This is a genomic window from Sphingobium sp. Ant17 (assembly GCF_000588875.1).
Taxonomy (GTDB): Bacteria; Pseudomonadota; Alphaproteobacteria; order Sphingomonadales; family Sphingomonadaceae; genus Sphingobium.
The window spans coordinates 1-55,130 of sequence record NZ_JEMV01000003.1; the positions used below are offsets into that span (position 1 = coordinate 1).

Annotated in this window: 56 protein-coding genes, 1 other RNA gene and 7 pseudogenes (1 of these 64 running past the window's edge); 29 read left to right on the forward strand and 35 right to left on the reverse strand. The window is 63.7% G+C overall.

The window, feature by feature from the left end; translation table 11 throughout:
• Positions 1 to 291 precede the first annotated feature (291 nt).
• The 9 genes from BF95_RS02335 to BF95_RS02375 all read left to right on the forward strand — a co-directional run bounded on the left by BF95_RS02335 (position 292) and on the right by BF95_RS02375 (position 8,177).
• Positions 292 to 636, forward strand: coding sequence for a hypothetical protein (locus BF95_RS02335; protein WP_152542529.1), 345 nt, complete (start codon positions 292 to 294; stop codon positions 634 to 636).
• 222 nt (positions 637 to 858) lie between these two features.
• Positions 859 to 2,253, forward strand: a complete 1,395-nt coding sequence (locus BF95_RS02340; protein ID WP_043149092.1) for an amino acid permease — start codon at positions 859 to 861, stop codon at positions 2,251 to 2,253.
• Positions 2,254 to 2,265: 12 nt separating this feature from the next.
• Positions 2,266 to 2,877 (forward strand): energy transducer TonB, encoded by a 612-nt coding sequence (locus BF95_RS26045; RefSeq protein ID WP_081764009.1) that lies wholly within the window; start codon positions 2,266 to 2,268, stop codon positions 2,875 to 2,877.
• Between the two features lie 43 nt (positions 2,878 to 2,920).
• The gene (dapF, locus tag BF95_RS02350) at positions 2,921 to 3,724 is read left to right on the forward strand and encodes a diaminopimelate epimerase (RefSeq protein WP_200866866.1); all 804 of its coding nucleotides are present in this window, start codon (positions 2,921 to 2,923) and stop codon (positions 3,722 to 3,724) included.
• Positions 3,724 to 5,046, forward strand: a complete 1,323-nt coding sequence (gene mtaB, locus BF95_RS02355; protein ID WP_043149098.1) for a tRNA (N(6)-L-threonylcarbamoyladenosine(37)-C(2))-methylthiotransferase MtaB — start codon at positions 3,724 to 3,726, stop codon at positions 5,044 to 5,046. Before dapF ends, mtaB begins: the two co-directional genes overlap by 1 nt.
• 115 nt (positions 5,047 to 5,161) lie before the next feature.
• Entirely contained in the window at positions 5,162 to 6,094 is a 933-nt protein-coding gene (ftsY, locus tag BF95_RS02360) for a signal recognition particle-docking protein FtsY (protein ID WP_152542530.1), read from the forward strand.
• A 105-nt stretch (positions 6,095 to 6,199) separates the two neighbouring features.
• Positions 6,200 to 6,826, forward strand: a complete 627-nt coding sequence (gene ispZ, locus BF95_RS02365; protein ID WP_043149101.1) for a septation protein IspZ — start codon at positions 6,200 to 6,202, stop codon at positions 6,824 to 6,826.
• 179 nt (positions 6,827 to 7,005) lie between these two features.
• Positions 7,006 to 7,620 carry a superoxide dismutase gene (locus BF95_RS02370; RefSeq protein WP_043149103.1) on the forward strand — a complete coding sequence of 205 codons (615 nt, stop codon included), beginning with the start codon at positions 7,006 to 7,008 and terminating at the stop codon, positions 7,618 to 7,620.
• Between the two features lie 128 nt (positions 7,621 to 7,748).
• Entirely contained in the window at positions 7,749 to 8,177 is a 429-nt protein-coding gene (locus tag BF95_RS02375) for a hemerythrin domain-containing protein (protein WP_327195397.1), read from the forward strand.
• Between the two features lie 231 nt (positions 8,178 to 8,408).
• On the opposite strand, the pseudogene BF95_RS30575 reads toward BF95_RS02375, so the two are convergent.
• From BF95_RS30575 to mscL, 13 genes and pseudogenes are all read right to left on the reverse strand, one after another.
• Positions 8,409 to 9,776, reverse strand: a pseudogene (locus BF95_RS30575) (methyl-accepting chemotaxis protein); the annotation flags it as partial.
• Positions 9,716 to 9,967: a hypothetical protein gene (locus BF95_RS02385; protein WP_152542531.1), complete on the reverse strand. Its 252-nt coding sequence runs from the start codon at positions 9,965 to 9,967 to the stop codon at positions 9,716 to 9,718. The gene BF95_RS02385 and the pseudogene BF95_RS30575, both read right to left, overlap by 61 nt.
• Positions 9,968 to 10,061: 94 nt before the next feature.
• Positions 10,062 to 10,376: a hypothetical protein gene (locus BF95_RS02390; RefSeq protein WP_043149106.1), complete on the reverse strand. Its 315-nt coding sequence runs from the start codon at positions 10,374 to 10,376 to the stop codon at positions 10,062 to 10,064.
• Between the two features lie 10 nt (positions 10,377 to 10,386).
• Positions 10,387 to 10,935 carry a J domain-containing protein gene (locus tag BF95_RS02395; protein ID WP_043149108.1) on the reverse strand — a complete coding sequence of 183 codons (549 nt, stop codon included), beginning with the start codon at positions 10,933 to 10,935 and terminating at the stop codon, positions 10,387 to 10,389.
• Between the two features lie 66 nt (positions 10,936 to 11,001).
• An RNA gene (gene rnpB, locus BF95_RS25455) (RNase P RNA component class A) lies at positions 11,002 to 11,387 on the reverse strand.
• Positions 11,388 to 11,428: 41 nt separating this feature from the next.
• Positions 11,429 to 12,127 carry an N-acetylmuramoyl-L-alanine amidase gene (locus BF95_RS02400; RefSeq protein WP_043149112.1) on the reverse strand — a complete coding sequence of 233 codons (699 nt, stop codon included), beginning with the start codon at positions 12,125 to 12,127 and terminating at the stop codon, positions 11,429 to 11,431.
• 114 nt (positions 12,128 to 12,241) lie between these two features.
• Entirely contained in the window at positions 12,242 to 13,117 is an 876-nt protein-coding gene (locus BF95_RS02405) for a CheR family methyltransferase (protein WP_043149113.1), read from the reverse strand.
• Complete coding sequence (locus tag BF95_RS02410) at positions 13,114 to 14,196, reverse strand: chemotaxis protein CheB (protein ID WP_043149114.1); 1,083 nt, start codon at positions 14,194 to 14,196, stop codon at positions 13,114 to 13,116. Before BF95_RS02410 ends, BF95_RS02405 begins: the two co-directional genes overlap by 4 nt.
• Positions 14,197 to 14,265: 69 nt before the next feature.
• Positions 14,266 to 14,631 carry a response regulator gene (locus BF95_RS02415; protein WP_037475370.1) on the reverse strand — a complete coding sequence of 122 codons (366 nt, stop codon included), beginning with the start codon at positions 14,629 to 14,631 and terminating at the stop codon, positions 14,266 to 14,268.
• An 84-nt stretch (positions 14,632 to 14,715) separates the two neighbouring features.
• Positions 14,716 to 15,152, reverse strand: a pseudogene (locus tag BF95_RS02420) (chemotaxis protein CheW).
• Positions 15,153 to 15,156: 4 nt separating this feature from the next.
• Positions 15,157 to 17,529 carry a chemotaxis protein CheA gene (locus BF95_RS02425; RefSeq protein ID WP_043149116.1) on the reverse strand — a complete coding sequence of 791 codons (2,373 nt, stop codon included), beginning with the start codon at positions 17,527 to 17,529 and terminating at the stop codon, positions 15,157 to 15,159.
• 139 nt (positions 17,530 to 17,668) lie between these two features.
• Positions 17,669 to 17,938: a hypothetical protein gene (locus tag BF95_RS02430; RefSeq protein ID WP_043149118.1), complete on the reverse strand. Its 270-nt coding sequence runs from the start codon at positions 17,936 to 17,938 to the stop codon at positions 17,669 to 17,671.
• Positions 17,939 to 18,081: 143 nt separating this feature from the next.
• A complete protein-coding gene (gene mscL / locus BF95_RS02435; RefSeq protein WP_043149120.1) occupies positions 18,082 to 18,525 on the reverse strand; it encodes a large conductance mechanosensitive channel protein MscL in 444 nt (147 codons plus the stop codon).
• 103 nt (positions 18,526 to 18,628) lie between these two features.
• Here mscL and BF95_RS02440 point away from each other — a divergent pair, with 103 nt between their 5' ends.
• Genes BF95_RS02440 through BF95_RS02455 form a run of 4 tightly spaced genes read left to right on the forward strand, consistent with a single transcriptional unit; the run spans position 18,629 to position 21,337 of the window.
• Positions 18,629 to 19,231: a LemA family protein gene (locus BF95_RS02440; RefSeq protein WP_043149122.1), complete on the forward strand. Its 603-nt coding sequence runs from the start codon at positions 18,629 to 18,631 to the stop codon at positions 19,229 to 19,231.
• Positions 19,228 to 20,133 (forward strand): TPM domain-containing protein, encoded by a 906-nt coding sequence (locus BF95_RS02445; RefSeq protein WP_235209525.1) that lies wholly within the window; start codon positions 19,228 to 19,230, stop codon positions 20,131 to 20,133. The genes BF95_RS02440 and BF95_RS02445 overlap by 4 nt, the downstream gene beginning before the upstream one ends.
• Positions 20,133 to 20,810 carry a TPM domain-containing protein gene (locus tag BF95_RS02450; protein WP_043149123.1) on the forward strand — a complete coding sequence of 226 codons (678 nt, stop codon included), beginning with the start codon at positions 20,133 to 20,135 and terminating at the stop codon, positions 20,808 to 20,810. The genes BF95_RS02445 and BF95_RS02450 overlap by 1 nt, the downstream gene beginning before the upstream one ends.
• Positions 20,807 to 21,337, forward strand: coding sequence for an NUDIX hydrolase (locus BF95_RS02455; RefSeq protein WP_043149124.1), 531 nt, complete (start codon positions 20,807 to 20,809; stop codon positions 21,335 to 21,337). The genes BF95_RS02450 and BF95_RS02455 overlap by 4 nt, the downstream gene beginning before the upstream one ends.
• On the opposite strand, the gene BF95_RS02460 is transcribed toward BF95_RS02455, so the two are convergent.
• The gene (locus BF95_RS02460; RefSeq protein WP_043149262.1) at positions 21,334 to 21,792 is read right to left on the reverse strand and encodes a DUF6456 domain-containing protein; all 459 of its coding nucleotides are present in this window, start codon (positions 21,790 to 21,792) and stop codon (positions 21,334 to 21,336) included. The two genes, BF95_RS02455 and BF95_RS02460, sit on opposite strands and share 4 nt — an antisense overlap.
• A gap of 98 nt (positions 21,793 to 21,890) precedes the next feature.
• Here BF95_RS02460 and BF95_RS02465 point away from each other — a divergent pair, with 98 nt between their 5' ends.
• On the forward strand, positions 21,891 to 22,454 hold the full coding sequence (locus tag BF95_RS02465; protein ID WP_043149125.1) for a helix-turn-helix domain-containing protein: 564 nt from the start codon (positions 21,891 to 21,893) through the stop codon (positions 22,452 to 22,454).
• Between the two features lie 59 nt (positions 22,455 to 22,513).
• Positions 22,514 to 23,686 (forward strand): glycosyltransferase, encoded by a 1,173-nt coding sequence (locus BF95_RS02470; RefSeq protein ID WP_043149126.1) that lies wholly within the window; start codon positions 22,514 to 22,516, stop codon positions 23,684 to 23,686.
• On the opposite strand, the gene BF95_RS02475 is transcribed toward BF95_RS02470, so the two are convergent.
• Positions 23,662 to 25,311: a molybdopterin oxidoreductase family protein gene (locus BF95_RS02475; RefSeq protein WP_043149129.1), complete on the reverse strand. Its 1,650-nt coding sequence runs from the start codon at positions 25,309 to 25,311 to the stop codon at positions 23,662 to 23,664. The genes BF95_RS02470 and BF95_RS02475 overlap by 25 nt on opposite strands.
• A gap of 82 nt (positions 25,312 to 25,393) precedes the next feature.
• Positions 25,394 to 26,254, reverse strand: a complete 861-nt coding sequence (locus BF95_RS02480; protein WP_043149131.1) for a metallophosphoesterase family protein — start codon at positions 26,252 to 26,254, stop codon at positions 25,394 to 25,396.
• A gap of 70 nt (positions 26,255 to 26,324) precedes the next feature.
• On the opposite strand from BF95_RS02480, the gene BF95_RS02485 reads away from it, so the two are divergent.
• The gene (locus tag BF95_RS02485) at positions 26,325 to 27,245 is read left to right on the forward strand and encodes a diacylglycerol/lipid kinase family protein (protein WP_081764011.1); all 921 of its coding nucleotides are present in this window, start codon (positions 26,325 to 26,327) and stop codon (positions 27,243 to 27,245) included.
• Here the strand turns inward: BF95_RS02485 and BF95_RS02490 are convergent, their stop codons facing one another.
• Entirely contained in the window at positions 27,246 to 28,403 is a 1,158-nt protein-coding gene (locus BF95_RS02490; protein WP_043149264.1) for a GNAT family N-acetyltransferase, read from the reverse strand. It abuts the gene before it with no gap.
• Between the two features lie 146 nt (positions 28,404 to 28,549).
• On the opposite strand from BF95_RS02490, the gene BF95_RS02495 reads away from it, so the two are divergent.
• A complete protein-coding gene (locus tag BF95_RS02495) occupies positions 28,550 to 29,617 on the forward strand; it encodes a fatty acid desaturase family protein (protein WP_043149136.1) in 1,068 nt (355 codons plus the stop codon).
• A gap of 1 nt (position 29,618) precedes the next feature.
• On the opposite strand, the pseudogene lptG reads toward BF95_RS02495, so the two are convergent.
• A pseudogene (gene lptG / locus BF95_RS26050) lies at positions 29,619 to 30,718 on the reverse strand (LPS export ABC transporter permease LptG).
• A 4-nt stretch (positions 30,719 to 30,722) separates the two neighbouring features.
• Positions 30,723 to 31,940 (reverse strand): LPS export ABC transporter permease LptF, encoded by a 1,218-nt coding sequence (gene lptF, locus BF95_RS02505; RefSeq protein ID WP_043149139.1) that lies wholly within the window; start codon positions 31,938 to 31,940, stop codon positions 30,723 to 30,725.
• Positions 31,941 to 32,069: 129 nt separating this feature from the next.
• Between lptF and BF95_RS02510 the strand changes: the two genes are divergently transcribed.
• Together BF95_RS02510 and BF95_RS02515 are read left to right on the forward strand one after the other, a co-directional pair.
• On the forward strand, positions 32,070 to 32,564 hold the full coding sequence (locus BF95_RS02510) for a DUF2141 domain-containing protein (RefSeq protein ID WP_043149140.1): 495 nt from the start codon (positions 32,070 to 32,072) through the stop codon (positions 32,562 to 32,564).
• Positions 32,565 to 32,574: 10 nt separating this feature from the next.
• On the forward strand, positions 32,575 to 33,543 hold the full coding sequence (locus BF95_RS02515; RefSeq protein ID WP_043149141.1) for a diacylglycerol/lipid kinase family protein: 969 nt from the start codon (positions 32,575 to 32,577) through the stop codon (positions 33,541 to 33,543).
• A gap of 56 nt (positions 33,544 to 33,599) precedes the next feature.
• On the opposite strand, the gene xth is transcribed toward BF95_RS02515, so the two are convergent.
• From xth to BF95_RS02545, 6 genes and pseudogenes are all read right to left on the reverse strand, one after another.
• Positions 33,600 to 34,376: an exodeoxyribonuclease III gene (xth, locus tag BF95_RS02520; protein WP_043149142.1), complete on the reverse strand. Its 777-nt coding sequence runs from the start codon at positions 34,374 to 34,376 to the stop codon at positions 33,600 to 33,602.
• A 50-nt stretch (positions 34,377 to 34,426) separates the two neighbouring features.
• The gene (erpA, locus tag BF95_RS02525; protein WP_043149143.1) at positions 34,427 to 34,753 is read right to left on the reverse strand and encodes an iron-sulfur cluster insertion protein ErpA; all 327 of its coding nucleotides are present in this window, start codon (positions 34,751 to 34,753) and stop codon (positions 34,427 to 34,429) included.
• Between the two features lie 78 nt (positions 34,754 to 34,831).
• Entirely contained in the window at positions 34,832 to 35,560 is a 729-nt protein-coding gene (locus BF95_RS02530) for a M23 family metallopeptidase (RefSeq protein WP_081764012.1), read from the reverse strand.
• A gap of 106 nt (positions 35,561 to 35,666) precedes the next feature.
• The gene (locus tag BF95_RS02535; RefSeq protein WP_043149145.1) at positions 35,667 to 36,476 is read right to left on the reverse strand and encodes a ferritin-like domain-containing protein; all 810 of its coding nucleotides are present in this window, start codon (positions 36,474 to 36,476) and stop codon (positions 35,667 to 35,669) included.
• Positions 36,473 to 36,933: pseudogene (bcp, locus tag BF95_RS02540) on the reverse strand (thioredoxin-dependent thiol peroxidase). The gene BF95_RS02535 and the pseudogene bcp overlap by 4 nt, the downstream one beginning before the upstream one ends.
• The gene (locus BF95_RS02545) at positions 36,933 to 39,620 is read right to left on the reverse strand and encodes a bifunctional [glutamine synthetase] adenylyltransferase/[glutamine synthetase]-adenylyl-L-tyrosine phosphorylase (RefSeq protein WP_043149147.1); all 2,688 of its coding nucleotides are present in this window, start codon (positions 39,618 to 39,620) and stop codon (positions 36,933 to 36,935) included. Before BF95_RS02545 ends, bcp begins: the two are co-directional and overlap by 1 nt.
• A 93-nt stretch (positions 39,621 to 39,713) precedes the next feature.
• Between BF95_RS02545 and BF95_RS02550 the strand changes: the two genes are divergently transcribed.
• Together BF95_RS02550 and BF95_RS02555 are read left to right on the forward strand one after the other, a co-directional pair.
• Entirely contained in the window at positions 39,714 to 39,899 is a 186-nt protein-coding gene (locus tag BF95_RS02550) for a hypothetical protein (RefSeq protein WP_327195396.1), read from the forward strand.
• 88 nt (positions 39,900 to 39,987) lie between these two features.
• A complete protein-coding gene (locus BF95_RS02555; protein ID WP_043149151.1) occupies positions 39,988 to 40,314 on the forward strand; it encodes a hypothetical protein in 327 nt (108 codons plus the stop codon).
• 3 nt (positions 40,315 to 40,317) lie between these two features.
• Here the strand turns inward: BF95_RS02555 and ypfJ are convergent, their stop codons facing one another.
• A complete protein-coding gene (ypfJ, locus tag BF95_RS02560; protein WP_043149153.1) occupies positions 40,318 to 41,190 on the reverse strand; it encodes a KPN_02809 family neutral zinc metallopeptidase in 873 nt (290 codons plus the stop codon).
• Between the two features lie 146 nt (positions 41,191 to 41,336).
• Here ypfJ and BF95_RS02565 point away from each other — a divergent pair, with 146 nt between their 5' ends.
• Positions 41,337 to 42,527, forward strand: coding sequence for a DUF3734 domain-containing protein (locus BF95_RS02565; RefSeq protein ID WP_043149154.1), 1,191 nt, complete (start codon positions 41,337 to 41,339; stop codon positions 42,525 to 42,527).
• Positions 42,524 to 43,315, forward strand: coding sequence for a 3-hydroxybutyrate dehydrogenase (locus BF95_RS02570; protein ID WP_043149157.1), 792 nt, complete (start codon positions 42,524 to 42,526; stop codon positions 43,313 to 43,315). Before BF95_RS02565 ends, BF95_RS02570 begins: the two co-directional genes overlap by 4 nt.
• An 18-nt stretch (positions 43,316 to 43,333) precedes the next feature.
• On the opposite strand, the gene BF95_RS02575 is transcribed toward BF95_RS02570, so the two are convergent.
• The 3 genes from BF95_RS02575 to BF95_RS02580 are packed head-to-tail and all read right to left on the reverse strand — an operon-like array spanning position 43,334 to position 44,017.
• Positions 43,334 to 43,615, reverse strand: a complete 282-nt coding sequence (locus tag BF95_RS02575) for a hypothetical protein (RefSeq protein WP_043149159.1) — start codon at positions 43,613 to 43,615, stop codon at positions 43,334 to 43,336.
• Between the two features lie 2 nt (positions 43,616 to 43,617).
• Positions 43,618 to 43,746, reverse strand: coding sequence for a hypothetical protein (locus BF95_RS30270; RefSeq protein ID WP_268747136.1), 129 nt, complete (start codon positions 43,744 to 43,746; stop codon positions 43,618 to 43,620).
• A gap of 28 nt (positions 43,747 to 43,774) precedes the next feature.
• On the reverse strand, positions 43,775 to 44,017 hold the full coding sequence (locus tag BF95_RS02580; RefSeq protein WP_037475022.1) for a hypothetical protein: 243 nt from the start codon (positions 44,015 to 44,017) through the stop codon (positions 43,775 to 43,777).
• A 240-nt stretch (positions 44,018 to 44,257) separates the two neighbouring features.
• Here BF95_RS02580 and BF95_RS02585 point away from each other — a divergent pair, with 240 nt between their 5' ends.
• The gene (locus BF95_RS02585) at positions 44,258 to 45,613 is read left to right on the forward strand and encodes an amidohydrolase (RefSeq protein WP_043149161.1); all 1,356 of its coding nucleotides are present in this window, start codon (positions 44,258 to 44,260) and stop codon (positions 45,611 to 45,613) included.
• 160 nt (positions 45,614 to 45,773) lie between these two features.
• On the opposite strand, the gene BF95_RS02590 is transcribed toward BF95_RS02585, so the two are convergent.
• From BF95_RS02590 to BF95_RS02610, 6 genes and pseudogenes are all read right to left on the reverse strand, one after another.
• Positions 45,774 to 46,763, reverse strand: coding sequence for a nucleotidyltransferase domain-containing protein (locus BF95_RS02590; protein WP_043149164.1), 990 nt, complete (start codon positions 46,761 to 46,763; stop codon positions 45,774 to 45,776).
• Positions 46,760 to 47,623, reverse strand: coding sequence for an HprK-related kinase A (locus tag BF95_RS02595; protein ID WP_043149168.1), 864 nt, complete (start codon positions 47,621 to 47,623; stop codon positions 46,760 to 46,762). The genes BF95_RS02590 and BF95_RS02595 overlap by 4 nt, the downstream gene beginning before the upstream one ends.
• Positions 47,620 to 47,907, reverse strand: a complete 288-nt coding sequence (locus tag BF95_RS02600) for an HPr-rel-A system PqqD family peptide chaperone (protein WP_043149169.1) — start codon at positions 47,905 to 47,907, stop codon at positions 47,620 to 47,622. Before BF95_RS02600 ends, BF95_RS02595 begins: the two co-directional genes overlap by 4 nt.
• A 62-nt stretch (positions 47,908 to 47,969) precedes the next feature.
• A complete protein-coding gene (locus BF95_RS28665; RefSeq protein WP_327195398.1) occupies positions 47,970 to 48,509 on the reverse strand; it encodes a glycosyltransferase in 540 nt (179 codons plus the stop codon).
• Positions 48,437 to 49,129, reverse strand: a complete 693-nt coding sequence (locus tag BF95_RS28670) for a glycosyltransferase (protein WP_235209526.1) — start codon at positions 49,127 to 49,129, stop codon at positions 48,437 to 48,439. The genes BF95_RS28665 and BF95_RS28670 overlap by 73 nt, the downstream gene beginning before the upstream one ends.
• 110 nt (positions 49,130 to 49,239) lie before the next feature.
• Positions 49,240 to 49,664 (reverse strand): annotated as a pseudogene (locus tag BF95_RS02610) (hypothetical protein).
• Between the two features lie 101 nt (positions 49,665 to 49,765).
• Between BF95_RS02610 and BF95_RS02615 the strand changes: the two are divergent.
• The 5 genes and pseudogenes from BF95_RS02615 to pstB form a co-directional block, all read left to right on the forward strand.
• Positions 49,766 to 51,052, forward strand: coding sequence for an ATP-binding protein (locus BF95_RS02615; protein WP_051519821.1), 1,287 nt, complete (start codon positions 49,766 to 49,768; stop codon positions 51,050 to 51,052).
• A gap of 104 nt (positions 51,053 to 51,156) precedes the next feature.
• Positions 51,157 to 52,205: pseudogene (locus tag BF95_RS02620) on the forward strand (substrate-binding domain-containing protein).
• Between the two features lie 9 nt (positions 52,206 to 52,214).
• Positions 52,215 to 53,608: pseudogene (gene pstC / locus BF95_RS02625) on the forward strand (phosphate ABC transporter permease subunit PstC).
• Positions 53,605 to 54,849 (forward strand): phosphate ABC transporter permease PstA, encoded by a 1,245-nt coding sequence (gene pstA, locus BF95_RS02630; protein ID WP_043149171.1) that lies wholly within the window; start codon positions 53,605 to 53,607, stop codon positions 54,847 to 54,849. Before pstC ends, pstA begins: the two are co-directional and overlap by 4 nt.
• A gap of 49 nt (positions 54,850 to 54,898) precedes the next feature.
• Positions 54,899 to 55,130 carry the 5' portion of a phosphate ABC transporter ATP-binding protein PstB gene (pstB, locus tag BF95_RS02635; protein WP_051519819.1) on the forward strand. The gene runs 515 nt beyond the window's last position, so 232 of the gene's 747 nt are visible here — the first part of the coding sequence; it begins with the start codon at positions 54,899 to 54,901; its stop codon lies beyond the right edge, outside the window.

Consider the following 55,130-nt stretch of genomic DNA (forward strand, 5'->3'; position numbering starts at 1 on the left):
CCTAAGCGTGGGCTGATCTACGTCTCAATGGCAGGCGCGCTATCGGCTATCACCGACCTAGTTCATTGGGGTACAGACACTAAATTCTCCGATTTGGATTATGCCCTTCTCGGCGTCGTCATATTGCCTTGGCTCGCAGCGGCATATGTTACGACCTGACAATGGTTGAAAAGCGATCAACCGTGGTGGGCTTCCTCAAGTTTACAGCCATTACCATTCTGACCTTCATGCCGATATTATCGATGCTTGACTGTTCTAGTTTACGCGTCTCGTGCAGGTCTGCACGATGGCTTGACCATTTCGACCGTCATCGCGTTGCTTCTTATCGGCTTACTGTTTTTAGCGTTCCTGCCCGCTTGGCCGATAGCGCAGGCGATTTCGACACACTTCGTAAGTCCGATGCAAATCGTAAAGGCAACGAAGGGCTATCGCTGGTCACTGATATTAGTGTTCTTTGCGGCTAGTGGCGTGAACAAACTTGTGCCTGATATGTCGTCCGCTACGAACGCCGGAGAAGCGATTGCTCTAGCCTTCTGCGGTACCGTCGTGGCCGCTGCAACGCTGGTTCTGACCGCTAGTATCGCCGTCACGGCATGGAAGTTTGCGGTACGACGGGACGCCACCCTTGACCAATAGTGAGCGTCAAGTCTGAGAGCTTTACAGCACGCGGTAAACGTCAACTATTACTTCTCATCACACATCGCTGTCCTACCGGCACATGCGCGGCTATACTCTCCCCGCGTCCCGTACACGCCGCGCCCCGACTTTCCGATAGGATCAAGGCCGCGTAATTTTATGTCGAAATCTGCGGGAAATGTGCGAAGCTAAGGGCGACGATATGAGGGGAGCCTGAGACGCATGAGTTGGACACGCCGCAAGTCGATCGAAGCGATGACTCCGACGGGGGACCAGCATCGCCTGGCCCGCACCCTGTCCTGGCCGCATCTGCTGGCGCTGGGCGTCGGCGCGATCGTCGGCACCGGCATTCTGACGCTGATCGGCGTCGGCGCGGATCGTGCCGGGCCTGCCGTCCTCCTCTCCTTCGCCATAGCCGGCGCGATCTGCGCCTGCGCCGCGCTCGCCTATGCCGAACTCTCGACCATGATGCCCGCCGCGGGCAGCGCCTATAGCTACTCCTATGTGGCACTGGGCGAAGGCATCGCCTGGATCGTGGGATGGAGCCTTATCCTGGAATATAGCCTCGTCGTCTCCACCGTCGCGGTCGGCTGGTCGGGCTATGCCGCGCCGCTGCTGACCGGGATCGGTTTTCCTGAACTGCTGACGCAAGGCCCGGAACTGGGCGGCCTCGTCAACCTGCCCGCCATCTTCATCATTGCCGTGGTCGCGGGTCTGCTGATGCTCGGCACCCATGAAAGCGCCCGCCTCAACAGCATCCTCGTCCTCATCAAGATCGCGACCCTGAGCCTCTTCGTCTGGGTCGCCCTGCCCGCTTTCGACGCGCAGAATCTTGAACCCTTCATGCCCTTCGGCTTCGCCAAGGCCATGGGACCGGACGGGGTCGAGCGCGGCGTGATGGCGGCGGCGGCGATCATCTTCTTCGCCTTCTACGGCTTCGACGCCATTTCGACGGCGGCAGAGGAAGCCAAGAATCCCGACCGTGATCTCGCTATCGGCATCGTCGGCTCGCTGATCGTCTGCACCCTGATCTATGTCCTCGTCGCCGCTGCCGCGATCGGGGCCATGCCCTTCACCCGCTTTGCCGACAGCCCCGAACCGCTTGCGCTGATCCTGCGCGAAATGGGTCGCGGAGAGGTGGCGCGGATCGTCGCCATCGCCGCCGTCATCGCCCTGCCGACCGTGCTGCTCGGGTTCCTCTACGGCCAGAGCCGCATCTTCCTGGTCATGGCGCGCGACGGTTTCCTGCCGCAAAGCCTCGCCAAAATCTCCAAGCGCGGCACCCCTGTGCGGATCACCATCGTCACCGCCGTCTTGGTGGCGATCATCGCGGGCCTCCTCCCCATCGATGAGATCGCCGCGCTGGCCAACGCCGGCACCCTGATCGCCTTCACCGCGGTCGGCGCCTGCCTCCTCGTCCTGCGCCGCCGCAGCCCCGACCTGCGCCGCCCCTTCCGCACACCCGCCGCCTGGTTCGTCGGCTTGGGCGCGATCTGCGGCTGCGCCTATCTGTTCATCAGCCTGCCGAGGGACACGATATTGGCGTGTTTCGGGTGGAATGCGCTGGGGCTGGTCGTGTATTTTCTGTATGGGCAAAAACGGGCAACGGCGGTTTGAAGGGGAATAAATATGGCATTGGCACTTTTCCTGGCGAGTGCGCTCGCCTTTGCCACCCCTGCCAATAATCCCGGCGGTTGGCTGTCAGATCGTGACTATCCTGCCGATGCATTGCAGCGGCGCGAGGAAGGTACAGTAGGTTTTCGCCTATTGATCTCACCGACGGGACGAGTTGGCCGTTGTGACGTCACACAATCGAGCAATTCAGCCGACCTCGACGCAGCAACCTGCGCGATGATCGTCGGCCGTTCGAGGTTCAAGCCAGCTAGAGATGAAACCGGCCAACCAAGTTATAACCTCTATAGCGGTCATCTGTCGTGGACATTGCCAGGTCGCGCTCCACCCCGGACCAGGCCTCCAATTCCCTCGCCCGACATGGAATTGACCGTCCGCCAATTGCCCGATGGCTCACGCGAGAAAACGATCCGCCTCATCGCAAGATTTGATGCCACCGGACAAATGGTGGCCTGTGAACCAAGCTCCAGCAACCTTAAGGAAGTGAGGCTTGCCCGTGTTGGCTGTGCCCAGGCTCAAGCCCTGCCGGTCGAGATCATCAAAGACAATGAAGGTAATGCCATATCCTTCATTCGCGGCGTCAACCTGCTATTCAAGGCAGAAGAGTAACCGCAGACTCGCCTTTTCCCGCTTCTCCCCCTACATGTCCCCCATCATGGGACGCTTCTCCAAAATGCACGGCCTGGGCAACGACTTCGTCGTGATCGACGCGCGCGCTGACGCTATCGAAATGACCCAGGATCTCGCCCGCGCCATTGCCGATCGTCATGCCGGAATTGGCTGCGACCAACTCATCCTGATCGGCAACGCGCCCGATGCGGACGTCTCGATGCAGATTTTCAACGCGGACGGCAGCGAGGTTGAAGCCTGCGGCAACGCCACTCGCTGCGTGCCGTTGTTCGTCGGCCGCGATGTGTCGATCCGCACCAAAGCAGGGCTGCTCGAAGCCAAAGCCGTCGATGGCGGCGTAAGCGTCGACATGGGCGCGCCGCGCTTCGCATGGGACGCGATCCCGCTCGCCTACCCCATGGACACGCTCACCATGGGCGCAAGCTGGGAAGACCTGCCCGCCCCGGCCGCAGTCAATGTCGGCAACCCGCATGTCATCTTCTTTTTGGACGCTTGGGACGGTGTGAACTTCGAGCGGCTCGGCCCGCTGATCGAGACCGACCCACTCTTCCCCGCCCGCATCAACGTCAATTTTGCGCAAGTCTTGAGCGACGATCATATCCGCTTGATCGTGTGGGAACGCGGCGCTGGCCTCACCCGCGCCTGCGGCACAGGCGCCTGCGCCACCGCCGTCGCCGCGATCCGCCGCAAGCTGGTGCGCGGCCCCGTCACCGTCAGCCTGCCCGGCGGCGATCTGGTCATCGACTGGGCACCGGGCGGCACGATCAGCATGACCGGCCCCGCCACCCATGTCTTCGATGGCGAGGCTGACTGGTCGCGCTTCTGATGAGCGGCCCCGCCATCATCACCATGGGCTGCCGCCTCAACATTGCGGAGAGCGAGGCGATCCGCACGCTGGCGCAGGGGCAGGACGACCTGATCGTCGTCAACAGCTGTGCCGTCACTGCCGAAGCCGTGCGCCAGACCCGCCAGGCGATCCGCCGCGCCCGACGCGAACGGCCCGACGCACGGATCATGGTGACCGGCTGCGCCGCGCAGACCGAGCCGGAGACGTTCGCGGCGATGGCCGAAGTCGATGCGGTGATCGGCAACCGGGAGAAGCTGGACGCGGAAACCTATCTTCCGTCATCCCAGGGGAAGCTGGGATCCCCCTTTTCTTCAGCGTCATCCTCAGAAAGTGAGATGCCAGCCTTCGCCCCCATGACGGAAAAGGTGAAGGTCGCCGACATCATGGCCGTGCGCGACACCGCGCCGCACATGGCGTCGGCCTTTGCCGATCATGCCCGCGCGTTCCTGGAGGTGCAAAATGGCTGCGACCATCGCTGCACCTTCTGCATCATCCCTTATGGCCGGGGCAACAGCCGCTCCGTCCCCGCAGGCGCGGTGGTGGACAAGGCCCGCGAGCTGGTGGCCGCGGGCTATCGTGAGATCGTGCTGACCGGCGTGGATGTCACCAGCTACGGCCCCGACCTGCCGGGCAGCCCCTCGCTTGGCTCACTGGTCGAACGCATCCTGACCGGCGTGCCCGACCTGCCCCGGCTGCGCCTCTCCTCGATCGACAGCGTGGAGATAGACGACCGGCTGTTCGACCTTATTGCGCATGAGCCACGCATGATGCCGCACCTCCATCTCTCGCTTCAGGCGGGCGACGACCTGATCCTCAAGCGGATGAAGCGCCGCCACAGCCGCGCCGATGCCGTCCGCATCGTTGAACGGCTCAAGGCCGCGCGCCCCGGCATTAGCATCGGCGCGGACATCATCGCCGGTTTCCCGACCGAGGAAGATGTGATGTTCGAGCGGAGCCTCGCGCTGATCGCCGACTGCGACATCGTCCATGGCCATATCTTCCCCTATTCGCCGCGCACCGGCACGCCCGCCGCGCGGATGCCGCAGGTCGATCGCACGGCCATCAAGGCCCGCGCTGCCCGCCTGCGCGCCGCCTGCGCCACGCAACGGGAGGCCTGGCTGCGCAGCCTGATCGGCACCACCCAGTCGGTGCTGGTCGAACGCAGCGGGCTGTCGGGTCATGCCGAAAATTTCGCCCCCGTGCGTTTTGCGACCCCGCAGTTGCCCTCGACCATCGTGGCCGCCCGCATCACGGGGCTTGAGAAGGACACGCTGATCGCGCAAGAGGCGGTTCAAGAATGACGCTCTTTTTTCCGTCATTCCCGCGCAGGCGGGAACCCATCTCCCAACCGCCGCGCTTGATGCTGCGTCGGGAGATGGATCCCCGCCTGCGCTGGGGTGACGATGGTGGATGAACATGGCTGACATTTCCTGGCGCGACCGCCTCTTTGGCGGCTTGAAGCGCACCTCCGACAAGCTCGGCGACAATCTCACCGGCCTTTTCGGCAAGGCCGCGCTGGACGCGCAGACGCTCGACGAGATCGAGGAAGCGCTGATCCTGTCCGACCTTGGCCCGGCCATGGCCGTGCGGGTGCGCGAGCGGCTGGCCGAAGGACGGTTCAACAAGGAACTGACCGAGGAGTATCTGCGCGAGATCATCGCGGAGGAGATCGAGAAGGTGCTGGCCCCGGTCGCCCGCCCGCTGGAAATCGAGGCCTTCCCCCGGCCGCAGGTCATCCTGGTCATCGGCGTCAACGGGTCGGGCAAGACCACCACGATCGCCAAACTCGCCCATAATTTCCTGGAGCAGGATTATGGCGTGATGCTGGCGGCGGGCGATACGTTCCGCGCCGCTGCGATCGGCCAGCTGAAGGTCTGGGCCGAGCGGTTGGGCATCCCGATCGTCGCGGGCAAGGAAGGCGGCGACGCGGCGGGCATCGTGTTCGACGCGGTCAAGCAGGCGACCGCCACCGGCATCGACGTGCTGATCGTGGACACCGCAGGGCGCCTGCAGAACAAGACCGAATTGATGGATGAGTTAGCGAAGATTCGCCGCATCCTGGGCCGGTTGAACCCGGCTTCGCCTCATGACGTCGTGCTGGTGCTGGATGCGACCACGGGCCAGAATGCGCTGAACCAGATCGAAGTGTTCAAGGAAACCGCGCAGGTCACGGGTCTGGTCATGACCAAACTGGACGGCACCGCGCGCGGCGGCGTGCTGGTCGCGGCGGCGGAGAAATTCCGCCTGCCCATCCACGCCATCGGCGTCGGGGAAAAGATCGAGGATCTGCGCCCGTTCGATCCCGGCGACATGGCCCGCGCTATTGCAGGAACAGCCTATGCCCGCTGATGCAGTCCCTTCGTCATGCCAGCGAAAGCTGGCATCTCCCTTCCTTCTGATCGCCGCAAAGAAAAGTGGGATCCCAGCGTTCGCTGGGATGACGGAGCAATTGTGATGACCCAGAGCAAATCCACGCCACAGCCCGCCCATAGCGGCACGCTCAGCCTGGCGCTCGATTTCGGGCCGCTGCTGGTGTTTTTCCTGGGCTATAAATTCGTCGGCATGATCATGGGCACGGCGGCCTTCATGGTCGCCATTGTCATCGCGGTGATCGTATCCAAATGGAAGCTGGGTCGGGTTTCGCCGATGCTCTGGCTATCGGCAGCGCTGGTGCTGTTCTTCGGCGGCCTGACCATCTATTTCCATGACCAGAGCTTCATCCAGTTGAAGCCGACCATCATCTACGCATTCTTCGCGTTGATGCTGTTTGCCGGACTCGCGCGGGGCAAGCCGCTGCTCAAATATCTGCTCCAGGCCGCCTATGATGGTCTCAGCCACGCCGGCTGGATGAAATTGTCGCGCAACTGGGCGCTCTTCTTCGTCGCCATGGCGATCGCGAACGAAGCGATGCGCCGCTCGCTGAGCTTCGACACCTGGCTTGCGGTCAAGGTTTGGGGCGTCACCATCGTCTCGGTGATCTTCGCCGCCGCCAACATCCCCATGCTGATGCGCCATGGTCTGAAGCTGGGCGACGAACCTGCCAGCGATGACATTGGCGAGACGACCCCGCCACAGGGCTGAGGCCGCGCGCTAAGCCTTATTTCTGCGATCGTTTCGCAATAGGCATATAGGCCTTTTTTTCCGCGCGCGGGTGCGCATATGGAAGAGCGCGGCGGCGTGTCACGTCCCGCCTGGACCCATAACAGATCGACCGCGCCAGTCATCGTGCGGTCGTCCCACCGAACCTTAGGAGTTCCGCCATGGCTTTTGTTCTGCCCGACCTGCCTTATGCCAAGGATGCATTTGGCGACATATTGTCGGCCGAAACCTTCGACTATCACCACGGCAAGCATCACAACGCCTATGTCGTGAAGGCCAATGAACTGGTCGCTGCCGACGCCGCCCATCAGGGCAAGTCGCTGGTCGAACTGATCAAGTCGACCAAGGGCGGCCTTTTCAACCAGGTCGGCCAGATCTGGAACCACACATTCTATTGGCAGTCGCTGTCGCCGACCAAGACCGCGCCGACCGGCGACCTGCTGGCCAAGATCGAAGAGGCTTTCGGTTCGGTCGATGCGCTGATCGAGAAGATGAAGGCGGAGGCCGTCGGCCATTTTGCCAGCGGCTGGGCTGCGCTGGTCCTCAAGGACGGCAAGCTGGAAGTCACCAGCTATCATGACGCCGATACGCCCGTCGCGCATGAAGGCCATGCCCCGCTGCTGATCGTCGATGTGTGGGAACATGCCTATTATATCGATTATCGCAACGCCCGTCCCGGCTATGCCGACCGCATCCTGAAGGACGCGATCAACTGGGACTTCGCGGCGCTGAACCTGGACGGCGAAGGCGCCAGCCGCGCTGACCAGCCGGGCTGACGCAAAGGGGCGGCCTCGTGAGAGGTCGCCCACTTTTCTGCACCATTGCGGATTCTAAACAATCTTTTCTTAATTCTCGCCGCGCATCATCGCCTATCCGTAAGGAGAGGGGGCGACATATGATGGATATGGTAGCGCTACGAGCGCAGCATGAACAAATCAGCCTGACCGCCCGACAATTGGCGCAGGCAACGAGCAATAGCAGCATCCCGCAAAGCGTGGCGGCGCTGCGGTGGCCGCTCGCGCGACAACTGATCGCGCATCTCGCGCTGGAGGATCGCATCCTCTATCCCGCGATGCAGCAGTCGCCAGACTTGACCGCGCGCAAGACCGCCGCGCAATTACAGAGCGAAACCGGCGCGCTGGCCGACCGCTTTACCCGGTACATGGCCGATTGGAGCGATGATCGCATTGCCCGCGAATGGCCCGCCTTCTGCGCGGAAACCCGGCTGATCCTGGCCGCGCTGGCTGAGCGGGTCGATCGCGAGAACCGGACCCTCTATCCACTGGCGGACCAGCAGCGCCGATCGCCCGCGCCCATCGCACGCGCGGGCTGACCAAGCGTCAGGCCGCTTCGAGCTGGGCCACGAACAAGTCTGTCGCGCGCTGCAAATCCTGCGCGGTGCGTGACAGACCGGACGCTGCGCTCGACACGCGCCCCGACAGGCTTTCGGTGCTGCGCGCCATATCCGCCACTTCCTCCATCCGGCCGGCATGATGGTGGCGTCCTGCGCCGTGTCGCGCGCGGTCGCACCAATGGCTGCCGTCGCATCCCGCTGATCGGCGACGGCGCGTTTGATCGCATCGGCAGCGTCAGCCAGTTGCTCGACCGCGCTGGCAACATCGGACAGCGCGTTTTGGGCGACCCCTGCCCCCTGCTGTGCGGATGCCGCAAGCGACTGGATCTCACCCGTCGCATTGGCCGCCTGCCCCGCCAGTTGCTTCACCTCGCCCGCCACCACGGCGAAGCCACGCCCGACTTCACCAGCACGCGCCGCCTCGATCGTGGCGTTGAGCGCCAGCAAGTTGGTGCGCGAGGCGATTTGCGTGATCGAATGGGCAAAGCTGGTGATCGATGCCGTGTGGCTTTCCATGTCGCGCATCGCTTCATGCCCAGCATTGGATACGCGCTGCGCCTCACCGCCCAGCGTGGCCTGCTGATGGGCGGCCGACGCAATCGCGGTGATCGACTCGGATAGCTGATCGATCCGCCTTGCCAGCATGGCAGCCCGCGTGGAGGATTGTTCGGCGGCATGCACGGTTTCCCCCGTGCCTGCGCTGGCACGACGAGCCAAATCGTTGAGCGAGCGCGCCGATTCCACCAATTCGCCAGTCGCTGCGCTGACGGCACCCGCGACTTCGGCGATCGACTGACGGAATGCTGCGAGCAGCGCCAACGTCTCGGCCCGCCGATCCGCGGTCATCCGCTCCCGCTCCCGCTCTCTTTCTACCCGTAGCGCCGCTTCACGCGCATCGGCCTCGCGCCGGGCGGTCATCGCGGCCTCGGCGGCAGCACGGCCGGCCTGCGCCTCGTCGGCCAGTTCCGCCGATCCTGCGACATGGCGGTCCAGTGCCAGCAGCATCGCCCGCAACCGGACACTCAGATAGCACAGCACGGACGCCTGCAATGTCACCGCGACGGCGTGGATGGCGATCTGCTCCAAATTGCCCTGCCCCGGAAACACCCAGGACGGCGCCAGATAGTTAAGCACCAGATGATGCAGCGCGACCAATGTCGCCGCCAGGACGATCGGTCGCCAGTCATACAGCAGCACCAGCCCTGCAAGCGCCACGAAGAAATACATATGGCCATCCATCTGCCAGCCATGGCCCGACAACAGCACCACGCCGATAGCAGGCTGCACCGCCGCTAGCGTGCCCATGACCATGCGCGCCTCAAGATCGCGGCGTCCGCGCAGAACCATCGCAGTTGGCAGCATATTCACCAGCGCCGATACAAGCATCGTTTCTATCGTGACATCGCCACCGAGCCGCAGGGCGACAAGACCAAGGACGACCGTCCAAAGCCAATTAGCGAGTAGTAAAATGCGCAGCCCCTGCAAACGCAGGCGGCCCAGACTGTCGATCGCTGTCATCAGCCCACCTCCCCGCAGCCACCGGCACGCGCGGAGAGGGCAATCACGCCTGCAATCCATAGCGGGCGCGCCAGAGCGTCCCGCCGTCCTTCGACCAGCAGCGATCCTGGCCAGGGTCCGGCCGCGACGAGCCGCGCACCATGCGCCACAGCAACCCGGGCGAGCCCCGCGCGACCTTCCTGCGTCATGGGGACCAGCAGCATCCGCCCACTGGCAGGAGGCGTGGCATAAAGCGCGACAAGACCGCTCATTACCAGGCCACATTGTATGAACAGAGAGAGGCCGAGACGCGAGGGCGCAGAATATGTCATTCAATTCGGATAGGATTGAATGGTAAGGATAATATTAAGGCTGTTTCGCTGCGCCGATACCCAGCGTGTCGGCCAGTTCATCCAAATCCGCACCGGGCCGCACCAGCAACCATTCGCGGCTCGCAGCGCCGTTGACCACGGTGACCGCACCTTTGGGACAGATGCCCAGGCAGTCGACCTCAATGACCCCAGCGCCGGCCTTGCGCCCCTTGCCCAGCGTCAGATGCTTGCGTAATGCCTTGGCCAGCCGCTCATCCCCATCCGGGCCGAAACCGCCGTCGAGCTTTTTCGCGCATTTGCGGCACACCAGCACCGCATTGCGCCAGTTGGACCGAACATGATCCTTCATCGCTGCGTCCTCAATCCACCGCTCCCCGGGGTTTCCAGGTCCGCCGCTCTTCAGCCGCGCGCAAAACCTCGTAAGCGGCCTGGATCGTCTGGAACTGAACCGCCGCCTTCGCATCGCCAGGCTTGACGTCGGGGTGAAATTCCTTGGCCAGCCGCCGCCAGCTCTTCTTCACCGCCTCGAAATCTGCGTCATCTTCCAATTCGAGCGCCTGGAGCGCATGCAGTTCGTCGCGCGACCGGTTGCCATCGCCCGGCCCGCCCCAGCCATGATAGGCGCTCGACTGATAGCCGCCTGCATCGCGCCGCTCATTATGTTCGCGCTTAGCCCGCTCTTCATCATCCAGGCCCTGAAAATAATCCCAATTCCGATTATATTCGCCGGCATGTTCGGGGCAGAAATACCAGCGCTCCGGGCTGTTGGGAGATTTTGGCGCGGGGCAGTTGCCGGGCTGGTCACAACCAAAACGATCGCAGCCGCGCACAGCCTGCGCCTCACGCGATGCGCCATAGCTGCGCCAGCGGGGAAAGCCCCAGTCATTGGATCGGCCGTTACGAGACATGGGGTACAGGTAAGGATTCCGTCAGAAAAACGCCACCCCGCCGCAGCGCAAAGGGATCGCAAAAAATGTGCCAGAGGGCCTATAAGCCGGGTTTTGTCCTCTCCTTTCGGAGATGTGCGACCATTCCTCTAGGGGACGGATTACTCCGCCCCTCCAGCAACCAACCCGGACGATCTCGGTCGAAACAGACCTAGCAGCCGAAACTGCGCGCCGTCCCTATTCGGTCTTGCTCCCGGTGGGGTTTACCGTGCCGCCTTGCGTTGCCGCAGACGCGGTGCGCTCTTACCGCACCCTTTCAATTTCGCATGGCCTAAGCCGTTGCGACCTGCTTTCTGTTGCACTGTCCCTTGGATCACTCCAGCCGGTCGTTAACCGGCACCGTCATTTCGTGGAGCCCGGACTTTCCTCGCCGTGGAAGTTACCCGCCACGCCGCGGCCGCCCAGCCCTCTGGCGGATTGGTCCCTAGCGCCGTTCGGGTCCGGCGTCACCTGCTTATTCGTCGCCCCTCGGCTTGGGCAGCAGCAGCGCGAGCAGGATGGCGCGGCATTCGCCGTCGATCACCCCATCAATCCGTTCCGGGCGGAAGCGACGCTGGAACGCAATCACCGCTGCTTGCGGTTCGGCGATGTCATAGCCGAAGCGTTCGAGCGCCAGCATGAAGCCGCCATCGGTCCAGTGCGGGTCCATCAGATTTTTCGTTGGCCGGGGCAGCGCCAGTCGCAGCCGCGCCAGTTGTCCCCAGGGAAACAGCTCGCCCGGATCCTGCTTGCGGGCGGGCGCGATATCACTGTGGCCGACGATATTGCCGCGTGTGATCCGGTGCCGTTGGGTGATGTCATGCACCAATGGGATTAGCGACCCCATCTGCGTTTCGGGAAAGGGCCGATAGCCCCATTCATGCCCCGGATTGATGATCTCTATGCCAATGCTGGCCGAGTTGATGTCGTCGATACCGCGCCAGTGCGATCGTCCCGCGTGCCAGGCCCGCTTGGCCTCATCGACCATGCGGATGATCTGGCCATCCTCGGTCACGACATAATGGGCCGACACTTTCGATTCCGGGTTGGCCAGCCAGTTGATCGCGCTCGCCGCGTCGGGCATCCCGGTGTAATGGAGCACCAGCATGGTGATGGGCAGGCTGCGCTCGTCATAATTGGGCGACGGCGTCTCGATAATCGGCAGCTCGGTCATCACGCCCTTTCAGCCTGCCCCTTCGATCCGGCAGCTTGGGCCACGACAATGGCGCAGCGCGACGCCGCAATCAAGCATGGTTAAAAACGAGCAAGCTGCCGTGGCACAGACCTATCAGCTGACCCGCCGGGTCCGCCTGATAGCCCCACCCGGCAATTGCGCCTGTCGGGCATAAGCACCGCGAAATTCGGGATGGGCAGTGAAGTCATCGCCCTGACCGATAACCGTCTCTCCCGCGCCCAGCAGCAACACCGACCGGTCGTGGCTGTGCCGTCCCAACAGCCGCAACACCGACTGTCGCCGTTCTGGCGAGAAATAGAGCAGCACGTTGCGACATAGGAGCAAGTCATATTCGCCGCTCGGCACCTTGGCATCGAACAGATTATCGTGCCGAAAATCGATCATGCGGCGCAGTTCCGCACTGGCGCGCCAATCCTCGCCATGGGGTTCGAACCATTTGATGAGATCGCCTACCGCCAGCCCACGCTGAACATCCATCTGCGAAAAAATCCCCGACCGAGCTTGATCGATCGCTGCGGTCGAAATGTCGCTCGCCATGATCTCGATCCGCCAGCCACTCCAACGCGCCGCGTCGTTGCGCAGACGGATCGCCAACGAATAGGCCTCCTGCCCCGTCGAACAGCCCGCGCTCCAAATCCGCAACGTCTTGTCCGTCCGTTCCGCCTGGATCGTTGGCAGGATCTGACGATGGATCATGTCGAAAATCTGGAGATCGCGAAAGAAGCTGCTTTCATTGTTGAGCAGCGCGTTGACCACATCTTCTTCGAGCCGGGGGTCGCTCTTGCGCGTCAATCGTCCGGCGAGTTCATCCATGTCTGCCAGCTTATGCTGACGCAATACCGGCCGGAGCGCTGTTTCCATCCGCCAGGCGCGCCCCTCGGACAAAGCCTGGCCAGTGCGCGCTTCCAGCAGCGCCGCCAGGACGCGTGCTGCGCCTTCAAATATCGCTGCAGGCTGGGCGGTCTTCATGCGCTTCCCCTGCCGCGGCGGGTTATAAAATCCATCATCCGTTGAGGCTCCATCAGGGCGCAGGTCAGGCCCGCACTCGCCACCGATCCCGGCATGCCCCACACCACGCTGCTGGCTTCGTCCTGCGCGACGATCCAGCCACCCGCCGCGACGATGTCGCGCGCACCGGTCGTGCCGTCCCGGCCCATGCCGGTCAGCACGACCCCGGCCGCGCCCGCGCCGTAGACCTCCGCCATGCTGGCGAACATCGGATCGACGCCGGGCAGGTTGCCCGCTGGGGTACGTTCGGGATTGAGCTGGATCACAACACGGCCATAGAGGCCGCGTCGCACCTGAAGATTGGCGTCGCCCGGCGCGACATACACGGTGTCTGGGGCCAGAATGTCACCGGTTTCCGCGACCTTGACATGCAGGCTGGTCATGCGCGTCAATTGCTGGGCGAAATAGACCGTGAAGCTTGCGGGGAGGTGCTGGGTCAGGAGCAGGGGTACGCCCAAAGGCGCGGTCAGTCCGTTGAATAATTGCCCCAGCGCGTGGATGCCCCCGGTCGATGCACCAATCCCAAGACAGCCCAATGGCTGAAGTGCCGGCTGCACGACAGGGGGAATGGCGGGAGCGGTCGAAAGCACGGCCATCACCCGTTGATCGAACAACCGGTTGAGCCGTTCGATCAAAGCCTGGGAAAATTGCTCGCCAAAACTGCCACTACCTGGCTTGGACACGATCTCGCTTGCGCCGAGTGCCAATGCCTCAACGGCTGCAGCACTGCCTTCCTCGCACTTGCCCGACAGAATTGCGACCTTGACCCCAGCCCGTGCTTGCAGGACCGCGGGCAGCGCAGCCAAACCGCTCTGCCCGGGCAGTTCGATGTCCAACAAGACCAAATCGACCGCATTGTCGGCCAGATAGCCGAGCGCCAGTTCCGCGCTGTTGGTTTTGTGGACCACCTTATAAGCCGGGTCAGCGTTCAGGATGCGCTCGATCACCGTGCGCACGACGACCGAATCGTCGACGATCAGGGTGCGCACGGCACCCTGCTCTCTCCTTTGATTGGTCATGATCGGCATGCTGACGGTCATCACGAGGCTCTCTGCACGAAGAAGGAAAGGTAGGACATTACTCCCTGGATAAGGGTGCAGACCGTCGGGCTAAATCACCCCGACGATCACCAATTTGCTTTCCAACGTTTCGCGATCGAACGGCTTCATCACATATTCGTCGGCCCCCGCTTCGACTGCAGCCTTGATATGGCTGATGCCATTTTCTGTGGTGCAGAAGATGATCTTGGGCCGTGCCGTCATCTTGGCAGTCGTCAGGGCCTGGAGAAACTCCATCCCGCTCATTACCGGCATGTTCCAGTCGAGCAGGACCACGTCGGGCGCGGAGGCTTCGCATTGGGTCAGGGCGTCCTGTCCATCCACCGCTTCGGTGACGGACAGGTCGAGCGATTCGAGGATATGGCGGGCCACCTTGCGGATGACCTTCGAATCGTCGACGACCAGGCAGTTCTTCATGACGCGTCCCTTTGGAATTTATGGCCCGAAAATCGAGACCTAACGGGCAAAAGCGAGTTTTTGGTAAACGAGTTGGAAAAGAGGTCAGGCGGCCTGCGCCTGACACCCTCCGTCGATGAAGCTGGCCAGCGATACCAGCAGCCAGGGATGGCCATCCTGTTCCACGATGGCGCGGCCATAGGGTGCCCAGGCGCGGTCCAATTGGCCACGCAACGGCAATTCGCCCTCCGGTACGCGGCAAATGTCGGATACGCTGTCAACCATCAGCCATAGCTATGCCCGGCGATATTGGCGATGATAGCAAGGCCCGCTTCACGCGTTGGCGATGCCTCCCCCTGAATCAGGGCGGCCGTGTCGATGATGGTCAGCACCCGGCTGCGCAGCGCGGACAGACCCGCGACATGCGCGCCCATACCCGGCACCGGCGAAATCTCGGTCAGCTTGACCACCGCCTCCACCTCACCGGTTTCCACGGCGATCCGCGTGCCCGCCAAAGTGGCGAAAAGATATAGTCGGTTCATGGCCCTATCCCTGTCCGGCGGCGATCGCCGCCATCAGCGCATTTTGGTCGTAGCGATAGATGCTGGCATCGCGCGGCCCGGCGGCGCGGGGCGAGGCGCGCAATTGCACCACCCGGCATCCGGTCATCTCGGCCATGATCCCCGCTACCTTCGAACCCTCGCCATCATGGCACAGCAGCACGTCCTGCGGATCGATCACGCCGTCGTCGGGTAACCCCAGCACCACGTCATGCCCAGCCTGCCGCAATAGCGGTGCCAATATCTCGCGGGTCCAGCCGTCCTCGGCATCAGCCAGCAGGCAGCGCCCGCCCTTTCCCTCGATAATGTCATTTGCGGACAGCGAAGCGAACAATGCAAACGGGTTTATCACCTCCAGATGCTCGCCGTCGATGACGGCGACACCGCTCAGGATTCCGTGCATCGCGACCATGTCGGGCACCAGCGGCATCTGGACGATATCCAGCACGGCGGCGACCGGATAGCAGGCTTCGCGTGTTCCATCGCGCAGGCGCAAAGCGGACACTTTGGCCCGATCGAACCGGGACAAGCCATTGACAACCGGGACCAATCGCCCGTCGAGCCGTACATAGGCGCAGTCGCCCGACCGACCGAACAGGTCGACGTCGATATCCTCGACCCGGTCGATCAGCGCCAGTTTGAGCAGCCTTTTTTCGCCGGTGATTTCCTCGAACCGCAGCGCGGCAACCATTTCGACGCCGGTGGGGGCATCCGCCTGCTCCTCTGTCCGTCGCGCCGCTTGATCGTCGAGGATCGTAGGCAATTGCGCTACATTCGCGATGCCGGCCGCGTCCAGCAGGAGCATCGGCTTGCCATTGTCGGGCAAGGTCATGCCGGCATAGACGCCGCTTGCCATGATCAGAGGGGAGGCCGGCCGGATCACCAGTTCCTCATGATTGTCGACCGCCGCCACACCCATCGCATAAGGCACACCGCTACCCGACCGGACGACCATGATCGCGCGCGGTCCGGCCTGTGCGGGTCGTTCCATCCTCAGGACATCCTCCAACTCAATCATCGAGTGCCGCACACCACGGATAGTCGCGACCTGGGCACCGCCGATACGGCTGATCTGGAGCATGGCATTATTGTCGTGCAATATCTCGACCACCGCCGCGCGCGGAATGGCGAAATGCAGCCCCCCTGCGCGCACTACCAGCCCTGGTATGATCGTCAGCGTCAGCGGCACGCGAAGGGTGATGCAAAGCCCCTGGCCCGGATGATTGTCGAGCGCGATGACGCCGCCGATCCGCTCCACATTGGCGCGCACCACGTCCATGCCGACGCCCCGGCCGGAGATCGACGTCACCTGATCAGCGGTGGACAGCCCAGCCTGGAAGATCAGGTCGAGCTTGTCCGCTTCGGGCATCCGCGCCGCCGCTTCGGGGGTCAGGCGGCCCGCGCCGATCGCCTTGTCCACCAGCCGTGCCGTGTCGATGCCTGCACCATCGTCGCTGATGGTGATGACGATCTGGTTGCCCGACTGGCGGGCTTCCACCCGCAATGCACCGGCTTCGGGCTTGCCGACGGCGCGGCGCTGTTCGGGGGCTTCGATGCCATGATCGATGCTGTTGCGCACGATATGGGTGAGCGGGTCGACGACCATCTCCACCATTTCGCGGTCCATCTCGACGTCGCCGCCTTCCAGCGTCAGGTCGATGCGCTTGCCCAGATCCCGGCCGAGATCGCGGACCATGCGCGGGATGGCCGCGAACAGCCGCTCGACCCGCTGCATCCGCGTCTTGGAAATCACGTCGCGCATGTCCGCCACGCAGGTCGACAGCCGCTCGAACACATTATCCAGTTCAGGGTCAGCGGATCGTTCGCGCAGCTTGCGCGACAATTCGTTGCGGGCCAACACCATGTCCGACACGCCGTTCATCAGTTGGTCGATCAGGCTCAAGGGCAAGCGGATGGTGCGCGGTCCGGCCTGTCCCGCTTGCCGGGCCACCGCGACAGGGGCTGACTCCACTTGGGGCGCAGGCTGGTCCGCTGGCGCGTTCAGCGCCGCGATCAGATAATCGTCATTTTCATTGGGCAGCGCAGCGCCCATGGCGACGGCTTCGGTCAGTTCGCCGATCCGGTCCATCAGCCCCAGCACCGCGCTCACCGTGGCAGGATCGGCGCCGCGCTTGCCTGCGCGAATGTCCGCCAGCACATCTTCCGCCGCATGACTTAGCCGTTCAAACCGAGGCAGGTTCAGGAAGCCGCAACTGCCTTTGACCGTGTGGAAGAAGCGGAAGATTGCATCCAGCCGGTCACGGTCGGATGGATCGGCTTCCCACGCCACGACCTCCCCAGCCAACGCTTCGAGCGTTTCCTGGGTTTCCGATATAAATTCCTGTAGTAACTCGTCCATTCTCATGGCCCCACCGATGCGCGCAGCGGCCACCTTTGGCCGAGCGTGGTTAAGGGGCCGTTAAAAGCCGGAGAGCGAACGGCAAAAGGGGCGCCGTGATCGTATCACGACGCCCCTTCGCTTTAGTAGCAAATGCTAATTACTGCTGGTCTTCGACCGCGTCTTCAGCCTCATCGCCCGCTTCGCGCGTGGCGTCGGCGCGATTTTCGAGCGCGTCGGCGGCATTTTCAGCGGCGGCTTCGGCATTGCCGGTCAGGTTGTCAGCCATGGCTTCCATATTGTCAGCCTGGTTGTCGAGGGCGTCCGCCTGATTTTCGTAAGCATTCTCGACCTGGTTTTCCTTAGCGGAATCGCACGCTGCGAGCGCGACAAGGCTGGCGAGGCCAAGGACTTTGACGAAGGTTTTCACGGCGTTTTTCTCCTGTTGCGCCCCCTGGGGCTACCTACTGCGCAAGGCTTCCAGGCCGCACGTGCAGCCTTCAGCCCTGACCGCGATCAACCGGTCGCAACGGCGATGGTTCCCGTCGCCGTCTCGCTTCGTCGCATAAACGACTATTTTTTGAGGGAATCGCGGATTTCGCGGAGAAGCATGATGTCTTCCGGCGTCGGTGCCGGTGCGGCCGGCGCGGCTTCCGCCTCTTGCTTTGCCGTCAACCGGTTGACCAACCTGACCAGCAGGAAGATGATGAAGGCGAGGATCAGAAAGTTAACCAAAACGGTCAGAAATTCACCCCAGCCAAACATGGCAACGCCCGCCTTCTTCAGGTCGGCATAGCTGAGCGGGTTGCCTTGATAACCGGGGGGCAAGTCACCCAGGCGAATGAAATAACGCGAAAAGTCCGCACCACCGAAAATATAGCCGACAACCGGCATGATCAGATCATCGGTCAACGACTTGGTGATGGTCGCGAACGCGCCGCCGATGATGACGCCGACCGCCAGATCCATCACATTGCCACGATTGATGAAAGTCTTGAATTCCGAAAGCAGCCCCATGGTTTAAACCCTTTTACCATCTGCGATAATATCTGCATGGCCCGTTGCGCCGATCAGTTCAACGCCCTATTTCCAGCATCGAAACAATCGCCAAGGATGTCCTATGACGCGCCTGCGCCGCTTCTCCGCATTTCTGTTGCCGCTCTTCGGAGCGTTTGCCCTGTCCGCTTGCGGCATCAACAGCGTCCCGACTGCCGAAGAGGAGGCGAAGGCCAAGTGGGCCGATGTCCAGGCGCAATATCAGCGTCGTTCCAACATGGTCGGCAATCTCGTCGCGACGGTCAAGGCGGCGGGCAAGCAGGAGCAGGATACGCTGGTCCGGGTGACCGAGGCCCGTGCGAAGGCGACATCGGTACAGGTCAATGCCGAAGACCTGTCCGATCCCGCCAAGGTCGCGCAGTTCCAGGCCGCGCAAGCGCAGTTGAGCCAGGGGCTGGGCCGCCTGCTCGCCTCGGTCGAAGCCTATCCCGACCTTAAGGCGAACGAGAATTTCCTCCAGCTGCAGTCGCAGTTGGAAGGCACCGAGAACCGCATCGCCGTCGCCATCCGCGATTATAATGGCGCGGTGCAGGCCTATAATACCCGCATCCGCACCTTCCCCGATGCGATCGGAGCCAAGATCATCCACGGTGCCAAGCCCATGACCCCGTTCCAGGCCACCACCCCCGGCGCGGAAGAAGCCCCGACGGTCGATTTCGGTAGTTGAGCATCGGAACCATGCTCTCCTTTCCGTTCGGCCTGAGCCTGTCGAATGCCCCTTCCCTTCGTTGGAGAAGAGGCTCGACAGACCTACTCCGCACCGCAGTCTCCGGCGTATTTCTCCTACTTCTCCTCGTCCTCGCCTCGACGGCGTGGGCGCAGGATTTTCCGAAGTTCGATGACAAGGGCGTGGTCGATGCGGCCAACCTGCTCGATCCGGCGCAGGAACAGGCGCTCAGCCAGACGCTGATCGCGCAGAAGCAGGCCAGCGGGCGATCGCTGGTGGTCGCGACCATCCCCGATCTGCAAGGCTATGACATTGCCGACTATGGCTATCGGCTCGGCCGGGCGTGGGGCATTGGCGACAAGGAAAGCAATGGCGCGTTGCTGATCATTGCGCCCAATGATCGCAAGGTGCGGATCGAGGTCGGCTATGGCCTGGAAGGCATACTGACCGACGCGCTTTCCTCGCAGATCATCCGTAATGCGATAACACCGCGCTTCAAGGCGGGCGACATGCCAGGTGGCATCGCGGCGGGCGTGGATCAGATTACCACGTTGCTCGCCCTGCCACCCGAAGAAGCCAAGGCCCGTGCTGCGGCCGCAGAAACCGAAGCGCGCTCAGCCGATCGTGGCGGCAGCGCGATATTGGGCTTGTGGCCGATTGCGTTCATCATCCTCTTCATCGCCATGCGGCTTATGTCGCGCGGCAGTGGCGGTGGCGGCGGGAAGCGCTACCGCCGGGGCGGTAGCAGCATGCCGATCATCCTGTGGGGACCGGGCGCTGGTGGGTCCGGCTGGGGATCGGGCGGCGGTTCTAGTTGGGGTGGCGGCGGCGGATTTGGCGGGGGGGGCGGCTTTTCGGGCGGCGGCAGCTTTGGCGGCGGCGGCGCGTCGGGGGGTTGGTGATGCAGCTTAATCTCACACAGGCAGACCATGAACTCGTCTCGGCTGCCGTAGCGGAAGCCGAAGCGCAAACGTCGGGGGAAATCGTCACGATCGTCGCGCGCCGATCGGACGCCTATCATGATGTCGGCCTGATCTGGGCCGTGGCGGCGGTGTTCCTGACGCTGGGTTGGTTTGCGACTTTCCCCGACCATCTGCGCGATCTGTCCGCCATGCTGTTGCGCGACTGGGATCATGAGGTCGCCGACTGGAAATTGCTGACCGTGCTGTTGGGCGACCTGTTACTCAATTTCCTGGTCATCCGTTATCTGCTGGCAATCCCGGCGCTCAGGATATTGGCTACGCCGCGCGCCACCAAGGCGCGCCGGGTACGTCGCCGCGCCATCCTGCTGTTTCGATCGGCGGTCGAGGCGCGCACCCATGGCCGCACCGGCGTTCTCCTCTATCTCTCGCTCGACGAACATCGCGCCGAATTGGTGGCGGACCGCGCCATCAACGACAAGGTCGCGCCCGAAGCCTGGGGCGAGGCGATGGCGGCGCTGATCGAGGCGATCCGCGACGGTCGCCCCGGCGAGGGGCTGGCGGCCGAAGTGCGACAGGTCGGCGCGATATTGGCGACGCATTTCCCGCGCGCGCAGGATGATATCAACGAATTGCCCGACAGGCTGATCGAATTATGACCGACCCGGATCGCGACGCGCCCGAAGAACTGATGTGGCAAGGCCGCTTCATCACCGCCAAAAAGCGGGGCAAATGGGAATATGTCGGCCGAGCGCGGGGCATCCAGGCCGCCGTGATCCTGGCCATCGATGACGGCCATATTCTGCTGGTCGATCAATATCGCGTGCCCTTGGGGCGGCGCTGCATCGAACTGCCCGCAGGCCTGGTCGGCGACGAGGCGGCGGGCGAAGACCCCAGCATCGCCGCCGCGCGGGAGTTGGAGGAAGAGACGGGCTACCGCCCTGCCCGGCTCACTTCGCTCGGCCAGTTTTTCAGCTCACCCGGCATGGTGTCGGAGAGCTTCACCCTGTTTCGCGCGCATGATCTGGAGAAGACCGGCGAAGGCGGCGGCGTGGAGGGCGAAGACATCATCGTTCACCGCATTCCCCTTACCACCCTGCCCGACCAGGTCGCGGCATGGCGCGCGCAGGGCTATGCGATGGACGTCAAGCTGCTCCTGTTGCTGGGCGCGGGGATGATGGCTTAAGCCACCCGATACCAGTCCGCCACGCGCTCCAGGGCGAGGGTCAGCACCAGCTTGCCGGCGCGGCTTGGCCAGCCCAGCGCTTTTTCGGCGGCGACGAGGCCTTCGCCTGCACAGACTACACGCCATAATATGTCGGCGAGGCCAGGCCCGGCGGCCGTGATCGCGCTGTCGAACCGTTCGCGCGCCGATAGCTGCGCGCCGGTCGGGTCAGGCGTTCGCGCCGGTCCACGCCGCCCGCCCTCGCGCGGGGCGGCGTCCCAGCACATCGTTACCCGCGCGCCGAGACCCGCTTTCTCCCAGTCGCCGCGCAGCCTCTCTCCCGCTAGATATTGACGCTCGCTGACGTGCCCGCGCGCATGCAGCCAGGCGAGCGGCGATTCGCCGAGATTGACCATCACCCGCTGCGCCCGGCCATCGGGGTCTTCGATCGTCTGTTCGATATGCGTCGCGGCCATCACCACCTCCTGCTGACAAGAATCGCAAATGCAGCCCTTGCCATGGAGGATCATTTGTAGGAAAGAGAAAACCAAATAGGTTATTATAGAGGCATGGGATGATCACCCGCATCCGCGAAGTCCGCAAGGCGCAGGGGCTGACGCTCGAACAGGTCGGCGCGCTGTGCGATCCGCCGACCACGGCCCAGACGATCGGGCGACTGGAAACCGGCACGCGCACCGTATCGGTCAAATGGCTCAACCGCATCGCGCTGGCGCTGGGCGTCACCACGTCCGAACTGGTCGCGCTGCCAGGGCAAGCCGAAGTGCCGGTCGCCGCGCTGCTCGGCCCCGATGGTGTGCGCGCGCCGACCCGGCCGCTCGCCTTCCCCTCGCCCGCGCCCAGCGACGGCATGGTGGGGGTCCATGTCAGCGCCAGCATCGGCGATTATCGCAGCGGCGATGCGATCTGGTGCCGCTGCATCGGACCCGAAGAATTTGCCAGCGCACTTAACCGCGACATCCTCTTCCCCCGCCCTGCCGGGCGCTTCCTGTTCGGCCGCCTGATCGGGCGGGAGGGCGACCGGCTGCAACTGCTGCCATTGGGATCAGGCGCGCGGCAATTGGTGTTGACCGATCCGCCATGGGCCGCAGTCGCGGTGCAACTCGTCCGGCGGCTCTAGCCAAAGGCAAACGCGCCTCTTAACCCGATGGCAAAGGCTGATCCGCGAAAGACAAGACCATGACGCTTAACGTCCTTACGCTATCGACTCTCTTTCCCGATATCAGCCGCCCCAATTTCGGTGTGTTCGTGGAACGGCAGGCGCGCGAACTGGCCAGCCGCGCGGAGGCCAATGTCACGGTGGTGGCGCCGGTCGGCCTGCCGCCATGGCCGCTCTCGCTCAGTGCCCGTTACGCCCCGCTGCGCGCGCTGCCGCGCAAGGAACGCTGGCGCGAACTGACCGTCTATCGCCCGACCTTTCCGATCATCCCCAAATTCGGGGGACGCACCAACGTCATCACCATGACGCGCGCGATCCTGCCGCTGGTTCGCCGCCTGCATGCGCAAACCCCGTTCGATGTGATCGATGCCAGCTTCTTCTTCCCCGATGGCCCGGTGGCGCAGCGGCTGTCCAAGGCGCTCGGCATTCCCTATTCGATCAAGGCGCGCGGTGCCGACATCCATTATTGGGGGACGCAGCGCAGCACGCGCAAGATGGTGCGCGAGGCGGGCGACCATGCCGCCGGCCTGCTCGCCGTATCCGACGCAATGCGCCGGTCGATGGCGCGGATGGGTATGGATGCGGACAAGATCCAGGTCCATTATACCGGGGTCGATCTCGACACATTCGAGCTGTCCGATCGCGCGGCGGCGAAAGAAGCGCTGGATTTCAGCGGGCCGGTGGTGCTGTGCGTCGGTGCGTTGATCCCGCGCAAGGGGCAGGAACTGCTCGTCCGGGCGCTGCCTGCGCTGCCCGACGTCACGCTGCTGCTCGCGGGTCAGGGCCAATATCGGCGGACGCTCGAAAACCTGGCGTTGGAATTGGGCGTCGAACGCCGCGTCGGTTTCCTGGGCTCCGTGCCGCATCACAAACTGCCGCGGATCTTCGCGGCTGCTGACGTGATGGCACTCCCCTCCGCTTCCGAAGGCCTCGCCAACGCCTGGGTCGAGGCGCTTGCCTGCGGCACGCCGATCATCATCAGCGATGTGGGCGGCGCACGCGAATTGCTCGACCGGCCCGAAGCCGGGCAGATCGTCGATCGCGATCCGCAAGCCATAGCGGGGGCCATCCGCGCCATCCTCGATGATCCGCCTTCGCCCGAAAAGGTACGCGAAGCCGCGCTGCGCTTCACCTGGGCGGCCAATGGCGACGCGCTGCTGGCGCATCTTCAGGGGATCGCCGCCTCCGCCTGACCCGCGATCGGCAACAGCCGCGCCCGGCCATCGGACGTGGCGAAGCGCCCGCCATCGAACGGCACCTCGCCCCAGCGCCATGGCGTCAGTTCGGCATAGGCCGGGTTGGAAATCGGCGCATGGCGGCGCAGGTTGAGCAGCCGCCTGCAATCATTGCGATAGGCGGTCAGCCGCCCATGTTCACGGTAGATATCGGCGGGCTGTTCATAATGGAAGGCATCGCCCCAGCCCATCGCCTGCGCCACGCGCGTGAGCATCCACCAGTCGGGCCGCGCCTCTCCGGGCAGGTCGAACACGCGCCGCTGGCGGCTGACCAGTCGATCGAGCCCCGTCACCGTGCCGTCCTTTTCGATCCAGGCGGCCGAGGGCAGCAATATGGTCCAGTCCTCCTCGGCTTCCTCGACGCGGTCCGTCGATCGGATCGACAGCGGCACCACCGCCCGCGCCGCGCGCAGCCAGTCGGCTGCCCCATCATCCGCGCCGATACTCCATAGCGCCCGCACATGCCCGTCGCGCATGGCATCAAGCAGCGCGTCGTCCTCCAGCCCCGGTCGTTCGGCCAATTGCCGCGCGCCCCAGAAACGCGCGACACTGGCCCGCATTGGTTCGGCGAAATCGCCATGCGCAGCCAGTTCATCGACGTGGCAACTCACTTCGCGCGCGCCCATGCCATTTGACCCCGAAGGTAGGGCAAAGGGGCTGGCACCCGGTCGCCCGATCCGCCCCGTGAGCAGATGCACGTTGATCGCGGCCGCCGCAACATCTGCGCCCGCGGTCTCCCCGAACATAGTCACCAGTCGATCGACCGGTCCCATCGCGTCATAGAAGTCCCGCACCTCACCCGGCTCGATTCCACAGGCCCGCGCCACCGACCATAGATCATGGCCTGGTGCCAACCGCTCCCGAAACCGATCCGGCAGGGTTACATGCGCCGCGACGAAATCTGTGTCGATCAGCCCACTGTCGATGATATGCAGCAACCACCCCGCCAGCAATCGCGCCACGCTCCCCCCGCGCACTGGCAGTTGCAAATCGGCCTCGATCCCCTCGTCCGCGCCCAGCATCACCAACCGCGTGCCCCGCGTCGCACGGGCATCGCGCACCCGTTCCAGCAACAGCGGATGTCCCAGCAAGGACGCCGGATCGACGATCAGGATTATGTCAGCGCGGTCGATATCCTCCAGCGCGGCGGGCATGACATCTTCGCCATAGGCAGCGCGCTGCACTCCGCCGATAGCACCGCGCCACGGCGCATGGATATGGGCTGATCCGAGGAAGCCCTTCATCAGCTTGTTGGCGACATAATAATCCTCGGTCAGCAAGCCACCGCCGACATGCAGTGCGACGCTGCCTGGTCCATGACGCGCCTGCACAGCGGCCAGACGTCGCGCAACCTGCGCTATGGCCTTGTCCCAGCTCGCCTGTCTGCCTTCGATCAGTGGGTGCAGCAGCCGTCCGTCCAGCTCTGCCATCGCCGTCAATGCATCTGCGCCTTCACACAGCCGCCCGGCATTGGCAGGATGGGCCTTGTCGCCCTCAATCCGCAGGTCGCGCTGCGCCCCGGTCATTGCTCGCACACCGCATCCCATGCTGCACTGGCCGCACAGGCTTCTAACGATCGCCATATTAGCGTGGATTTCGGTTGCGAACGCTCATGCGCGGCCTCCTAACCGATCGCGCTGCCCGACAAAAGCAGTCCCCATAAACTTAGGCGATTGCGCCCACCGTTGCTGGATCATCGACTGCTTGCCCGGTCCAGCTGTCGCCCGCCTGATGATAGGCGACATGGCTTGCGCGCTGGAAGCTCGTGCCGTCCCAGACGATCACCTGCAATTCGACTTCATTATTGCGGTGGACATGCAGCCAGTTGAAGCTTTGCGGCTCATCATTCCGAAGTCGGGTGGAAGTTGCCGTGCCAGCCTGGATCACCAGCGCGCCGCCTGACTGCTCCACCATCTTTGCCGCCGATTCGGCATAGGTCTGGTGGAAATGGCCCGCGAGCGCGATATGTACACCCGCCTCGCACGCCGCCTGGATTGCATCCTCATGCTGGCCCACCGCCTCGCTCAGTTCGCCACCCCGGCCGATAGGCATGGCAAATAGGGGGTGATGTGTGACCAGAATGCGGGTCTTGTCTGGCGCTACCGACGCGAATTGCTGGCGCAGCATTTCCATCTGGCCGTGATTGATCCGACCGTCCTTGATCGTGAGCGACCGCGCCGTGTTGATGCCCAGAATGGCGACCTCCGCATCTTCATAAAAGGGACAAAGATCGTGGCTGATATAGCGTTTGTAGCGATCGAGCGGTGCTATGAATCGCCGCACCACATCATAAAGCGGCACGTCATGATTGCCGGGCACCACCAGCAATTTGAGCCCCGCCGCGCGCAAACGGTTGAGCCAAGCCGACGCCGCGCGGAACTGCTGAACCCGCGCGCGCTGGGTAAAATCCCCGCTGATGATGACGAGGTCGGGCCGTCGTTCCTCCAGCCAGGCGGTGGCGGCGTCGACGATCCTGGGATCGTTCGCGCCAAAGTGAATGTCGGAGAGATGTGCGATGCGGGCCATTAAAGGGTAACGAAGTGCAAGCAGATGGTTTCCACCGGACCCAAATACCCTCTTACCGTGTTGTTGTGCCATGGAAATGACAGCGCCCGCCCGCCCCCTTCTGCGCCCCCTCCCTCGCGAGGCGGCGCTGGTCGTCAATGCGCATAGCCGCAGGGGCCAAGACCTTTTCGCAGAAGCGAAGCAAAAGCTGGAAGACGCAGGCGTTCGATTGGTCGCCGCCCACGCGGTCGAGGATCCGACCCAGATGGATGCCACGGTCCGCCAAGCCGTTGCCGACGGCGCGCCGATGGTGATCGTAGGTGGTGGCGATGGGTCGATGTCAGGCACAGTCGACGAATTGGTGGGCAAGGATTGCGTCTTTGCCGTGCTGCCGCTCGGCACCGCGAATAGCTTTGCCCGCACGTTAGGCCTGCCGCTCGATCTGGACGGCGCAGTGCAAGTGATTGCCCATGGCCGCCGACGACGGGTCGATCTGGGCATGATCGACCGGGATTATTTCGTCAATGCGGCGTCGCTGGGTCTGTCGCCCATGATTGGCAAGACGGTTCCGCATAAACTCAAACGCTATCTTGGCCGCATCGGCTATCTGATCTGGGCCATCAAATGCTCGGTCGGCTTCCGCGCCTTTCGCCTGGTCATCGACGATGGGAAGAAGGAGCATCGGCTCTGGTCCACCGAAGTGCGCATTCTTAATGGCCCCTTTCATGGCGGCGTCGAACTGTCCGATCATGCCGATGTCGATACCGGCGAGATCGTGATCCAGGCGGTCGTCGGCCGCAGCCATGCCCGGCTCGCCTGGGACTGGTATGCCAAATTCTTCAAACTGCGCGATCGCGATTCGCACACGCAGGAATATCACGGCAAATCGTTCAAGATCACGACCCGTCCTAGCCAGCGTATATCGATCGATGGTGAAGTGCTGGCCCGCACGCCCTTCACGGCCCGCGTCGCGGCGGGCGCGATCGAGGTCGCGGTGCCGGCCGAGGATTGATCAGAGCGGTTTTTCGTAAATCTGATAGACTTTGTTGACCGTGCTGTTGATCGCCTCCGCAATCGCGTTCATCCCCTGATTATCGTCCAGCACCCAGCCGATCTCGCCCCGCGTCGATCCATAATGCGCCACGGCGTCCAGCCGGATATGTTCGATCATCATGAAAGCCAATTGGCTGGCAATGCGTGAGGCCTGCAACCGCTGCACCACGCCCATCAGCGGCACGCGCATGGTGCGGACCTTGGGCTTGCGCAGCCACCACAGCAGTCGCGCCCAGCCAAAGGGAAGGAGTGATCCGTTGAGCGGCCCCAGCGCTTCGTTGAGGTCTGGTAGTGTGATCATGAAAGCCACCGGCTCGCCATCCAGTTCAGCGATCATGATCAGATCTTCGAACACGATGGGCTTCAGCTTCTTGCCAATATGGGCGATCTCCGCATCGGTGATCGGCACGAACCCCCAATTCTTGCCCCAAGCCTCGTTCAAGATGCCAAGGATGATCGCGGCTTCGGCGTCGAATTTCGATTTATCGACCTTGCGGATACTGATGCGCGGATTTTTATGCCCCGATGCGACAATCCGCTGGATGAGCGGCGGGAATTGATGGGTGATATCCAGTTCATAGCACAGCAGCTGCTTGGCCGGGACATATCCTGTGCTTTCGATCATCGCCTGATAGGCCCGGCTGTTATGCCCCATCATGACCGTTGGGGGATGATCATGCCCCTGGATCAGCAGCCCCGGCTCCTCCCATATGGACAGCGAAATCGGCCCCAGCACGCGGGTCATGCCCTTGCCGCGTAACCAGTCTTCCGCCGCCGCGATCAGCGCCGCGCCGACGTCGGTATCAGTCGCTTCGAACAGGCCGAAATTGCCGGTTCCCGGCCCCATGCCTTGCTCGGCCGGTTGGGCCAGCGCCAGACGATCGAAATGCGCCGAAATGCGGCCGACCACGCTGTTGCCGCGGCGCGCCAGGAAATATTGCGCCTCGGCATGGTCGAAAAAGGGATTCTCGCCCGGCGTCAGCAACGCTTTCACTTCCGCCTTGAGCGGGGGCACCCAATGGGGATCGTCGGCATAGAGGGACCAAGGCAGGTCGATAAAAGCCTTGAGATCGGCCTTGCCGGAGACAGGAGTGATGACCAGATCGGATTGCGCCACGGTTGCCGCCTTGATGATGAGAATGGGACGCAGTTCGCCCCTTGTTTGCGCAATGTCAATCACGGGCGCGGGATGGCGGCGTATCAGAACGGCGATGTCATGGTGCTGCCACGATATCAGCGCATTTGGAGTGTAGGACGGCAAGTATGACAGTGCATGATCCCATATTGGCCGCCGCTCAGCGCGCGCGGGCAGCCATTCCCGACGATACCGCCATGTTGCGGGCTGCAGCGGAACTGACGCGCGACTATTCGGTCGCCAATCCGCGCATTTACTGGCCCGATATGCTGGGTTCGGCGGTGATCGGCTGGGTCGCTATGGTGGGCGCAATCGTGACGGAGAATGTGGCGATTGCCGTCGCCTGTGGCGTTGTCGCGATGCTGGCGCTTTATCGAGCGGCCAGCTTCATTCATGAGCTTACCCATATCCGCAAGGGCGCGCTGCCGGGCTTTCGCTTCGGTTGGAACCTGATCGTCGGCATTCCGCTGATGATCCCGTCCTTCCTCTATGAAGGCGTGCATACCCAGCATCATGCCCGCACCCGGTACGGCACGGCGGAAGACCCCGAATATCTGCCGCTGGCGCTGATGAAACCCTGGTCGCTGCCGCTGTTCATTCTGGTTGCTTCGCTTGCGCCTGTCGGCCTGATCCTGCGTTTCGGGCTTCTGACGCCGCTCAGCCTCATCCTGCCGCCCTTGCGTCGCAAGGTCGTGGCGGAACTGTCGGCCCTATCGATCAATCCCGCCTATCGCCGCCGCGCGCCGGAGGGCGCATTTGCGCGCATGTGGGCGTGGCAGGAGGCGGGTGCCTGCCTGTTCGCGCTGGCGCTGGTGGGTAGCGTGTTCCTCTTCGGCTGGAAGCCGTTGCTCGTCTATATGGCGATCCATTCGGCGATGACCGTGATCAACCAGTTGCGCACCTTGGTCGCGCATCTGTGGGAGAATGAAGGCGATCCGATGACGGTGACCGCTCAATATCTCGATTCGGTCAACGTGCCGCCGCCCGGTGCCTTGCCCGAGCTGTGGGCACCCGTGGGCCTGCGCTATCACGCGCTCCACCATCTGTTGCCGAGCGTCCCCTATCATGCGCTGGGTCAGGCGCATGCCCGGCTGATCGCGACGCTGGACGCAGGGTCGCCCTATCATCGCGGCAATTATCCGGGGATGGTCCCGCTGGTGGGCAAGATCGCCCGCAGCACGATGGGCGCGCGTTAGGCTATTCCTCGGTCCTGAACAGCACCGTTTCACCGAGCAGCAGGAACAGCAAGAAGGGTGCCCAGGCGGCGAGGAAGGGTGGATAGCACCCAGGCTGCCCATCGCCAGCGAGAAATTGTCGGCGACGAAATAGGCAAAACCCAGCGCCATCCCGATGACAGCGCGCACGAATAATTGCCCCGACCGGGCCAGGCCAAAGGCCGCCACCGAGCCGAGAATTGGCATGAGCAGGGCGGAAAGCGGCCCCGACAATTTGTGCCACAGGCTCGCCTCCAGCTCCGCCGTCGGCCGCCCGGCATCATGCAGGTCGGAAATCGCCGCCTTGAGCTGCGCAAAGGTGAGCGCATTGGGGTCGACCTTGGCCAGGGTGAACTGGTCGGGTCGGATGTCCCGGCCAAAGCGCACGGTGCCGACGTTGCGCACCGTGCCACGTGCCACATCAAACTGACGGGCGTCCTCCAGCAACCAACTGCTGCTTGCTGCGTCATAACGGCCGCGCGGAGCTTCCACGATCGTCGTCAAACTATTGTTTATGCGATTATAGATCCGGACCTGGCGCAGTTGGACCTCTGTACCGCGCCCTGCCACGATGGCTGCGTTGACAAGATTGTTGCCGTCACGAACCCAGGGATTGCTTTTGACCCCGCTGTCGGGCGGGATCGGTCCGTAATCCACCGCTTCCCAGGCACTAAGCGATGCAGTCGATCGCGCCACCACCCGTTCGTTGAAGACATAGCTGATCAGCGAGACGCCCAAGGCCGCGGCGATCAACGGCGCCAATATCTGATGCGCGGACAGCCCCGCCGCCTTCATCGAGATGATTTCGCTATTCTGGTTGAGCGTGGCCAGCATCACCAGCGTACCCAACAACACCGAGAAGGGCAGAAAGCGCGCGATGATCTGCGGCGTTCGCAGGCCGACATAATGCCACAGTTGCGCATTGCCATTGCCGGGATAGGCCAGCACGTCGCTCGAATTGCCGAGCAGGTCTAGCGACTGGAGCACCACCACCAGAAGCGCGAGCACGGCAAGGGTCCGTGTCAGGAACAGGCGCGCCATGTACAGGGTGATCGGCGTCGACGGGAAGAAATTAAATTGCATGGCCTCAGGCCGCTCCTTCCACAGTCTCGGCAGAGCGCCGCTTGCGGCCCAGCCGCAACAGTCGCGTTACCTGCTTGCCCAATTTGGCAAAGGCGAATTCCAGCGCGCCGATCGGTTGCCCGCCGGGCCGATGGGCGACCACATGATACATCCAGAAGATGAGGCCCGACACCAGCAGGAACGGTCCCCAAAGCGCAATGATCGGGTCGATCTTGCCGAGCGCACCGATGCCTTCGCCATATTCGTTGATCTTATGATAGGTCACGATGAAGACGATCGAAAGGAAGACGCCAAGGGCCGATGTCGATCGTTTGGGCGGAATGGCGAAAGCCAGGGCCGCGAGCGGCAGCAGCAACATCATTGCCACCTCGACCATGCGGAAATGGAAATTGGCGCGCACTTCATCACGTAGCTTGTCGGGCGTCGCCCCGCTTCGGCCGATCACCACCAGTTCGGGGATGGTCTTTTCCCGATCCACGTCGCGGCCCCGGAAATTTTCGATCTGGGGCAGATCGATCGGCAAATCATGGCTGGAAAAGGACAGAATGCGTGGCGTCTTATATTTGGGCGCGTCATTCACCAGCACGCCGTTGCGCAAGCGGAAGATGATCACATCGGGATCGTCGGTGGCCAGGAACATGCCCTGCGCCGCCGTTACCGCCACCGATTGCCCGTCGCGACTGGTTGCCCGGACGAAAATGCCCTGGAGATTGCGCCCCTCGTCCAGGCTGCGTTCGATCCGCATCGTCATCCGCTTGCCGAGATTCGTAAACTCGCCAACCTTGATCGACGCGCCCAGCGCACCCGACCGCAATTCGAACCGCAGCGCCTCATAGGCGTGGCGCGACAGGGGCTGGACCCAGCCGACAATGCCGAAATTGAGCAGCGCGAGCGCGATCGCATACATATAGGGTACGCGCAGCAAGCGACCATAGGACAGACCGACGCCGCGCATCACGTCCAGCTCGGACGACATGGCCAGTTTGCGAAACGCCAATAATATGCCCAGCATCAGCCCGATCGGGATGCCGAGCGAGAGATATTCCGGCAGCATATTGGCGAGCATGCGCCACACGACACTGACCGGCCCCCCTTCCGCCGCGACGAAATCGAACAGGCTGAGCATCTTGTCGAGGACAAGCAGCATCGCGGCGATCACGAGCGTACCCAGCATGGGCACCGCGATCAGGCGGGCGAGATAACGGTCGGTGGCGGTCAGCATTCTCTAAGTCGTCGTCCCATCACCATGATTTGGCCGCAAACCCCACCCATATCGAGCGGAGTAGAGTTGCGGGGCGAACAGGGGCTCGCCGTCCGGTCCATGCCGGTGGCTATAGCTTCCAGGAGTCTGATGGTCATGATAAAAGTTGCAATGGGTCTAATGTCGGGAGCAGCGCTGGTCGTTGCGGTGCCGGCATTCGCCCATGGCCAGGAAATTGCCAATGATCTGGACCGGTGCGCGGCAAGCGCCAGCGGGCCTGCAGTGTTGGTCGACGTGCGTGGTTTTACCGCTGCGACGGGCAAGGTCCGCATCCAATCCTATCCCGGCACCAAAGCGGCCTGGCTGAACAAGGGCCAATGGCTGCACCGTATCGACACGGCGGTGCGCCCCGCCAATGGTGCGATGCGCTTCTGCCTGCCGGTGCCGCAGCCGGGCAAATATGGCATTGCCGTGCGGCACGACCGCAACGGCAATGGCAAGACCGACATTTCCAGCGACGGCGGCGGATTTTCCAACAATCCTTCGATCAACATCTTCAACCTGGGCAAGCCAGGCGTTGAAAAGGCCGCTTTCTATGCCGGACCCGGCGTGACGAAAATCACGATCACCCTCAAATATATGTGACCCCAAAGCCATGGTTTGCGTCGCCCTCCTGTCCAATCCGAAATCCACGGGCAACCGGCAGTCGCTTCCGCGTGTGCGCAGCTATTGCGCGAGCAACCCCGACATCTTCCACTATGAGGTGGAACATGTCGAACAGATCGGCAGGGCGTTCCAGACGATCGCCCGCGTCGATCCGGTCGTGATCGTCATCAATGGCGGCGACGGGACGGTGCAGGCGTCGCTGACCGAACTCTATCAGGGCGCGCATTTCAAGGGCCGAGTGCCACCGATCGCGGTGCTGCCCAATGGCAAGACCAACCTCATCGCGCTGGACCTTGGCATCCATGGCGACCCGATCAAGGCGCTGGAGCGGATCGTGGCGATCGCCAAGGCCGGGGTCACCGACCATGTCGTCGCGCGCGAACTCATCGCTTTGTCGGATGGTCATGCGGACAGTCGCCCGGTGCTGGGCATGTTCCTGGGCGGCGCGGGGCTGGCTGATTATATGCTCTATTGCCGGAACCAGATTTATCCGCTCGGCCTTTCCAATGGCCTGAGCCACTTCATCACCGCGATGGCGGTGCTGGTGTCGCTCTTGTTCGGCATCAGCGCGCGTTTTCTGCCGCCATCGAGCAAGCCGGTCAGCATCTCGCTGATCCGCGATGGCCAGTTGGTCGGGCGCTATGCCGTGCTGATCGTGACCACGCTCGAACGGCTATTGCTGGGCGTACAACCGGGCGACAGTCGGCGCGGCAACATGAAACTGATGGCCGTGGACCAGAACCTGCCAGCGCTGCTGCGGCTGATGTGGGCCAGCATCTTCAAGCGCGTGGGCAAGAGCCAGATGCAGGGCATCCACCTGGAACAGGGCGACACCATCCGCATCGAGGGCAATCATAGCAGCGTCATCCTGGACGGCGAATTGTTCGAAGCGTCCGAGGGCAAGCCGATCGTGCTGCGTTCGACCCAGCCGGTGCCGTTTTTGCGGTTGGCGGCTTAGGACTCTGTTCCCCCTCCCGCAAGCGGGAGGGGAATAGGAAAACAGACCTGCGCGTTTCAGGCCTCGCGTAACTCCACCCAGGTTGGGGCGTGGTCGCTGGCTTTTTCCCGGCCGCGAAAGTCTCGATCTACCTGCGCGTCGATCAGGCGGTCGGCGGCGGCGGGACTGAGCAGGAGATGGTCGATGCGGAAGCCTGCGTCGCGTGGCCAGCTGTTCATCTGATAATCCCAGAAGGTCCATACGCCGCCCGCAGGGTGGCGGCTGCGCAGCGCGTCGGTCCAGCCATCGGCCAGCATGCGGCGATAGGCGGCGCGGCTTTCGGGCTGCATCAGCGCGTCGCTGGCCATCGCCTTGACGGAATAGGTGTCATCGTCGCGGGGGATGACATTGTAGTCGCCTGCGAGGATCGCGGGCACTTCTTCCGCCCAGATTTCGGCCGCGCGGGTGCGCAAGCGCTGCATCCAGCGAAGTTTATAGTCGAATTTGGGACCGGGCTGCGGATTGCCGTTGGGAAGGTAAATGCTAGCGACGCGCACACCCTTCACATCGGCTTCCAAATAGCGGCTATGCTCATCCTCCGGCTCACCGTCGAGGCCGCGCCGGACCTCAACCGGGGTTTCGCCGCGCGCAAGGATGGCGACGCCGTTAAAGCCCTTTTGCCCGTGCCAGATCACGCCATAGCCGGCATCCTCGATATCCTTGACCGGGAAGGTCTCGTCCGAGGTCTTGATCTCCTGCAGGCAGGCGATGTCGGGCCGTGTTTCGTCCAGCCATTCCAGCAGGCGCGGCAGACGCGCCTTGATGCCGTTGATGTTGAAGGTGGCGATACGCATGGACGATTCTCCTCGTCCCCGTCCCTAATGACTGGAACGGCGCTTGGCTATCAGACCGAGAAGCTGGTGCCGCAGCCGCAACCGGCGGTCGCGTTGGGATTGGTCACCTTGAAGGCCGCGCCGCCCAAGTCCGAGACGAAATCCACCGCGGATCCGCGCACTAGGTCAAGGCTGACATCGTCGACCACCAGCGTCACGCCGTCGCGCTCCACCGATACATCCTCGGCGTCGATCTGTTCGGCAAGGCCGAAGCGATATTGGAAGCCCGAACAGCCGCCCCCCTCCACGGCCAGCCGCAGGATCGCGGGCTTGCCCTGTTTGGCAGCAATCGCGGCGACGCGCGCAGCGGCAGAAGGCGTGAGATCAATGTCGGTCATGCACTCTAGATAGGCACATGCAAAAGCCCCGGCAACCCATGGGGCACCGGGGCTTTGCGAAAGTCGAAAAAGGAAGGATCAATCCGCTGCTTTTTCCTGCGCCTTGGTCGGGCCACCCATGGCGACCGGGGGCCGGGTGTTGGCGGCGACCAGATAGTCGGGGCCGGCGACGAAGGGGATGGGGTTGATCGCCGCGCCATCGACGCGGACTTCATAGTGAAGATGGCTGCCGGTGGAACGGCCCGTGGAGCCCATCAGGCCGATGACCTGACCACGCTTCACGTAGCTGTTGGCCGCAACGACCAGCTTCGACATATGGCCGTAGCGCGTTTCCATGCCACCACCATGCGAGATCTGGACGAGGTTGCCGTAGCCGCTGGCCCAGCCCGAACGGCTGACGATGCCATCGGCAGTCGCATAAATGGGGGTGCCGACGGGGCCGGGAATGTCGATGCCCTTGTGCATGCGGGCGCGGCCGTTGAACGGATCAGAGCGGGTGCCGTAGTTGGAGGTCAGCGAGAGCTTTTCGACCGGGCGGCCCGATGGGATGTAAGCGGTCGCCTTGGGCGTGCCGTCCATGCGCTGCAGGCTGGAGAAGATGTTCGAGAAGGCGAGATCGACTGGGGCGGGCGTGGTCGCCACCGCTTCGGTCACTTCGCCATAGGGATCGTCATCTTCGGTCGCCTGAGCGGGCATCGCCGCACAGAGCGTTCCGACCATTGCGATGCTGCCAAAAATTTTCGCGGCTTTCGCTGCACTCTGGAACAAATTGGATGCACCAGCATTGATCGATTGAAGAAACAGCATGCCGACCCCGACTATGTCACCGCAGGCTTGATTGCCTGTCGGCGCTTCCCGTGTTTTTCTTGGCGACCTAGATCGCCCCCGCCAGACATAGACTGCAAATTGCCGGTCAGGTTGCAAGCGCGGCGTAGAAATCGCGGGTCAAACCGGCCTGCCGACGCGCCGAGTCGTTGAACGGCGGCTTAACGCTACCCCGAAAATGGCGTTTCACCAGCATTTGGTAATGAATCGGTGGATTTAGGTTCCGTCGGTTCGCCTCTTCAATAAACCAGTTCGTCCCGGCGCGGACGTGGCGAATCTCATCAACGATGATGCGTCGCAGGATTTTGACGGTGGGTTCGTCGCCCGCGTCTTCAAACCGCGTGACCGTCGCGGGCGTGATGTCGAGCGCGCGCGCCTCCAACACCATGGGCACGATGGCGAGCCGAGCGAGCGCATCATCCGCCGTTTCGGTTGCCGCCTGCCACAGCCCGTCATGCGCGGGCAGCGCGCCATAATGGCTGCCCATCTGGCGCAACCGCCGGTCGAGCAAAGCGAAGTGCATCGCTTCATCCGCGCCCACGCGCATCCATTCGTCCGTGAAGGCAGCGGGAAACTGAGCGCCAAAGCGGCCGATCAAGTCGAAAGCCAAGTCGATCGCGACGAATTCGATATGGGCGAGCGCATGGATCATGGCGATCCGCGCGCGTTCCGAGCCGATCTTGCCGCGCCGGGGCATCTGGGCCGGGGGCAGCAATTCAGGCGTCGCCGGGCGCGCTGGCCGATCAGGCATGGGCACATCGAAATCATGGGTCAGATGCCCCAGCCGCCACGCCCGCGCGGTCGCGCGGGCGGCCATGAGCTTGGCGATGGGATCGGCGGTCAGCAGGACATGGGCACAGGCGGCACCCACGCTGGTGACACCGATTGGCAGGCTCAAAGCGCCTGCGCCGCCGCCAGCACCTCCTGCGCGTGCCCCTTGACCTTCACCTTGAGCCATACACGCTGCAGGCGGCCGTCCGCGTCGAACAGGAAGGTGTCGCGCTCGATGCCCATATAGGAGCGGCCATACATGGATTTTTCGACCCAGGTGCCGAAGCTTCGCACAGCTTGCCTTCTTCGTCGGAGGCCAGGATCACCGAGAGGCCATATTTGTCGGCGAATTTGCGCAGCTTGGCGGGCTTGTCTTTCGACACGCCGATCACCGGGACGCCCGCCGCCGCAAATTCGTCGGCGAGCGCGGTGAAATCCTTCGCTTCATTGGTGCAGCCCGGCGTGTCCGCCTTGGGATAGAAATAGACGACCAGCGGCTTGCCTGCATAGCGGGCCAGCGTGAAGTCCACGCCATCGGCATCCTTGATCGTCCCCGTGGGGATGGCGTCGCCCAATTCCAGCATCATTTGTCCTCCGAATAGGGCGCGGCGAGCGCGGCCCAGGCCTGTCCAACGCTTTGCCGCGCATGGGCATAGCTTTCAAGCAGACTGTCCCAATGGTCAGCCCCGCAGGCGCGCGCGACGAGCGGGCGGGTCGCTTCGGCCGGTTCGGTCGATCCGGGCGCGACGAGACGCGAGACGACGAGATAGCGGGTGATGAGGTCATGCGCGGCGATGAGATCGGCGGGCAGATGCCCGGCAGCGACAAGGTCCGCCAGCGCCTTGCCCAGATCCGGGTCGAACGCCGCGCCATGACGGAATTGCGAGACGTGGATCAGAAATTCGAGATCGACGAGGCCGCCGGGCACCAGCTTGACGTCGAGGTCGCTGGCGGGCGGCTTGTGGGTCGCGATGTCCCGCCGCATCTGTACCGCCTGCCGCGCCAATTCCTCGAAGTCGCGGGGTCGGTGCAATGTTTCGGCGAGGATGGCGTTCAGCGCGGTGCGGGCTTCGGGCGATCCGAACACCGGCCGGGCGCGGGTGAGCGCCAGATGCTCCCAGGTCCAGGCAGCTTCGCGCTCATATTTGGCGAAGCTGTCGAAGCTGACCGCCAGCAACCCCTGCGCACCGGATGGCCGCAGCCGGGTATCGACTTCATAAAGCGGGCCGGAGGCGGTATGGACCGACAGCGCGTTGGTGACGCGCTGGGCGAGGCGATTGAAATAGAGCGTCGCGCCGAGCGGCCGGGCACCATCGGACTCGGTCTGAAAGTCGCCGGTGAAGAGATAGATGAGATCAAGGTCGGAGGCGTGGGTCAGCAGGCCGCCGCCCATGCGGCCCAGTGCCAATATGACCAGTTCGCCGCCCGGCACCCGGCCATGGGCGGATTCGAACTCGGTGATGGTGGCATTGGCCAATGTCTCGATCGCAGCCGCGGCCACGCGACCATAGCCGCGCGCCGCTTCGAGCGGATCGCCACCACGGATGATCTGCACCCCAAGCGCAAAGCGGCGATCGCCCACCCGCTGGCGCACGCGGTCGAGCAGCGCCTGATAATCTTCGCCCGGCTCTAGCGCGCCAAGCTGGGCGGTCAGCCCTTCAATCGAGGACGGCGGATCGAAGGCGGTGGCGTCGATCAGCCCGTCGATCAGTTCGACCCGGCGGGCCAGCGCGTCTGCCAGCGTCGGCGCATGGCTCAATATCTCGGCGAGCAGTTCCACCAGCGCGGGCCGGGCGGCGAGCAGCTTGAAGAAATTGATGGCGCTCGGCAGTCGAGCGATCATGTCGTCGAGACGGTTGAGCGCACGGGCGGTGTCGGGGGCCTTGGCGATGGCGCGCATCAGGCCGGGCAACAGGGCTTCCAGCGCTTCACGCGAAGGACCGCTGCGCAGCGCGCGGATTGTGCCGCCGCGCCAGCGGGCAATGCGGGTAAGCGGCGTGTCGGCATCGACAAAGCCCATGGCGAGCAGTTGGTCCTTCAGCCGGTCTTCATCATGGGAGAGCGATGTATCATCGGTCTGCGGGGTCAGCCGGTCGTAATTGCGGCCGACCCATTCGACATGCGGTGTCAGCAGGGCGAGCAGCGCGGGGCCATCGGCAAGGCCGTGCAACTGTGCGACATTGTCGAGCGCGGCATCCGATTGGTGCAGTTCGTGGGTCTGGAGGTCTTCGACCATCTGCAGCCGATGTTCGATGGTGCGCAGCAGGACATAAGCGGCATCAAGCCGTGCGGCGACGTCGGGTTCGATCACGCCTGCGCCCGCCAGTGCGCGGAGCGCCTCGCGCGTATTGCCCGACCGCAGCGCGGGGTTGCGCCCGCCATGAATCAACTGATGCACCTGGGCGAAAAATTCGACCTCGCGGATGCCGCCACGTCCGCGCTTCAAGTCATAGCCGGGGCCAAAGGCCTGCCCCTGCGCATAATGGTCGCGGATGCGGCGGCTGATGTCGACGATGGCGTCGATCGCGCCGAAGTCGAGGCTGCGCCGCCACACGAAGGGGCGGATCTGGCGCAGGAAATAGTCGCCCAGTTCCATGTCGCCCGCCGCGGCACGCGCACGGATGAAAGCCGCCTGTTCCCAGCCGACCGCCATCGATTCATAATAGCCGATCGCCGCCTCCACCGGCAGCGCGATCGGCGTTGCTTCAGGCGATGGGCGCAGCCGCAGATCGACGCGAAAGACATAGCCGTCGCCATCGGGCGCGCTCAGCAATTCGGTCATCCGCCGCGCGATCCGTACGGCGGCGTCGGCCACATCCTCGCGATCGCGATGCGGCAGGGTCGCCGGATCGTAGAGCAGGATCGGGTCGATATCGGAGGAATAATTGAGTTCGCGGCTGCCATGTTTGCCGAGCGCCAGCACGGCGAAGCCGCGATGGGCCATGTCGGGATAGCGTTCCTGCATGGCGGCGGCCAGCGCCTCTTCCAAAGCCCTGTCCGCGAAGTCGGACAGGGTGCAGGTGACCCGATCCAGATCCCACGCGCCTGCCAGGTCGGCCGCTGCAACGGTCAGGGCAATGGCATTGCGCCGCCGCCGCAGCGATCGGGCCACCCCATCATCGGGGCTGCCTGCCGCGTGGGCCATGGCCAGCGCCGCGTCGAAATCGCCGGTCGCCAAACAGTCCGCCAAATCAGGCAGGCGATCCAGCACCCGCACCAAAAAGGGCGAATGTCCCCGTATCCGTGCCTGTATCTGCGGCCAGTCCGTCACGCACTCTCTCCCGTCTTTGCGCGGGCTATCGCGTGACCATGCGACGAATGCCAGCAACTTTTTGGCCGGACGACCGTTCAGACAGTTATGGAAATGCAGCGCAAATATGCTTGCCGATCGGCAACGGGCGGAGACGGCGACAAAGGCCGGATCGTGACCGTGGCGCTGCCCGCCCCTTATGAGGGGATCGGCAATGCCTTGCGCAAGACGTATAGCCCGCCGCGCGAGAGCCTGCCCGACGATATGATGGCGCTGCTTCAGAAGCTTGACCATCATTGAAGCGGCCCGCTGACGGGTTGAGCAGCATTTTCTTTACCCCTTATCCCTAATAGCAGAAGCTATTATCGTCGGGATTCGGGACGGCTCCATGCTCTATCGCAACTTTGCCATCGCCACCGTATTGGGCGCGCCTTTGCTGGTCATGATCGTGGAAGCGGTGGTGCCCAGGCCGCAGCCTACTGCGGAGACCAGTGCCGTGGCGTCGGCGGACCCAGCGCCAGCTACGCCGATCCCGCCATCGCGTCCCATCATCATGCCCCAAGCGCCACCCGTCGCGGCGACGCCCAATTACGGCCAGCCGCTTCCGGGCGCCGGTCAGCCGTTGATCGTGCCCAGTGGAAATATGCCCACCGCACCCAGCGGGCCGATCTTTTCGGCCGGTTCCGCGCCGCCCGGATCGCCGAACGCGGAGTAAGCGTCAGATCGCACCGGCGAACGTGTCGCACTGCGCCGGATCGCCAGTCGACAACCCCTTACGCAGCCACGCCTGGCGCTGCGCGCCGCTGCCATGGGTGAAACTTTCGGGCACGGGGCGACGCCCGGCCGCCTTTTGCAGCGTATCATCGCCGATCGCTTCGGCTGCGCGCATGCCCTCTTCCAGATCGCCCGCTTCCATCAAATTGGTATCGCGCGCGGCCCAGACGCCGGCATAGCAGTCGGCCTGCAACTCCATCTTGACCTGTAGCGCATTGCCCTCCGCCTCGCTGGCCCGGCGTTGCGCGGTACGGACCTTGTCGGCCGTGCCGGTGATGGTCTGAATGTGATGGCCGACCTCATGCGCGATGATATAGCCGATCGGGAAGTCTCCCGGCGCGCTGAAGCGGCTCTCCATTTCGTTGAAGAAGTCGGTGTCGATATAGATGCGCTGGTCGGCTGGGCAGTAAAATGGCCCCATCGCCGATTGCGCCGCGCCGCAGCCTGACTGGCCATTCTGGGTATAGAAGACCAAGGTCGGCGGCGGATATTGCTGCCCCTCTTCCTGGAAGATGTCGGCCCAGCGGCGTTCGGTCGATCCCAGCACCTTGAGCGAGGTGCGCTGAATGTCCGTCAATTCGGTCGTCGCGGGGCGCTCCGTCTGCACCGACTGGCCACCGCCGCCGCCGCCGATCAGGCTGAGCGGGTTCATGCCCATCACCACCATGATGACCAAAACCACGGCAATGCCGCCACAGCCAAAGCGGCTGCCAATCAACGGCAGCAGCATGCCCAGGCCACCGCCAAGGCCGCCGCCCCCGCCCCGGCCGTCCTGCACTTCGAAATTGCCGCTTTCCTGTTCGTCGTCGAGCCGCATGATGCCCTCCCTCTATTCATCGCGGCCTACGCGATTCCCTGACGGCTGGAAACCATCGCAAGGGTCATGCGGTTGCAAGGCAGAGAATAATTTAGCGGCCACTATGCGTTGGATTGCGAACGCCAAACCCTATATTGCAGTGCGACATGGCTGACAGTGATCCCCCCATCCACCCCAAGCCGCTGCGCCGTGCGCGCACGCCGCTGCCCCTTCCCCGCGAAGTCGCGCTCTTGCTGCAGGGCGGCGGTGCGCTGGGTTCCTTCCAGTCCGGCGTCTATGAGCGACTCGACGAACTGGGTGTCGACGTCACCTGGGTCGCGGGGATTTCGATCGGCGCGATCAACGCGGCCATCATCGCGGGCAACGAGCCACATCGGCGGATCAGCCGCCTCAAGAAATTCTGGTACACAGTGTCGGGCGGCATGCCGAACATCATCCTGCCCGAGATCGACCAGATCCGCGAAGCCATGCATTTAATGGCCGCGAGCACCGTTGCCAGTTTCGGTGTGCCGGGCATGTTCCGCCCCCGCCTATGGCCCGCGACGATGATGCCCGAAGGCACGACAGGGGCGATCAGCTTCTATGACAGCGCGCCGCTTAAGGACACGCTGGACGCCTGCGTCAATTGGGATCTGCTCAATGACGGTCCGGTGCGGCTGTCGGTCGGCGCGGTCGATGTCGAGACCGGCAATTTTGCCTATTGGGATACGCGCGGCCCCGGCGGCAATACGCGAATCGATGCGCGGCACATCATGGCGTCGGGGGCGCTGCCGCCCGGCCTGCCGCCGATCGAAATCGACGGGCGCTGGTATTGGGACGGGGGCATCGTGTCGAACACGCCGCTTGCCCATGTGCTCAACCACCAGACCGACGACATGCTGGTGTTCCAGGTCGATCTCTTCCCGGCCGAAGGGCCGATGCCGCGCCAGATGACCGATGTCTATTCGCGGGCCAAGGACATTCAATTTTCCAGCCGTACCCGCCAGGTCACCGATCAATATCTGCGGCTGCGGCGCGAGCATGGCGCGATCAAGGCGTTGCTCGACAAGCTGCCGCCCGAACTTCAGGACAAGCCGGAAGCGCAGACGCTGCGCGACATCCTCGATGTCGGGTCGGTCAACATCGTCCACCTCATCTACCGCACCCGCGACTGGGAAAGCGGGGCGAAAGACTTTGAATTTTCCCGCTCCACCATGCTCGACCATTGGGCGCAGGGTCGCGATGCCGTGGAAGAAGTGATGCACAAGGGCGACCTGATCGCGCGCAACATCCTGAACGGCAAGAGTTCGACCTTCGATCTCGACGCCCCCGATCATCTCAAGGAGAAAAAGGCATGAGCAAGTCGCTGTCAGGCAAGACCGCCCTTATTACCGGTTCCACGTCGGGCATTGGCCTGGCCTATGCCAAGGTACTGGCGGGCGAAGGCGCGAATGTCGTGATCAACGGCTTTGGCGATGCCGATGCGATCGAGAAAGAGCGGCTGGGGCTGGAAGCGCTGAGCGGTGCCAAGGCGCAATATAGCGGTCATGACCTGACCAAGCCCGACGAGATCGAGGCGATGATGGCGCAGGCGGCTGAGGCCTTTGGCGGGGTCGATATCCTGATCAACAATGCGGGCACCCAGCATGTCGCGCCGGTCGAGGATTTTCCGGTCGACAAGTGGAACCTGATCATCGCGCTCAACCTGACCAGCGCCTTCCACACGACGCGGCTGGCCGTGCCCTATATGAAGTCGAAGAAATGGGGGCGCATCATCCAGACGGCGTCGGCCCATTCGCTGGCCGCTTCGCCGTTCAAGAGCGCTTATGTCACCGCCAAGCATGGTTTGGCTGGCTTCACCAAAACGGTGGCGCTGGAAGTCGCGACATTCGGTATCACCGCCAACTGCATTTCGCCGGGCTATGTCTGGACGCCGCTGGTGGAAAACCAGATCCCCGACACGATGAAGGCGCGGGGCTTGACGCGCGAGCAGGTCATCAACGACGTGCTGCTGGCGGGCCAACCGACCAAGGAATTCGTGACCGTGGATCAGGTCGCGGCCATGGCGCTGTTCCTGTGCAGCGACGCCGCAGCCAGCATCACCGGCGCCAATATGAGCATCGATGGCGGGTGGACGGCGCAATAAAGCGCCGTCGCCAGTCCATCAGGCCGCTGTGGGTTCCAGCAGGCGCAGCACCGATTGCAGGCCATCTTCGCTGGCAGTTGCCAGGGGGAGTGGCCGGTCGGACAGACCGTCATGCTCGCTGTTGAGGAACAGGATCGCGGCAGAAGCGCCTAGCGCTTCGATCGCGAGGCGGGTGACGCGGCCCTGGCGTTCCGCCGCATCGGGCGCGAGGCGCACGGCGTTGCGGGGGGTGAAGCGCCGTCCCGGCGCGGTGCGGGCGGGCGTTGGCGATGCGGCCTGCGCAGGCAGTTCGGTCGTCACGATCAGTTCTTCAACGTCACGATGCCGACTGGCCCCGCCTTTGTGGACGGATTGGACGCGTTGCCCTTGGGCGGCTTTTCCGCCTTGGGCTTGCGCACTTCCTTGTTCGATTTCTTCTGGCTCTTGGCCATCGTCCATTCCTTCGATTAGGGGAAAAGGTCAGCCGGCCGCGCGGGCGGCGGCTTCATCTTCGGCCTGAAATTCTGCGACGATCGCTTCGTCTTCGCTCGCGACCGTGCGGGTCGCGCGGCGACGTTCTGCATTGGCGGCGAGCGTGGCTTCCTTGCCCCAGGCGTCAGCGGCGGCAAGCGCGATCCGGCGGGTGTTGGGCAGGGTTTCGGACTGCGAACGGGCGATGTGGAGCGACTGCTGGGTGAGGCAGAATGCCGATGTCTGGGCCATGGATCAGGCTCCTAATGCGAGGAATGGGACGTCGGAGGCGGCAGGGCCAAAAATCTGGGCCAAAAAGGGGCAGTGCCGCAGGGAGGACGATCATCGGGCCGCGTCTTGCGACGTATCGTTCCTTTCACATGTGAAATAGTCTCTTATGGGCAAGGTTACAAGGGCGGCGTTGGAAACAGCCCCTTTTTAACCGGCGCGAAATAGGCTTATGCTCCCCCGATCCAAGGGAGACATATCAGTATGCGCCACGCGCTTATGGCCATCATGGCCGCCGTCAGTTTTTCGTCCATCGCCACGGCCCAAACGGCGGATGCCCCCGCCGCCGCGGCGGCACCTGCGCAAAGCGAGATCGGCGCGGCGATCGCCAAGGATATGGATGGGCTGATGGCGCTGTATCGCGACCTGCATGCCAACCCCGAACTGTCGGAGAAGGAAGTCAACACCGCCGCCAAGCTCGCCAAGCGGTTGAAGGCGATGAAATATGACGTGACCGAGAAGGTCGGCGGCACGGGCGTCGTGGCGGTGATGAAGAACGGGTCGGGGCCAGTGCTGCTGATCCGTGCCGATATGGACGGCCTGCCGGTGGTGGAGCAGACGGGGCTGGAGTTTGCGTCCAAGGTTCGCACCAAGACGCCGGAAGGCGTGGAAACGGGCGTGATGCACGCCTGCGGCCATGACACGCATATGACCGCCTTCATCCAGACCGCCAAGCTGCTGGCCGCGCGCAAGGATGAGTGGAAGGGGACGCTGGTCATGATCCTGCAGCCCGCCGAGGAAGTCGGGCGCGGGGCGCGGCTGATGCTGGAGGACGGGCTTTATACCCGCTTCCCCCGGCCGACCCATGCCATCGCCTTCCATGACGCCGCCAATTTGGAGGCGGGCAAGATCGGCTATACGCCGGGCTTTGCGCTGGCCAATGTCGACAGCGTGGACATCCTTGTAAAGGGCGTCGGCGGCCATGGTGCTTATCCGCAGACGACGAAAGATCCGATCGTGCTGGGATCGCGGATCGTGGGATCGCTCCAGACTTTGGTGAGCCGCGAGCAGGAGCCGCAGGATCCCGCCGTAGTGACGGTGGGCAGTTTCCAGGCCGGGGCCAAGCATAATATCATCCCCGACGAAGCCAAGCTGCTGCTGACCATCCGCAGCTATTCGGACGAGACGCGCGAAAAGCTGATCAAGGGCATCGAACGGATCGCGCGGGGCGAGGCGATCGCGGCGGGCATCCCGGACAACCGGATGCCGGTGGTGAGCGTGAAGGATGAGTTCACCCCGTCGACGTTCAACCCGCCCGAATTTGCCGAGCAGATGGCGGGCGTGCTGAAAGCCCATTTTGCCGACGATCGGGTGGTCAAGACTCCGGCGGTGATGGGGGGCGAGGATTTCGGTCGCTTCTATCGCGCGGACAAGAGCATCAACAGCTTCATCTTCTGGGTGGGCGGCGTGCCCGCCGACAAGATGGCGGCGGCCGCCGCAGGACAGGCCACGCTGCCGTCGCTGCACAGTCCCTTCTGGGCACCACAGGCCGACAAGGTGATCGCGTCGGCGAGCGAGGCGATGACGGTGCTGGCGCTGGATATATTAAAGGAGAAATAGGGAAGCGGCGGCTTAACTTCGCACATTTCCCGCTGAATCGCTTATTTCCTAACAATGGTTCGTAATAATATTACGTCGCAGACTGTTCCGAATGGGCATCCTTGTAGCAGGAAACAAGCCTGTAGGACAGCCGCCGGTGCCTGTCCCGCGTTACTGTATCTTAGCCGGGCCGGTGGCCCTTGCGCCATTTGGTCCAGAGGTGGCGGGCGAGCATCAGGGGCGGCATGCGGAGCCAGTGGGAGCGCAGGAAGAAGGCGAAGACAAGTAGCTTGCGGGTCTCGCTACCCCAGCCGTCGCGGGCGAGCAGGCGGGCGCGGACGAGGCGGTCCCACAGGGTCAGACGTGCGCCGTCGCCATAGAGGGCGAGCGCCAGCCGCCGTGCCTGCTGCACATGGGCGCGCAGGCCGTGCCGGGCGGCGCGCTGGTCCAACAGGGTCGGATCGCATTCAGCGAGCAGGCCATATATGTCCCACAGGTTGCGCAACCCGCCCTGCAGATCGCCATCGGCCAGCATATGCGCGGCGGCGTGACAGACGCGGTCTTCCGCCGAGAGCATATATAACCCATCGGCTATCGGTTCAGCGTCAGCGATCAGCGCCGCAGCATCGGGCCTGGGACGGGCGGTGAGCGGCAGGATGGTGTGATGCACATCGATCATCCGGTCGCGGGTGCGGTGGATCATCGGGGGGAGTTCGTGCATCCACTGGCGGTAATAGGCGTCGTCATAGGCGTCTTCCTTCACCCATTCCCAGCCCGCCGCGATCAGCGCTTGCTCGACCGCCGCGAGCCGGTCGCGCGGCACGAGGATGTCGAGGTCACCGATGAAGCGCCCCTGCCCTGCGCGCAGCCGCGCTGCCGCATAAGCGGTGCCCTTGAGCAGGATGACCCGCACATCGAGGGGACGCAGCGCCTGGACCGCGCGGTCGGCTTCCCACAAGGCCTGGCGCGCTTCGCGAGCGGCGTCGGTGCGCGCGTCGGCGAGGATCGGCTGCACCGCTGGCGGCACCACGACGTCGGCGAGGCGGAAGGCCAATGTGCCGATCAGCCGTTCCGCGCGCGCTGCGGCGATCAGGCCGTTCCAGCCTGTCGCATCGAGTGTCGCGACGGACGCGGGATCGCGCAGCGCGCGTACCAACAGCGCGGCGCTCATACCCGTTCCTCCCACAACGTTTCGACCATGGCGATGGCATCTGCGCCGGTGGGGAAGTCGATGGCGCGAGCGGGCACATCGCGCACGAAGCGGGTCAGGGCGGCGAAGGCGGGTTCGCCGAGCGCAACATAGTTGGTCGAGGCTTGAGTGAGGCGCATGAAGATTTCGCCCTGCCCGACCGGCCGGATATCGGGCGCATGGCCGAAGCGGGGGAAGAGCAGCAGGGCGGGCATCGCCCCCTCCCCCATGCGCGCGACGGCATCGGCGCGAGGGACCATGTGGCGGATGTCGCCCTTGGCGGTGGCGGCGAGCAGCGGTCCCATGCGGGCCTCGCCCACCGTATCGGCGACGACCTCGATCGCGCGGTTCTTGAGGCTGACGAGGCGAGGGAAAGGCAGGATCGCACCGCTGTCGAGATCAAGCAGGGCAAATTCATCGCCCATGAAGCGCCAGCCGCGCTCGCCCAGCAGTGCCGCGAGGGTGGATTTGCCCGACCCGGATTCGCCGGTCATCACCAGTACGCGGCCGTCCTTTTCGACGCTCGATGCGTGGAGCAGCAAGTGCCGCCGCCAGCCGAGCGCCATCTGAAGGTTCATGCCCATCTCCGCCGCCAGCAGACCGTGGGACAGACTCATCGGCGCGGCATCGGCCAGGCCATGGTCGCCAGTGATGAAGATGGAGGGGCGAACCCAGCGACGCAGCATACTGGTCGGCTGGAGCCGGACGGTGAAGTCGGCGATTTGTCCCGTCACATCGGGATAGGCGGCGTAGAGGCGTTGCAACTGCGCGATCGGCTGCGGCCAGGCCGCGCCGATGCGGAAGGTGGCGGGGCCGATGCGCAGGGTCAGCGCATGCTTCATGCCGGACGCACCAGACCGAGCGCGGCCAGCGCGTCGAGATGGGCGGCGATTTCGGCGAGCGCTTCGTCGGGTGAGCCGAGGTCGAATTCCTGCGCCAGCCGGTCATGCAACGCCTGCGCGGTGACGGGCGTGCCATCGGCCATGCGGTCAAGCAGTTCGGGGACCGGGCTGATGACCATATGGGTCTGGCCCGACCGGCGATGATAGAGCAGGGTCAGGTCTTCGAGCGCGCAACTGAGCAGCGCGTCGGCCGTATCGCGTCGATAGGATAGGCTGTTGTCCATAGTCCGGTACCCTGCTGCTTTGGCTCCCCCTAGCGCGGAAGCGTAGCCAAGTGCCTAACGCATCAAGGCAAGGCTGGCGATGGCAGGGCGTGGGTTTCGGGCCGGTCGGCCAGCGCCGCGAAGGCGCGCCAATAGCCGTCGAGGGCGCGATCGACGCGATGATCACGCACAGCGGCGGCGAGCGTTGCGGGGTCGGCGGGATGACGCAGCGCGCATTCGATGGCGCGGGCGAAGGCGGCGGCGTCGCCAGTGGGCACCGGGGGATGCTGTCCGGCGGCGGCGAGGACCGGATGGATATTGGGCGTGCTGTCGGTTGCGACCACGCCTGCGCCGCAGGCCAGCGCTTCGATCAGGGTGGCGCAGAGACCTTCCCAGCGGGAGGGCTGGAGCAGCAGGTCGGCCTGCCCCATCAGCGAGGCGAGTTGCTGCGGGTCGCTGACGAAGCCTGCGAAACGGACGCGATCAGCGATATCGAGCGTGGCGCATCGGTGCTGGAGGTCGGCCAGCAGCGGACCCTGGCCTGCGATCGTCAACTGCCAGTCGAGATGGGGGAGCCTGGCCAGCGCTTCGAGGGCCGTTGCCTGATCCTTTTGCGCGGCCAGCGTCCGACCATCAGCAGGCGCACCGGCGCGGCGGGGTCGCGGGGCAAGCGGGCGGCGCGGGCCTGGTCCATGATGGGGGTCACGGTCGGGCGCGGCAGCAGGCGCACGGGGCCGCTATCGGCCAGCAGGGCGCGATCATGTTCGCCCATCACGATGGTCAGGGCGCTCAGCCGGGCGATAGCACGGAAGCGGAGAAGCCTTGCCCGGGCAGCGAGGCCGTCACTGCCGGGGCGTTGGATCGGGTTGGAAATGCGCGCGACCGCCTGCGTCATGGTGCCCAGCGCCGCGAGCGCGACCAGCATATTGCTCTGGTTGCCCGCTGAATAGAGGATGTCGGGGCGATGCCGCCGGACAAGCCGCACGAGCGCGGGCCATTGCGCGATCATTGCCAGCCGCCGGTTGCCGCCGGGCGCGGGGATGCGGCGGACGGTCAGCGCCGGATCGATCAGATGCGCCGTCGGCCCATCGGTGCGGGCCATCCACAATTCGACGCGCACGCCCCGATGCAGAAGATGGTTGGCGAGCAGAATGGCGACCCGATCAAGGCCGCCGTCGCCGGGTTCGTACAGATAGACCGCCACGGACAGAGCATGCGCCGGGGATCGGCGGACGTGGAACATGCAGCTACCCTTGCGTTGGATCGAACCTTTGCAGGTTCGACGTCCTCAACGTCGGGAAGCCGTATTCGGTCTGATCCTTATGGGTAGTGCCGTCGCGAAAAAGCGGCGCTTTAGCGCGGCATTTGCAGCGAGGCGTAGCAGGTGAAGCCGCTCTGCCCCGATTGGAGGCGGCGGATATAATTGAGATAGGCCTGGTTCTGCTGATAGCTGGTGCCGGGCAGCGGGCGGCCTCGCAAGGCTTGCTTCACCTGTTCGCCGGTGAAGCTGCGCCCGGTGCCGGGAAAGGCGCCGGGGGTGCCCGCAGGGACGACATGCCCATTGGGCGCGATGAAATTGCCCGCCCGACCATTGTCGGGCACGGGGATGGTGCAATTGAGCACCGAGCGGCGGTGTTAGCCAGCGCGGGGCGGATCGACACGATGGCGGATGCCGCCATTGCCCCGCCCATCAACAATTGGCGACGCGAGGCGACGGCCGGTTCAGCGGCGGTTTCGTCCGTCTGGGGACCGTCCTGATCGGGCATCTGCTCGCTCATATCGTCCTGTTCCGCATCTCGCACTTGCCAAAGCGTAATGATTGCACGCTATTGGGCTTAGGTCTTCGCAGTGTTTGCGCGACAAATCCAGTGCGGTAACCATGAATCGACTCAGCATTTCCCAGATTACCGCGTCGCTTGCCGTGCTTATGCTGGGCACCGGCGGCGCCTTGTTGCTCGGCGCTTCACCTGTTAGCATCGCCCTGCCGATCCTGGCCGGGCTGATCGTGCTGCTGATCGCGGCGCATGGCCACGACCCGGAGCCCGACCTGCCCGCCCCCCCGATCGAACAGCCCGACCTGATCGACCATCCCGATTTCCCGACCTTGCTGGAGGGGATTTCCGATCCGCTGATGCTGGTGGAAAAGGGGCGGATCGTGCGCGCCAATCGTGCGGCGCAGCGCCTGCTGGGCGCGCATATCGAGGGGGATGATGCGCGCATCGCCATCCGCCATCCCGCCGCCGCGGAACGACTGGCGAGCCTCGCACCGCTAGCCGATCCGTTCATGATCGAACTGGTGGGCCTTGGCACCCGCGAACAGCGTTGGCAGATGCGCGTCGCCCCCGTCGGCGCGGTGACGTCGATGCGGCGGCTGGTGCATCTGGTCGACCATAGCGGCACCCATGCGGCCGAGCGGATGCGCGTCGATTTCGTCGCCAATGCCAGCCACGAGCTGCGCACACCGCTGGCGGGGATATTGGGCTTCATCGAGACGCTGGCCGACCCGGAATTGGGCAAGGACCATGAGACGCGGCAACGCTTCCTCAAGATCATGGACGGCGAAGCGCGGCGGATGCAGCGATTGATCGACGATCTCATCTCGCTCTCGCGGATCGAGGCGGAGAAATATCGGGCGCCCGACAGTGCGGTGGACCTGTCCGAACTGGTCGCCGAAGTCGTCGGTGTGTTCCGGTCCAGCCATGGCGTGCGCGGGCGGGACGTCGAGATGGACATCGCCCACTCGCTGCCGCTGGTGCTGGGCGACCGGGCGCAATTATCGCAACTGGTGCATAATCTGATTGGCAATTCGATCAAATATGGTCGCCCCGAAACGCCGATCCGCGTCACCTTGACCGAGGGACCAAGCGGCATGACGCGGCTGGCGGTCGCAGACGAGGGCGAAGGCATTGGCCCCGATCATCTGCCGCGCCTGACCGAACGCTTCTATCGCGTCGATTCGGGACGGAGCCGGGCGATGGGCGGAACGGGGCTTGGCCTCGCCATCGTCAAACATATCGTCGAACGGCATCGTGGGCGGCTGGATATTGCCAGCACCCTGGGCAAGGGCACGACCATCACCATATTGTTGCCGCCCGCAACGGATGATGGGGTGACGAAGGCCGATGAGCGGCGGCGGCCATCCGCGCTTTCCGGTACAGTGTCATGAAATTGAAACCCGACCGTCACAAAGCCGCGATGGTCCGCAGCTAGACGCGTCGCCATGGGGGGCGGCGAAGAGCGAATCGCGGCCATAGTTGATGGAGGTTTCCCGTGATGAGATTCGCGTTGCTCGCTGCTACGGCGCTGAGCGTCCTTAGCCTGGCCGCTTGCGGCGATCAGGGCGGCGCGGGCGCGACCCGTGACCAGATTCGCGCGGTTGGCTCCTCCACCGTCTATCCCTTCGCCACCGCAGCATCCGAACTGTTCGTGCAAACCAATGCGGGCATGAAGTCGCCGATCATCGAATCGACCGGCACCGGCGGCGGCATGAAGTTGTTTTGCAGCGGCGTTGGCGCGCAATATCCCGATATGGCCAATGCATCGCGCCGGATGAAGAAGACCGAGTTCGATATGTGCCAGACCAATGGCGTCAAGGACATCATCGAGGTGCAGATCGGTGTCGATGGCCTTGCCTTTGCAGAGGCCAAGAACGGCCCTGGCTACAAACTGACCCCCAAGATCGTCTATGAAGCGCTGGCTGCCAATCCCTATGGCAAGGGGCCGAACAAGGCCCAGACCTGGAAGGATGTCGACCCCAGCCTGCCCGCCATTGCCATTTCGGTGTTCGGCCCGCCGTCCACCAGCGGCACACGCGATTCGCTGGCCGAGTTGATCCTGGAAAAGGGCTGTGAGAGCGATCCGGCGATGACGGCGCTCAAGGAAAAGAGCGAGGACGAGTTCAAAGCGACCTGCACCCGCGTTCGCGAGGACGGCAAATATGTCGATTCGGGCGAAAACGACAATCTGATCGTGCAGAAGCTGGGCGCCAACCCCAACGCGGTCGGCGTGTTCGGCTTCAGCTTCCTGGAAGAAAATCGCGCGACATTGAAGGATATTCCCATCGATGGATCGAAGCATCCTATGAGACCGTATCCTCGGGCCAATATCCCGGTGCGCGGCCGCTCTACATTTATGTGAAGAAAGCGCACATGGCCGCCATTCCTGGCCTTCAGGGATTTCTTGACGCCTTCGCCAATAATTGGGCACCGGGCGGTGCGCTGACCAAGCGCGGCATGGTCGCTGCCCCCGAAGACGTCCGCAAAGCGAATGCGCAAACCGTCAAGGCACTGACCGTGCTTGACGGCGCGCAGCTGAAATAAGCGAAGCCCATGACCGGACCTGCAATTCTTCTGCTGCTCGTTGGCCTGGGCGCGATCGCCTGGGTTAGCGCCCGTGCCCGCGCCATGCGCTTGCAAGCGGTGGCACGGACCACCGGACGGCGCGACGCCGTTCACAGCCTGCCAGGCTATCATGCTGGTATGTGGCGCTATGGACGCTGTTGCCCGCCGCCATTTTCCTGATCATATGGGCCAATGTGTCGCCAAGCCTGGTGACGCAGGCGGTTTTGACCGATCCGGCGGCGCAGACCTTGCCAGCCAATGATTTCACCCGCTCGGCCATATTGGGCGAAGCGCGCGCGATCGCATCGGGACGACAGGCCGGGGCCTTCAATCCGGCCTCGGAGGCGCTGGTCGAACCTTATGCGCGCGCGCTCGACAAGTTCGGTTTGGCGGGCGCGATCCTGGCACTGGTGCTGGCCTTTGCCGGGGGTGCCTATGCCTTCACCCGCATCCGCCCCGATTTCCGCGCCCGCACCCGGGTCGAGCGGTTGGTGATGGCCTTGCTACTGGTGGCGTCGCTGCTGGCGATCGTAACGACCGTCGGCATCGTCGCCTCGCTATTGTGGGAAAGTTTTCGCTTCTTTTCGATGGTCAATCCGATCGACTTTTTGTTCGGGACCAAATGGAGCCCGCAATCGGCCGCAATGGGCTATGGCAATGAGGATGCGTTCGGTGCGATCCCGCTCTTCTGGGGCACGATCTTCATCGGCGCGATCATCGCCATGATCGTCGCGATCCCACTGGGCCTGATGAGCGCGGTCTATCTGACCCAATATGCCAGCCCGACGGTCCGCCGTTGGATGAAGCCAACGCTGGAGATGCTCGCGGGCGTGCCAACGGTGGTCTATGGCTATTTCGCGGCGCTCACCATTGCGCCGGCGTTGCGCGATTTTGCGGTGATGATCGGCATTTCCGGCGCATCGTCGGAAAGCGCGTTGGCCGCCGGCCTGGTCATGGGCGTGATGATCATTCCCTTTGTCTCCTCCATGGCCGATGACAGCATCGCCGCGGTGCCGCAGTCGATGCGCGACGGCAGCCTGGCGATGGGTGCTACCACCAGCGAGACGATCAAACGCGTCCTCATCCCCGCCGCCCTGCCCGGCGTCGTCGGCGGCGTGTTGCTCGCCGTCAGCCGTGCCATCGGCGAGACGATGATCGTCGTCATGGCCGCAGGGCTTGCCGCCAACCTGACGCTCAACCCCTTCTCCAGCGTGACCACGGTGACGACGCAGATCGTCCAGTTGCTGACCGGCGATCAGGAGTTCGACAGCGCCAAGACGCTGGCCGCCTTCGCTCTGGGGCTGGTCCTGTTCATCATCACCTTGTTGCTCAACATCGTGGCCCTGCGGGTCGTGAAGAAATATCGCGAGGCTTACGAATGACCGTCGAACGTCTGCCCACCGACTGGAAGTCGGAGGCGATGCGCAAGCGGATTGCGGGACGCTATGCCAAGGAACGCCGCTTTCGGCTGATCGGCTTAGGGGCCGTGACGCTGTCCGCCGCTTTCCTGGCTTTCCTGCTCTTCACCATGATGGGCAATGGCCTGCGCGGATTTACCCGGACCGAGATTGCCCTGACGGTCGATTTCCCGGCCGCGCCGCTGCTGCTCGATCCTGCCACGATCACCGATGAATCGCTCAATCAGGCGAACCTGCCGATGGTGACCAGCACCGTCGCCAAACAGGCGTTGGGGCCGGACGCGGACTCGCTGTTGTCCTCGACCGCCTGGATCACCATCCGCGATGCGATCAAGGCCGATCCGTCGATCCTGAGCCGGACCGAGACGATCGCCCTGCCTGCTTCGACCGGCATCGACCTGGCCGCCAAGAGCGAGGGTCCGCCCGAAGCCGAAGCCGCCGTCGCGCGATTGGAAAAGGCGGGCGTGCTGACGACCGGTTTCAACTGGAATTTCCTGTCGGCCAGCGACGGCACCGATCCGGCGCAGGTCGGCATCTGGGGCGCGTTCAAGGGCACGTTGCTGACCATGCTGGTGACGCTGTTGCTGAGCTTCCCAGTGGGCGTGGCGACCGCCCTTTATCTAGAGGAATATGCGCCCAAGGCCTGGTGGACCGACATTATCGAAGTGTCGATCAACAATCTGGCCGCCGTCCCTTCGATCATCTTCGGCTTGCTCGGCCTATCGATCTTCCTCAACCTGCTGCATCTGCCCCGTTCGGCGGCGCTGGTCGGCGGCATGACGCTGGCGCTGATGACGATGCCGGTCATCGTCATCGCCGGACGCAATGCGATCAAGTCGGTGCCACCCAGCATCCGCGACGCAGCGCTCGGCATCGGGGCCAGCCCGGTGCAGGTGGTGTTCCAGCATGTCCTGCCGCTCGCCCTGCCCGGCATCCTGACGGGCACGATCATCGGCATGGCGCGCGCGCTGGGCGAGACCGCGCCGCTGCTGATGATCGGCATGCGCGCCTTCATCGCCACGCCGCCCGGCGGGATCAGCGATCCGGCGACCGTCCTGCCGGTCCAGATCTTCCTATGGTCCGACGAAGTGTCGAAGGGCTTTGTCGAAAAGACATCGGCCGCGATCATCGTGCTGCTGGCCTTCCTCTTGGCGATGAACGGCCTCGCCATCTATCTGCGCAACAAGTTTGAAACACGGTGGTAAATACACCCATGACCCAAGACCAAATCAATCTGCTATCGCCAACCCCAAAATGTCGGCGCGCGACGTCAATGTCTTCTATGGTGAGAAGCAGGCGATCAAGCGCGTGTCGATCGATGTCGACATGGACCATGTCACCGCCTTCATCGGCCCTTCGGGCTGCGGCAAGTCAACCTTCCTGCGGACCTTGAACCGTATGAACGACACAGTCGCTTCGGCGCGGGTCGAGGGCGATATCACGCTGGATGGCGAAGATATCTATGCCGCGTCCATGGACGTGGTGC

Excerpts from the sequence above, each read along its gene's own strand:
- erpA (WP_043149143.1), bottom strand. The coding sequence starts at position 34,753 with ATGACCGACATTGATCTCACGCCTTCTGCCGCTGCGCGCGTCGCCGCG.
- BF95_RS02600 (WP_043149169.1), bottom strand. The coding sequence starts at position 47,907 with ATGGACAACAGCCTATCCTATCGACGCGATACGGCCGACGCGCTGCTC.
- BF95_RS02585 (WP_043149161.1), top strand. The coding sequence starts at position 44,258 with ATGCGCCACGCGCTTATGGCCATCATGGCCGCCGTCAGTTTTTCGTCC.
- mtaB (WP_043149098.1), top strand. The coding sequence starts at position 3,724 with ATGAGCGGCCCCGCCATCATCACCATGGGCTGCCGCCTCAACATTGCG.
- BF95_RS02555 (WP_043149151.1), top strand. The coding sequence starts at position 39,988 with ATGCTCTATCGCAACTTTGCCATCGCCACCGTATTGGGCGCGCCTTTG.
- BF95_RS28670 (WP_235209526.1), bottom strand. The coding sequence starts at position 49,129 with ATGTTCCACGTCCGCCGATCCCCGGCGCATGCTCTGTCCGTGGCGGTC.
- BF95_RS02415 (WP_037475370.1), bottom strand. The coding sequence starts at position 14,631 with ATGAAGAACTGCCTGGTCGTCGACGATTCGAAGGTCATCCGCAAGGTG.
- ispZ (WP_043149101.1), top strand. The coding sequence starts at position 6,200 with ATGACCCAGAGCAAATCCACGCCACAGCCCGCCCATAGCGGCACGCTC.
- BF95_RS02590 (WP_043149164.1), bottom strand. The coding sequence starts at position 46,763 with ATGAGCGCCGCGCTGTTGGTACGCGCGCTGCGCGATCCCGCGTCCGTC.
- BF95_RS02385 (WP_152542531.1), bottom strand. The coding sequence starts at position 9,967 with ATGAGCGGTCTTGTCGCGCTTTATGCCACGCCTCCTGCCAGTGGGCGG.
- xth (WP_043149142.1), bottom strand. The coding sequence starts at position 34,376 with ATGCGTATCGCCACCTTCAACATCAACGGCATCAAGGCGCGTCTGCCG.
- BF95_RS26045 (WP_081764009.1), top strand. The coding sequence starts at position 2,266 with ATGGCATTGGCACTTTTCCTGGCGAGTGCGCTCGCCTTTGCCACCCCT.
- BF95_RS30270 (WP_268747136.1), bottom strand. The coding sequence starts at position 43,746 with ATGGCCAAGAGCCAGAAGAAATCGAACAAGGAAGTGCGCAAGCCCAAG.
- BF95_RS02470 (WP_043149126.1), top strand. The coding sequence starts at position 22,514 with ATGACGCTTAACGTCCTTACGCTATCGACTCTCTTTCCCGATATCAGC.
- BF95_RS02530 (WP_081764012.1), bottom strand. The coding sequence starts at position 35,560 with ATGCTGTTTCTTCAATCGATCAATGCTGGTGCATCCAATTTGTTCCAG.
- BF95_RS02395 (WP_043149108.1), bottom strand. The coding sequence starts at position 10,935 with ATGTCTCGTAACGGCCGATCCAATGACTGGGGCTTTCCCCGCTGGCGC.
- BF95_RS02375 (WP_327195397.1), top strand. The coding sequence starts at position 7,749 with ATGGTAGCGCTACGAGCGCAGCATGAACAAATCAGCCTGACCGCCCGA.
- ypfJ (WP_043149153.1), bottom strand. The coding sequence starts at position 41,190 with ATGCGGCTCGACGACGAACAGGAAAGCGGCAATTTCGAAGTGCAGGAC.
- BF95_RS02485 (WP_081764011.1), top strand. The coding sequence starts at position 26,325 with ATGGAAATGACAGCGCCCGCCCGCCCCCTTCTGCGCCCCCTCCCTCGC.
- BF95_RS02410 (WP_043149114.1), bottom strand. The coding sequence starts at position 14,196 with ATGACCGTCAGCATGCCGATCATGACCAATCAAAGGAGAGAGCAGGGT.
- BF95_RS02465 (WP_043149125.1), top strand. The coding sequence starts at position 21,891 with ATGATCACCCGCATCCGCGAAGTCCGCAAGGCGCAGGGGCTGACGCTC.
- BF95_RS02390 (WP_043149106.1), bottom strand. The coding sequence starts at position 10,376 with ATGAAGGATCATGTTCGGTCCAACTGGCGCAATGCGGTGCTGGTGTGC.
- BF95_RS02460 (WP_043149262.1), bottom strand. The coding sequence starts at position 21,792 with ATGGCCGCGACGCATATCGAACAGACGATCGAAGACCCCGATGGCCGG.
- BF95_RS02440 (WP_043149122.1), top strand. The coding sequence starts at position 18,629 with ATGACGCGCCTGCGCCGCTTCTCCGCATTTCTGTTGCCGCTCTTCGGA.
- BF95_RS02425 (WP_043149116.1), bottom strand. The coding sequence starts at position 17,529 with ATGGACGAGTTACTACAGGAATTTATATCGGAAACCCAGGAAACGCTC.
- BF95_RS02565 (WP_043149154.1), top strand. The coding sequence starts at position 41,337 with ATGGCTGACAGTGATCCCCCCATCCACCCCAAGCCGCTGCGCCGTGCG.
- BF95_RS02400 (WP_043149112.1), bottom strand. The coding sequence starts at position 12,127 with ATGACCGAGCTGCCGATTATCGAGACGCCGTCGCCCAATTATGACGAG.
- BF95_RS02510 (WP_043149140.1), top strand. The coding sequence starts at position 32,070 with ATGGTCATGATAAAAGTTGCAATGGGTCTAATGTCGGGAGCAGCGCTG.
- BF95_RS02495 (WP_043149136.1), top strand. The coding sequence starts at position 28,550 with ATGACAGTGCATGATCCCATATTGGCCGCCGCTCAGCGCGCGCGGGCA.
- BF95_RS02405 (WP_043149113.1), bottom strand. The coding sequence starts at position 13,117 with ATGAAGACCGCCCAGCCTGCAGCGATATTTGAAGGCGCAGCACGCGTC.
- ftsY (WP_152542530.1), top strand. The coding sequence starts at position 5,162 with ATGGCTGACATTTCCTGGCGCGACCGCCTCTTTGGCGGCTTGAAGCGC.
- BF95_RS02515 (WP_043149141.1), top strand. The coding sequence starts at position 32,575 with ATGGTTTGCGTCGCCCTCCTGTCCAATCCGAAATCCACGGGCAACCGG.
- BF95_RS02615 (WP_051519821.1), top strand. The coding sequence starts at position 49,766 with ATGAATCGACTCAGCATTTCCCAGATTACCGCGTCGCTTGCCGTGCTT.
- BF95_RS02475 (WP_043149129.1), bottom strand. The coding sequence starts at position 25,311 with ATGGCGATCGTTAGAAGCCTGTGCGGCCAGTGCAGCATGGGATGCGGT.
- BF95_RS02480 (WP_043149131.1), bottom strand. The coding sequence starts at position 26,254 with ATGGCCCGCATCGCACATCTCTCCGACATTCACTTTGGCGCGAACGAT.
- BF95_RS02580 (WP_037475022.1), bottom strand. The coding sequence starts at position 44,017 with ATGGCCCAGACATCGGCATTCTGCCTCACCCAGCAGTCGCTCCACATC.
- BF95_RS02595 (WP_043149168.1), bottom strand. The coding sequence starts at position 47,623 with ATGAAGCATGCGCTGACCCTGCGCATCGGCCCCGCCACCTTCCGCATC.
- mscL (WP_043149120.1), bottom strand. The coding sequence starts at position 18,525 with ATGGGGCTGCTTTCGGAATTCAAGACTTTCATCAATCGTGGCAATGTG.
- lptF (WP_043149139.1), bottom strand. The coding sequence starts at position 31,940 with ATGCTGACCGCCACCGACCGTTATCTCGCCCGCCTGATCGCGGTGCCC.
- BF95_RS02570 (WP_043149157.1), top strand. The coding sequence starts at position 42,524 with ATGAGCAAGTCGCTGTCAGGCAAGACCGCCCTTATTACCGGTTCCACG.
- BF95_RS02450 (WP_043149123.1), top strand. The coding sequence starts at position 20,133 with ATGCAGCTTAATCTCACACAGGCAGACCATGAACTCGTCTCGGCTGCC.
- BF95_RS02340 (WP_043149092.1), top strand. The coding sequence starts at position 859 with ATGAGTTGGACACGCCGCAAGTCGATCGAAGCGATGACTCCGACGGGG.
- BF95_RS02370 (WP_043149103.1), top strand. The coding sequence starts at position 7,006 with ATGGCTTTTGTTCTGCCCGACCTGCCTTATGCCAAGGATGCATTTGGC.
- pstA (WP_043149171.1), top strand. The coding sequence starts at position 53,605 with ATGACCGTCGAACGTCTGCCCACCGACTGGAAGTCGGAGGCGATGCGC.
- BF95_RS02455 (WP_043149124.1), top strand. The coding sequence starts at position 20,807 with ATGACCGACCCGGATCGCGACGCGCCCGAAGAACTGATGTGGCAAGGC.
- BF95_RS02550 (WP_327195396.1), top strand. The coding sequence starts at position 39,714 with ATGCAGCGCAAATATGCTTGCCGATCGGCAACGGGCGGAGACGGCGAC.